At 45.5% G+C, this 54,339-nt stretch carries 62 protein-coding genes (1 of these 62 only partly in view); 34 read left to right on the top strand and 28 right to left on the bottom strand.

Annotated elements, in window-relative coordinates:
- Positions 1–404, bottom strand: partial view of an isoleucine--tRNA ligase gene (gene ileS, locus ACYQZ0_RS03875; protein WP_459775286.1) — the beginning only. 2,452 nt of this gene lie to the left of the window's left edge; the window shows 404 of its 2,856 coding nt (coding positions 1–404); the start codon lies at positions 402–404; its stop codon lies beyond the left edge, outside the window.
- A 21-nt stretch (positions 405–425) separates the two neighbouring features.
- On the opposite strand from ileS, the gene yihA reads away from it, so the two are divergent.
- Positions 426–977: a ribosome biogenesis GTP-binding protein YihA/YsxC gene (gene yihA, locus ACYQZ0_RS03870; protein WP_459775285.1), complete on the top strand. Its 552-nt coding sequence runs from the start codon at positions 426–428 to the stop codon at positions 975–977.
- Here yihA and rsmA read toward each other — a convergent pair.
- A complete protein-coding gene (gene rsmA, locus ACYQZ0_RS03865) occupies positions 960–1,694 on the bottom strand; it encodes a 16S rRNA (adenine(1518)-N(6)/adenine(1519)-N(6))-dimethyltransferase RsmA (protein WP_459775284.1) in 735 nt (244 codons plus the stop codon). The genes yihA and rsmA overlap by 18 nt on opposite strands.
- Before the next feature lie 18 nt (positions 1,695–1,712).
- Between rsmA and purU the strand changes: the two genes are divergently transcribed.
- Entirely contained in the window at positions 1,713–2,567 is an 855-nt protein-coding gene (gene purU / locus ACYQZ0_RS03860; RefSeq protein ID WP_459775283.1) for a formyltetrahydrofolate deformylase, read from the top strand.
- A gap of 1 nt (position 2,568) precedes the next feature.
- On the opposite strand, the gene ACYQZ0_RS03855 is transcribed toward purU, so the two are convergent.
- Positions 2,569–3,282, bottom strand: a complete 714-nt coding sequence (locus ACYQZ0_RS03855; RefSeq protein ID WP_459775282.1) for a TIGR00703 family protein — start codon at positions 3,280–3,282, stop codon at positions 2,569–2,571.
- 13 nt (positions 3,283–3,295) lie between these two features.
- Positions 3,296–3,841, bottom strand: coding sequence for a lytic transglycosylase domain-containing protein (locus ACYQZ0_RS03850; RefSeq protein WP_459775281.1), 546 nt, complete (start codon positions 3,839–3,841; stop codon positions 3,296–3,298).
- A gap of 28 nt (positions 3,842–3,869) precedes the next feature.
- Between ACYQZ0_RS03850 and ACYQZ0_RS03845 the strand changes: the two genes are divergently transcribed.
- Genes ACYQZ0_RS03845 through ACYQZ0_RS03805 form a run of 9 tightly spaced genes read left to right on the top strand, consistent with a single transcriptional unit; the run spans position 3,870 to position 12,111 of the window.
- The gene (locus ACYQZ0_RS03845) at positions 3,870–4,949 is read left to right on the top strand and encodes a glycosyltransferase (protein ID WP_459775280.1); all 1,080 of its coding nucleotides are present in this window, start codon (positions 3,870–3,872) and stop codon (positions 4,947–4,949) included.
- Positions 4,950–4,979: 30 nt separating this feature from the next.
- Positions 4,980–6,350 carry an oxygen-independent coproporphyrinogen III oxidase gene (hemN, locus tag ACYQZ0_RS03840; RefSeq protein ID WP_459775279.1) on the top strand — a complete coding sequence of 457 codons (1,371 nt, stop codon included), beginning with the start codon at positions 4,980–4,982 and terminating at the stop codon, positions 6,348–6,350.
- Positions 6,350–7,270, top strand: a complete 921-nt coding sequence (locus tag ACYQZ0_RS03835; protein WP_459775278.1) for an ABC transporter ATP-binding protein — start codon at positions 6,350–6,352, stop codon at positions 7,268–7,270. Before hemN ends, ACYQZ0_RS03835 begins: the two co-directional genes overlap by 1 nt.
- On the top strand, positions 7,239–8,507 hold the full coding sequence (locus ACYQZ0_RS03830) for a hemolysin family protein (protein ID WP_459775277.1): 1,269 nt from the start codon (positions 7,239–7,241) through the stop codon (positions 8,505–8,507). The genes ACYQZ0_RS03835 and ACYQZ0_RS03830 overlap by 32 nt, the downstream gene beginning before the upstream one ends.
- Positions 8,504–9,424: a thiamine-phosphate kinase gene (gene thiL / locus ACYQZ0_RS03825; protein WP_459775276.1), complete on the top strand. Its 921-nt coding sequence runs from the start codon at positions 8,504–8,506 to the stop codon at positions 9,422–9,424. Before ACYQZ0_RS03830 ends, thiL begins: the two co-directional genes overlap by 4 nt.
- Entirely contained in the window at positions 9,372–9,902 is a 531-nt protein-coding gene (locus ACYQZ0_RS03820) for a type II secretion system protein (RefSeq protein WP_459775275.1), read from the top strand. The genes thiL and ACYQZ0_RS03820 overlap by 53 nt, the downstream gene beginning before the upstream one ends.
- A gap of 1 nt (position 9,903) precedes the next feature.
- On the top strand, positions 9,904–10,608 hold the full coding sequence (gene purC / locus ACYQZ0_RS03815; RefSeq protein WP_459775274.1) for a phosphoribosylaminoimidazolesuccinocarboxamide synthase: 705 nt from the start codon (positions 9,904–9,906) through the stop codon (positions 10,606–10,608).
- A gap of 42 nt (positions 10,609–10,650) precedes the next feature.
- Positions 10,651–10,920, top strand: coding sequence for an HU family DNA-binding protein (locus tag ACYQZ0_RS03810; protein WP_459775273.1), 270 nt, complete (start codon positions 10,651–10,653; stop codon positions 10,918–10,920).
- A gap of 30 nt (positions 10,921–10,950) precedes the next feature.
- Positions 10,951–12,111 (top strand): glycosyltransferase family 4 protein, encoded by a 1,161-nt coding sequence (locus ACYQZ0_RS03805; protein WP_459775272.1) that lies wholly within the window; start codon positions 10,951–10,953, stop codon positions 12,109–12,111.
- Here ACYQZ0_RS03805 and ACYQZ0_RS03800 read toward each other — a convergent pair.
- On the bottom strand, positions 12,044–12,514 hold the full coding sequence (locus ACYQZ0_RS03800) for a YqaA family protein (protein WP_459775271.1): 471 nt from the start codon (positions 12,512–12,514) through the stop codon (positions 12,044–12,046). The two genes, ACYQZ0_RS03805 and ACYQZ0_RS03800, sit on opposite strands and share 68 nt — an antisense overlap.
- Before the next feature lie 38 nt (positions 12,515–12,552).
- Between ACYQZ0_RS03800 and gltA the strand changes: the two genes are divergently transcribed.
- Together gltA and ACYQZ0_RS03790 are read left to right on the top strand one after the other, a co-directional pair.
- Positions 12,553–13,983 (top strand): NADPH-dependent glutamate synthase, encoded by a 1,431-nt coding sequence (gene gltA, locus ACYQZ0_RS03795; protein ID WP_459775270.1) that lies wholly within the window; start codon positions 12,553–12,555, stop codon positions 13,981–13,983.
- Positions 13,980–14,339 carry a hypothetical protein gene (locus ACYQZ0_RS03790; RefSeq protein ID WP_459775269.1) on the top strand — a complete coding sequence of 120 codons (360 nt, stop codon included), beginning with the start codon at positions 13,980–13,982 and terminating at the stop codon, positions 14,337–14,339. Before gltA ends, ACYQZ0_RS03790 begins: the two co-directional genes overlap by 4 nt.
- Here ACYQZ0_RS03790 and ACYQZ0_RS03785 read toward each other — a convergent pair.
- Both ACYQZ0_RS03785 and bioW read right to left on the bottom strand, forming a co-directional pair.
- The gene (locus ACYQZ0_RS03785; protein WP_459775268.1) at positions 14,336–14,569 is read right to left on the bottom strand and encodes a hypothetical protein; all 234 of its coding nucleotides are present in this window, start codon (positions 14,567–14,569) and stop codon (positions 14,336–14,338) included. The two genes, ACYQZ0_RS03790 and ACYQZ0_RS03785, sit on opposite strands and share 4 nt — an antisense overlap.
- Positions 14,570–14,633: 64 nt before the next feature.
- Complete coding sequence (gene bioW, locus ACYQZ0_RS03780) at positions 14,634–15,368, bottom strand: 6-carboxyhexanoate--CoA ligase (protein ID WP_459775267.1); 735 nt, start codon at positions 15,366–15,368, stop codon at positions 14,634–14,636.
- Between the two features lie 10 nt (positions 15,369–15,378).
- Here bioW and ACYQZ0_RS03775 point away from each other — a divergent pair, with 10 nt between their 5' ends.
- On the top strand, positions 15,379–15,900 hold the full coding sequence (locus tag ACYQZ0_RS03775; protein ID WP_459775266.1) for a gamma carbonic anhydrase family protein: 522 nt from the start codon (positions 15,379–15,381) through the stop codon (positions 15,898–15,900).
- 2 nt (positions 15,901–15,902) lie between these two features.
- Here ACYQZ0_RS03775 and trmH read toward each other — a convergent pair whose 3' ends face one another.
- The 3 genes from trmH to ACYQZ0_RS03760 form a co-directional block, all read right to left on the bottom strand.
- Positions 15,903–16,538: a tRNA (guanosine(18)-2'-O)-methyltransferase TrmH gene (trmH, locus tag ACYQZ0_RS03770; RefSeq protein WP_459775265.1), complete on the bottom strand. Its 636-nt coding sequence runs from the start codon at positions 16,536–16,538 to the stop codon at positions 15,903–15,905.
- A 71-nt stretch (positions 16,539–16,609) separates the two neighbouring features.
- Positions 16,610–16,861: a hypothetical protein gene (locus tag ACYQZ0_RS03765; protein WP_459775264.1), complete on the bottom strand. Its 252-nt coding sequence runs from the start codon at positions 16,859–16,861 to the stop codon at positions 16,610–16,612.
- A 106-nt stretch (positions 16,862–16,967) separates the two neighbouring features.
- Positions 16,968–17,834, bottom strand: a complete 867-nt coding sequence (locus ACYQZ0_RS03760; protein WP_459775263.1) for an NAD(P)-dependent oxidoreductase — start codon at positions 17,832–17,834, stop codon at positions 16,968–16,970.
- 19 nt (positions 17,835–17,853) lie between these two features.
- On the opposite strand from ACYQZ0_RS03760, the gene ACYQZ0_RS03755 reads away from it, so the two are divergent.
- The 5 genes from ACYQZ0_RS03755 (at position 17,854) to ACYQZ0_RS03735 (ending at position 24,406) form a co-directional block, all read left to right on the top strand.
- Positions 17,854–19,470 carry a SagB/ThcOx family dehydrogenase gene (locus tag ACYQZ0_RS03755; protein WP_459775262.1) on the top strand — a complete coding sequence of 539 codons (1,617 nt, stop codon included), beginning with the start codon at positions 17,854–17,856 and terminating at the stop codon, positions 19,468–19,470.
- A 75-nt stretch (positions 19,471–19,545) separates the two neighbouring features.
- Entirely contained in the window at positions 19,546–21,531 is a 1,986-nt protein-coding gene (locus ACYQZ0_RS03750; RefSeq protein ID WP_459775261.1) for a hypothetical protein, read from the top strand.
- 302 nt (positions 21,532–21,833) lie between these two features.
- The gene (locus tag ACYQZ0_RS03745) at positions 21,834–23,390 is read left to right on the top strand and encodes a S8 family serine peptidase (protein ID WP_459775260.1); all 1,557 of its coding nucleotides are present in this window, start codon (positions 21,834–21,836) and stop codon (positions 23,388–23,390) included.
- A gap of 29 nt (positions 23,391–23,419) precedes the next feature.
- Positions 23,420–23,686 carry a hypothetical protein gene (locus ACYQZ0_RS03740; protein WP_459775259.1) on the top strand — a complete coding sequence of 89 codons (267 nt, stop codon included), beginning with the start codon at positions 23,420–23,422 and terminating at the stop codon, positions 23,684–23,686.
- A 15-nt stretch (positions 23,687–23,701) separates the two neighbouring features.
- The gene (locus tag ACYQZ0_RS03735; RefSeq protein WP_459775258.1) at positions 23,702–24,406 is read left to right on the top strand and encodes a hypothetical protein; all 705 of its coding nucleotides are present in this window, start codon (positions 23,702–23,704) and stop codon (positions 24,404–24,406) included.
- Here the strand turns inward: ACYQZ0_RS03735 and ACYQZ0_RS03730 are convergent.
- Genes ACYQZ0_RS03730 through ACYQZ0_RS03685 form a run of 10 tightly spaced genes read right to left on the bottom strand, consistent with a single transcriptional unit; the run spans position 24,375 to position 37,687 of the window.
- Positions 24,375–25,442, bottom strand: coding sequence for an MFS transporter (locus ACYQZ0_RS03730; protein ID WP_459775847.1), 1,068 nt, complete (start codon positions 25,440–25,442; stop codon positions 24,375–24,377). The genes ACYQZ0_RS03735 and ACYQZ0_RS03730 overlap by 32 nt on opposite strands.
- A gap of 53 nt (positions 25,443–25,495) precedes the next feature.
- The gene (gene gltB / locus ACYQZ0_RS03725) at positions 25,496–29,986 is read right to left on the bottom strand and encodes a glutamate synthase large subunit (protein WP_459775257.1); all 4,491 of its coding nucleotides are present in this window, start codon (positions 29,984–29,986) and stop codon (positions 25,496–25,498) included.
- 51 nt (positions 29,987–30,037) lie between these two features.
- Positions 30,038–31,684 carry an ABC transporter ATP-binding protein gene (locus tag ACYQZ0_RS03720; protein ID WP_459775256.1) on the bottom strand — a complete coding sequence of 549 codons (1,647 nt, stop codon included), beginning with the start codon at positions 31,682–31,684 and terminating at the stop codon, positions 30,038–30,040.
- Positions 31,681–33,066: a hypothetical protein gene (locus ACYQZ0_RS03715; RefSeq protein ID WP_459775255.1), complete on the bottom strand. Its 1,386-nt coding sequence runs from the start codon at positions 33,064–33,066 to the stop codon at positions 31,681–31,683. Before ACYQZ0_RS03715 ends, ACYQZ0_RS03720 begins: the two co-directional genes overlap by 4 nt.
- Positions 33,053–33,634 (bottom strand): GTP-binding protein, encoded by a 582-nt coding sequence (locus tag ACYQZ0_RS03710; protein ID WP_459775254.1) that lies wholly within the window; start codon positions 33,632–33,634, stop codon positions 33,053–33,055. The genes ACYQZ0_RS03715 and ACYQZ0_RS03710 overlap by 14 nt, the downstream gene beginning before the upstream one ends.
- On the bottom strand, positions 33,603–34,709 hold the full coding sequence (locus ACYQZ0_RS03705) for a hypothetical protein (RefSeq protein ID WP_459775253.1): 1,107 nt from the start codon (positions 34,707–34,709) through the stop codon (positions 33,603–33,605). Before ACYQZ0_RS03705 ends, ACYQZ0_RS03710 begins: the two co-directional genes overlap by 32 nt.
- A gap of 20 nt (positions 34,710–34,729) precedes the next feature.
- Complete coding sequence (cysM, locus tag ACYQZ0_RS03700; protein ID WP_459775252.1) at positions 34,730–35,695, bottom strand: cysteine synthase B; 966 nt, start codon at positions 35,693–35,695, stop codon at positions 34,730–34,732.
- 24 nt (positions 35,696–35,719) lie between these two features.
- The gene (hpt, locus tag ACYQZ0_RS03695; RefSeq protein WP_459775251.1) at positions 35,720–36,253 is read right to left on the bottom strand and encodes a hypoxanthine phosphoribosyltransferase; all 534 of its coding nucleotides are present in this window, start codon (positions 36,251–36,253) and stop codon (positions 35,720–35,722) included.
- Position 36,254: 1 nt separating this feature from the next.
- Positions 36,255–37,475, bottom strand: a complete 1,221-nt coding sequence (locus tag ACYQZ0_RS03690) for a 2,3-bisphosphoglycerate-independent phosphoglycerate mutase (protein WP_459775250.1) — start codon at positions 37,473–37,475, stop codon at positions 36,255–36,257.
- A 5-nt stretch (positions 37,476–37,480) separates the two neighbouring features.
- On the bottom strand, positions 37,481–37,687 hold the full coding sequence (locus ACYQZ0_RS03685) for a hypothetical protein (protein WP_459775249.1): 207 nt from the start codon (positions 37,685–37,687) through the stop codon (positions 37,481–37,483).
- Between the two features lie 21 nt (positions 37,688–37,708).
- On the opposite strand from ACYQZ0_RS03685, the gene ACYQZ0_RS03680 reads away from it, so the two are divergent.
- The 15 genes from ACYQZ0_RS03680 (at position 37,709) to dxr (ending at position 49,398) form a co-directional block, all read left to right on the top strand.
- On the top strand, positions 37,709–38,614 hold the full coding sequence (locus tag ACYQZ0_RS03680) for a hypothetical protein (RefSeq protein ID WP_459775248.1): 906 nt from the start codon (positions 37,709–37,711) through the stop codon (positions 38,612–38,614).
- The gene (locus ACYQZ0_RS03675) at positions 38,611–38,865 is read left to right on the top strand and encodes an EscU/YscU/HrcU family type III secretion system export apparatus switch protein (RefSeq protein ID WP_459775247.1); all 255 of its coding nucleotides are present in this window, start codon (positions 38,611–38,613) and stop codon (positions 38,863–38,865) included. The genes ACYQZ0_RS03680 and ACYQZ0_RS03675 overlap by 4 nt, the downstream gene beginning before the upstream one ends.
- 100 nt (positions 38,866–38,965) lie before the next feature.
- Positions 38,966–39,205, top strand: a complete 240-nt coding sequence (gene tusA / locus ACYQZ0_RS03670; protein WP_459775246.1) for a sulfurtransferase TusA — start codon at positions 38,966–38,968, stop codon at positions 39,203–39,205.
- Between the two features lie 15 nt (positions 39,206–39,220).
- On the top strand, positions 39,221–39,769 hold the full coding sequence (locus tag ACYQZ0_RS03665; protein ID WP_459775245.1) for a DsrE/DsrF/DrsH-like family protein: 549 nt from the start codon (positions 39,221–39,223) through the stop codon (positions 39,767–39,769).
- An 18-nt stretch (positions 39,770–39,787) separates the two neighbouring features.
- Positions 39,788–40,213, top strand: coding sequence for a DsrE family protein (locus ACYQZ0_RS03660; RefSeq protein ID WP_010880209.1), 426 nt, complete (start codon positions 39,788–39,790; stop codon positions 40,211–40,213).
- A gap of 124 nt (positions 40,214–40,337) precedes the next feature.
- A complete protein-coding gene (locus tag ACYQZ0_RS03655; protein WP_459775244.1) occupies positions 40,338–41,090 on the top strand; it encodes a 4Fe-4S dicluster domain-containing protein in 753 nt (250 codons plus the stop codon).
- A gap of 59 nt (positions 41,091–41,149) precedes the next feature.
- Positions 41,150–42,490 carry a heterodisulfide reductase-related iron-sulfur binding cluster gene (locus tag ACYQZ0_RS03650; RefSeq protein WP_459775243.1) on the top strand — a complete coding sequence of 447 codons (1,341 nt, stop codon included), beginning with the start codon at positions 41,150–41,152 and terminating at the stop codon, positions 42,488–42,490.
- Between the two features lie 59 nt (positions 42,491–42,549).
- A complete protein-coding gene (locus ACYQZ0_RS03645) occupies positions 42,550–43,608 on the top strand; it encodes an FAD-dependent oxidoreductase (RefSeq protein ID WP_459775242.1) in 1,059 nt (352 codons plus the stop codon).
- Positions 43,605–44,420, top strand: coding sequence for a hypothetical protein (locus tag ACYQZ0_RS03640; RefSeq protein WP_459775241.1), 816 nt, complete (start codon positions 43,605–43,607; stop codon positions 44,418–44,420). Before ACYQZ0_RS03645 ends, ACYQZ0_RS03640 begins: the two co-directional genes overlap by 4 nt.
- Positions 44,421–44,432: 12 nt before the next feature.
- Positions 44,433–45,194 carry a 4Fe-4S dicluster domain-containing protein gene (locus tag ACYQZ0_RS03635; RefSeq protein ID WP_459775240.1) on the top strand — a complete coding sequence of 254 codons (762 nt, stop codon included), beginning with the start codon at positions 44,433–44,435 and terminating at the stop codon, positions 45,192–45,194.
- A gap of 24 nt (positions 45,195–45,218) precedes the next feature.
- Complete coding sequence (locus ACYQZ0_RS03630; protein ID WP_459775239.1) at positions 45,219–46,214, top strand: CoB--CoM heterodisulfide reductase iron-sulfur subunit B family protein; 996 nt, start codon at positions 45,219–45,221, stop codon at positions 46,212–46,214.
- 70 nt (positions 46,215–46,284) lie between these two features.
- Entirely contained in the window at positions 46,285–46,692 is a 408-nt protein-coding gene (locus ACYQZ0_RS03625) for a DsrE family protein (RefSeq protein WP_459775238.1), read from the top strand.
- 29 nt (positions 46,693–46,721) lie between these two features.
- Positions 46,722–47,171, top strand: a complete 450-nt coding sequence (locus tag ACYQZ0_RS03620; RefSeq protein ID WP_459775237.1) for a glycine cleavage system protein H — start codon at positions 46,722–46,724, stop codon at positions 47,169–47,171.
- A gap of 37 nt (positions 47,172–47,208) precedes the next feature.
- Entirely contained in the window at positions 47,209–48,234 is a 1,026-nt protein-coding gene (gene lipS1, locus ACYQZ0_RS03615; RefSeq protein WP_459775236.1) for a LipS1 family lipoyl synthase, read from the top strand.
- A gap of 21 nt (positions 48,235–48,255) precedes the next feature.
- Entirely contained in the window at positions 48,256–49,398 is a 1,143-nt protein-coding gene (dxr, locus tag ACYQZ0_RS03610; RefSeq protein WP_459775235.1) for a 1-deoxy-D-xylulose-5-phosphate reductoisomerase, read from the top strand.
- Here dxr and ACYQZ0_RS03605 read toward each other — a convergent pair.
- Genes ACYQZ0_RS03605 through ACYQZ0_RS03570 form a run of 8 tightly spaced genes read right to left on the bottom strand, consistent with a single transcriptional unit; the run spans position 49,358 to position 54,314 of the window.
- Positions 49,358–50,221 (bottom strand): lysylphosphatidylglycerol synthase domain-containing protein, encoded by an 864-nt coding sequence (locus tag ACYQZ0_RS03605; RefSeq protein WP_459775234.1) that lies wholly within the window; start codon positions 50,219–50,221, stop codon positions 49,358–49,360. The two genes, dxr and ACYQZ0_RS03605, sit on opposite strands and share 41 nt — an antisense overlap.
- Positions 50,218–50,829 (bottom strand): NAD(P)/FAD-dependent oxidoreductase, encoded by a 612-nt coding sequence (locus ACYQZ0_RS03600; RefSeq protein ID WP_459775233.1) that lies wholly within the window; start codon positions 50,827–50,829, stop codon positions 50,218–50,220. Before ACYQZ0_RS03600 ends, ACYQZ0_RS03605 begins: the two co-directional genes overlap by 4 nt.
- 21 nt (positions 50,830–50,850) lie before the next feature.
- Positions 50,851–51,591 (bottom strand): ABC transporter permease, encoded by a 741-nt coding sequence (locus ACYQZ0_RS03595; protein ID WP_459775232.1) that lies wholly within the window; start codon positions 51,589–51,591, stop codon positions 50,851–50,853.
- Positions 51,592–51,603: 12 nt separating this feature from the next.
- A complete protein-coding gene (gene hisC, locus ACYQZ0_RS03590) occupies positions 51,604–52,656 on the bottom strand; it encodes a histidinol-phosphate transaminase (protein ID WP_459775231.1) in 1,053 nt (350 codons plus the stop codon).
- On the bottom strand, positions 52,653–52,913 hold the full coding sequence (locus ACYQZ0_RS03585; RefSeq protein ID WP_459775230.1) for a hypothetical protein: 261 nt from the start codon (positions 52,911–52,913) through the stop codon (positions 52,653–52,655). The genes hisC and ACYQZ0_RS03585 overlap by 4 nt, the downstream gene beginning before the upstream one ends.
- Before the next feature lie 12 nt (positions 52,914–52,925).
- Positions 52,926–53,429 carry a hypothetical protein gene (locus ACYQZ0_RS03580; protein ID WP_459775229.1) on the bottom strand — a complete coding sequence of 168 codons (504 nt, stop codon included), beginning with the start codon at positions 53,427–53,429 and terminating at the stop codon, positions 52,926–52,928.
- Entirely contained in the window at positions 53,395–53,766 is a 372-nt protein-coding gene (locus ACYQZ0_RS03575; protein WP_459775228.1) for a toprim domain-containing protein, read from the bottom strand. The genes ACYQZ0_RS03580 and ACYQZ0_RS03575 overlap by 35 nt, the downstream gene beginning before the upstream one ends.
- Positions 53,763–54,314, bottom strand: coding sequence for a phosphate-starvation-inducible PsiE family protein (locus ACYQZ0_RS03570; RefSeq protein WP_459775227.1), 552 nt, complete (start codon positions 54,312–54,314; stop codon positions 53,763–53,765). The genes ACYQZ0_RS03575 and ACYQZ0_RS03570 overlap by 4 nt, the downstream gene beginning before the upstream one ends.
- Between the last annotated feature and the right edge of the window lie 25 nt (positions 54,315–54,339).

Here is a 54,339-nt window from a genome sequence, read left to right as displayed (position 1 = left end):
GCGTATTCCCTGCAGAGCTTTCTGAACTCAGTCTTGGGTAGGCTTTCCTTCCTTATCTTTTTCTTTGAGAGTTCCTTCTCAACCGCTCTTTCTATGGGAAGACCGTGGCAGTCCCATCCGGGTATGTAGTTTATGTTCTTTCCGATAAGGAGGTTGTATTTATTAATAACGTCCTTGAGAATCTTGTTCAAGGCGTGTCCCACGTGTATGTGTCCGTTCGCGTAAGGGGGTCCGTCGTGGAGAACGAAAACCTCCCTTCCCTTCCTTTCTTCTATTATCTTCTTGTAAAGTCCTTTCCATCTTTCAAGGATTTGGGGTTCCCTCTGGGGGAGGTTCGCCTTCATGGGGAATTCGGTTCTCGGGAGGTTAAGGGTTTCCTTGTAGTCAAGCTTCTTCTCTGTCATATGAATTATTTTAAGTAATTTATGAGGGTTAAGTTTCTCGGCTCTTTTTACGAGGAGTTTCCCCCTCCCGATTATCCCGAGGTCGTTTTCGTGGGAAGGTCAAACGTGGGAAAGTCCTCACTCCTGAATATGGTCGTGGGGGCGAAGGTCGCAAGGGTCAGCAAGGAGCCCGGAAGAACGAGGGCCGTAAACTACTTCCTCCTTGAGGACGAGGTTTATCTCGTTGACGTTCCGGGATACGGATACGCAAAGGTGAAGAGGGAGGAGATGGAAAGGTGGAAAAAAATGATGGAAAAATACTTCCTTGAGAGGAAAGACAACATAAAGATGGCTTTTCTTTTGATTGACAGCGTCGCAGGTGTCCAGCCCCTTGACGAACAGATGATTGAGTGGTTTGAGTATTACGGCATTCCCTATACGGTTGTTCTCACGAAAACCGATAAGGCTACGCAGAAGGAGATATCACGAACCTTAAAGCAGGTAAAGCGTTACGTGGGGGAGGAGGCGGTGGTTCTCAGTTCCGCAAAGGAAAACAGGGGGAAAAAGGAGCTCCTCTCAAGAATTCTTAAGTGAGTAAAGTTTAAAGAAGTCCTCAAGCGTCAGACTCTCAACTCTCGCATCGGGGTTTATTCCAGCCCTCTCAAGAAGTTCCTTATCAATCTTTTTCCTGAGGGCCTTCCTCCTGTTTGCAAAAAGCGTCGTGAGGAAATTCTTGTAATCCCTTAAATCCTTTACATTAATCTTTTCCCTTCTCACGAGCTTTATAACCGAGGAGTTTACCTTAGGGGGAGGGACGAAGAATCTTGGGGGAACGGTCATCACGTATTCAACATCGTAAAAGCTCCTAACAAAGACCGAAAGCCAGCCTGTCTCCCTCCTTCCCTCAAGCTTTTCGGCAACCTCCTTCTGAACCATGTAAACCGCAATGGGAACGCAATCCTTGTTAAAAACGGTGTTTTCTATTATGAGACTCGCAACGTTGTAAGGCAGGTTCCCAACGAGTTTAAGCTCCTTCCCGAGCTCGCAGAAGGGAAACTCTGAGGCATCAGCGTGAATAACCTCAAGCCTTTCATCTTCAATCTCCTTCAGGTGCTCAACCATATCCCTGTCAAGCTCTATCACGTAAAGCTTCTTTAAGGGATAGCTCAGGAGAACACGGGTAAGATTTCCCGTTCCCCCCCCTATCTCAACAACCATATCCCCCTCTTTAATCTCAAGGGAGCGGGCTATCTTGTTTAAAACTCCTCTTGATACCAAGATGTGCTGACCGAAGGACTTTTTTAATCTCATTAAGATTAAAATACTGCTATGGCTAACGCTGTTCTTCTAATATCATGTCCCGACAGGAAGGGACTCGTTAAGGAAATATCTTCCTTCATAGCGGAAAACAACGGGAATATAGTTAACTTTGACCAGCACATAGACGAGCAAACGGGAACCTTCCTCGCAAGGGTTGAGTGGGAGCTGAAAGATTTTTCCATTCCGAGGGAGAAGATAAAAGAAGTCTTTAGGGAAAGTGTAGCAAATAGGTTCGGAATGAACTTTAAACTCAGCTTTACCGATTACGTTAAGAAGGTTGCCCTGTTTGTATCAAAACAGGAACATTGCTTTTACGACCTTATGCAGAGGTTTCGCTCGGGAGAGCTGAAAGGGGACGTAAGGCTCGTCATAAGCAATCACGAGAAGGCGAGGAAAACCGCTGAGTTCTTCGGTGTTCCCTTCTATCACGTTCCGAAGAATAGGGAGAACAAGAGGGAGGCTGAGAGAAAAGAGCTTGAGCTTCTGGAGAAAAACGGGGTTGAACTCGTAATCCTCGCAAGGTATATGCAGATACTATCCCCTGAATTCGTCAGGAGATACGAAAACAGGATTATAAATATACACCACTCCTTTCTCCCCGCTTTTCCGGGGGCAAGGCCCTACGAGAGGGCTTTCAAGAAGGGCGTAAAGATAATAGGGGCAACAGCCCATTACGTCACGGAGGAGCTTGACGAGGGACCTATAATAGAACAGGACGTTGTGAGAGTAAGCCACAAGGACAGCCTTCAGGATTTCATAAGGAAGGGAAAGGACATAGAAAAAATTGTTCTCGCCAGAGCGGTCAAGTGGCATCTTGAGGACAAGGTTCTCGTTTACAACGGGAAAACGGTTGTTTTTGAATGAATTACTTGAACGCTTTGAGGGCATTATTCAGCTTTTCCGATATCCATAAATCAAATAGGTCAACGGTCGGAAGGGTTAAGAATATCCTGTATTTGCCCTCTTTGTTTTTATCTTTTCCGTAGTAGGCGAAAGAAAGTCTTCCGAAACCGGTAGTTTCAAATATATCCTTCACTCTTTTTATAAAGTCCTTCGCTCCTGGTGGAAGCTTTTTATACTCTACGGGTATTGTGGGATTACCCCTATGGAAGAAAAACTCGGTGGTTATACCTATGCTTTCAACGTTGTGATAAAGCTTATCAAGTCCCTTTTTACGCAGGAAAGCTATAAGAAGTTCTCCCGCGGGAACGTTAAGTATTAAAGTGCCCTCTCCCCACTTCTTCTTTTTCGGTCTTACTTCCGCAAGCATATGAGCTGTTCCTTCTTTCTCTTCAATTTTCGCATATATAGATAGATTTTCGGGGAGTTCCTCTACGATTTCCTCAACGGTGTATTCCTCACCTTCGTATGTATAGGTTTCTCCCTTTTTTCTGAGACCTTCTTCCTGAAGAACATATGTAAGTTTACCCTTATGAAGGACAAGGAGTAAATCAAAGCCCCAATCCCTCAAAGATTTAACTTCAAACTCCTTTTCCTTTTCCGCCTCTCCCAATTTCTCAAATACCAAAGTTCTCTGAGCATGCTTTAACTTAAACTCAAGTTCCTTAAATTTTTCCATAATTTTTCTTATTTTATCCTAAGTTTTTGTACTTCTTTGCCTTTTCCAGGACACGTTTGACGTATCCCCAGTTATCAGCCCTTATTCCGTTGTAAGCCTTTATGGCAAGCTCCCAGCTCCCGAAACGCTCGTAATTCTCCTTAAGGATTCTCACGCCGAGTTCCACGTTAAGCTCAACATCGTAAAGCTCTTCGGGTGAGCTTATTCCGTATTCCTCCATGAGTCTTTTGTTATGTTTGTAGTTTATCTGCATAAGTCCTATATCCTCGCTCCCGTCCCTGTTTTTGTTGTAAGCTTTCGGATTGAAACCGCTTTCCTGCTCAATTATCGCTAAAACTATGTTTAGGGGAACTCCGTATTTTTCAGCCTTCTTCCTCGCAACCTCTTTTATGTATACTTTATCAACCTCCTTCTTTACGGGAGAGGCGTAAAAGTTAACGGGAGAAAAACTTATCTTCTTTTCCTCTTTAGGAATATAGGAGTAAAAATCCCCATTTATGTGTTTTTCCCTCGTTGTCTTTAACTTTATGGGAGGTGAAAAGAAGTTTTCTATCCTCATACTGATAAAGATAAGATATTACCGACGGATGAAGGTAGCCCTTTTTACCGACAGCTTCAGAAAGGATATGGGAGGTGGGACCAGGCTTGTTATAGACCTCGCAAAGGGTCTCAAGGAGAAAGGCCTTGACCTTCTTGTCGTAACGGGAAAAAACGTTGACGAAACAGCAGAGGAGTTTAACGTTTACAGACTCCCGAGCGTTAATTATCCCCTATACAGAAACGCGGAGGTCATACTTCCAAATAAGGAGCTCTTCCAGGTGGTAAAGGATTTCAATCCGGACGTTATCCATTATCACGACCCCTTCGCGGCGGGAATTATCGCACTTCTTTTGGGAAAACAGCTCGGAAAGAAGATTGTGGGAACGATTCACATTCACCCTGTTCATATCTCCTACTACTCGGTGAGGCTTGACAACGGCCTAATGGCCAAGATGCTCGTCGGTATATTCTCCCGTTTTACGGATACGCTTATATTCGTCTCCGAATACCAAAGAAGAATCTTCGGTCAGTTCCTCTCCGAGAGCGTAAGAACGGAGGTTATATATCCGGGCATTCCCGATTACTTCTTTAAGAAGAGGGCAAAGAAGGGGAAAAACAGAATCATCACCGTATCGAGGCTCGCACCAGAAAAGAACCTTGAGTTTGCCCTGAGGGTTATGAAGGAGGTTCAGAAGAAAAAAGATGTTGAGTATATAATCGCCGGAGACGGAGATATGAGGGAAAAGCTTGAGGAAGAGGCAAAGAATCTGGGGGTTTCCGTGAAGTTCCTCGGAAGGTTGGAAAGGGAAAAACTGCCCGAAGTTTATGAAAGTGCGGACCTTTTCTTCCATCCCTCAAAGACAGAAACCTTCGGACTCGTCTTTGCGGAAGCCATGGCGGTAGGTCTTCCCGTTGTATGCCTGAATTACGGCTCCGCTCCCGAGGTGGTTAACGGAGGGGGGATTATATGCGAGGAAGATGTGAGGAGTGTATCCGAGGCCATTCTTTCCCTCCTTGGGGACGACAGTCTCTGGCTTGAGAAGTCGGAAAAGGCAAGGCAGGTTGCCAAAAAAAGGTATAACTCCGAGAGATTTATAGAATCCCATATAAGGATTTACCTTTCCTGAGAGTCGGGAAAACCTATATTAATTCTCATAATGAAAGCGGAGTTTAACAAGGAGCTTATAAAGAAGTATGACAGACCAGGACCCCGTTACACGAGCTACCCTCCCGCCACCGAATTTAACGAGAGGTTCGGAGCGGAAGAATACATAAAGAGACTCATAAAGAGCAATGAGAGGAAGACACCCCTCTCCCTTTACTTCCACATACCCTTCTGCGAACAGAGATGTCTTTACTGCGGATGCAACGTGATAATATCCCACAGGAAGGGCATAGAAGAGCCTTACCTTGAGAGGGTTTACAAAGAAATGGATTTAGTTTCCCAGTATATAGACAAGGATAGGAAGGTTATACAGCTCCACTGGGGAGGAGGAACACCCAATTACCTCAGCCCCGAACAGATAAAGAAGTTCTTCGGAGAGATAGAAAAGAGGTTTCCCATAGACGAGAACGCGGAGATATCAATAGAGCTTGACCCAAGATACCTCACCGACGAGCAGATAAAGGCCATTAAGGAGGTGGGCTTTAACAGGGTAAGCATGGGAATACAGGACCTAAACCCAAAGGTTCAGCAGGCGGTAAACAGAGTTCAGCCCTACGAGCTCATAAAGGAGAAGATGGAAAAGCTGAGGGAGGCGGGATTTGAGAGCATAAACGTTGACCTCATATACGGACTTCCCTACCAGACAAAGGAGAGCTTTGAGGAAACGGTTGAGAAAGTTATAGAGCTTAATCCCGACAGGATAGCGACCTACAGCTTCGCCTACATACCCCAGATTAAACCCCACCAGCAACTCCTTCCGAAGGAGGCACTCCCATCAGCGGAGGAGAAGCTGAGAATTCTTGAGATGGTTATAGAGCGTTTCCAGTCCGCGGGATACGTTTACATAGGTATGGATCACTTCGCAAAGCCCCACGACGAGCTTGCGGTTGCCCAGAGGAAGGGAGAGCTCTGGAGAAACTTCCAGGGATACACCACGAAGAAGGGTGTTGAGCTTCTCGGATTCGGGGCAACGTCCATAGGAATGCTTTACGACTCCTACTTCCAGAACTGGAAAACCCTGAGGGATTACAACAAAACCGTTGATGAGGGAAGGATTCCCGTCTTCAGGGGATACGTCCTCAACGAGGACGACTTCATAAGAAGGGAAGTGATAATGGATATAATGTGTAATCTCGGAGTTGAGTTCGGGAAGATAGAGAAAATGTTCTCCATAAACTTTAAAGAATACTTTGAGAGGGAACTTGAGGAGTTGAGGGAGATGGAAGAGGACGGACTTATAAAGATTGAGGAGGACAGGATAAGGATTCTACCCGTGGGAAGGCTCCTGATTAGAAATGTTGCGATGGTCTTTGACGCACACCTCAGAAAGAAGAAGGAGGTAAGCTTCTCAAAAACGATTTAATGGGAACGCTTCTGGAGATAGAATCTCTTACGAAGACCTACAGGGTAAAGAAGGGCTTCTTCTCAAGGAAGGAGGTAAGGGCGTTAAGAGATGTGAGCCTAAAGATATACGAGGGCGAGATTCTGTGCCTTGTGGGAGAAAGCGGCTCTGGGAAAAGCACCCTCGGAAAGATTATCCTAAGGCTTGAGAAACCAACTGAGGGAAAGGTCCTCTTCAGGGGAAAGGATATATTCCAAATGGGAAAGGAATACACGAGAAAGGTCTCAGTCGTTTTTCAGGACCCGAGAACCTCGTTAAACCCGCGAATGAAGGTGAAAGAGATTATAGAAGAGCCCCTCATAGTTCACAGGGAGAAGGAAAGAAAGAGAAAGGTTCTTGAAGCGTTAAAGAGCGTGAGCCTCACAGAGGAAGTTCTTGAAAAGAGGCCCCTCCAGCTCTCGGGAGGACAGGCACAGAGGGTTGCGATAGCAAGGGCAATAGTTCTTAATCCCGAACTCATAGTTGCGGACGAGCCCACCGCATCCCTTGACCTCTCGGTTCAGGAGGAGGTTCTCAAGCTCTTTAAGGAGCTGAACGAAAAAGGTATATCCTTTCTCTTCATAACTCACGATATAAGGGTTGTTGAAAAGATAGCGGACCGTGTTGCGGTTTTATACGGAGGCGTCCTTATGGAGCTCGGAAGAAAGGAAGAGGTTCTGAAAAATCCATTAAACCCCTACACCCGCTTTCTCCTTGACAGCGTTCCCGCAAGACATCCCAAAGAGAGGAAGGAGGACATGCGCGTGAGCGAGGAGGAATACACCATACCCGAGGAGGGATGCCCCTTTTATCCGAGGTGTCCCGAGGCACTTGAGGAGTGCAGAAAGACCCTGAGGAGGTCGGAGATAGATGGAAGAGTCGTTGCCTGCAATCTATACTGACGTTCTCGTATTTCTCTTCTTACTATTCGCTTCGGGATTCTTCGCCTCTTCCGAGGTAGTTTTCTTCAGCGTTAGCAAGCCCCTTTTAATGAAGTTATCAAACTCCCGATTTTACAAGGTTCTCATGTATCTACTCTCAAAACCCAAGGAGGTTCTCATATCAATCCTCATAGGAAACGAGATAGTGAATATCTTCATATCCTCCTACGGGACTAAGATATTCGTTGAGGTCTTCGGGGATAAGGGTGCCTTTTTATCGGTAATCCTTTCCTCAACACTCATATTCCTCTTCGGGGAGACAATTCCCAAGAACGTGGTTCTTCCCATAGCGGACAGGCTCGCCATACTTTACGCACCTATTTTTTACGTCTTTCACCTTCTCATAACACCCCTCAGGTTCATACTTATTCTTCCCGTTCAGGGGCTTCTCAAGAAGATGGGGATAGAGGTTAAGGAGGAAACCTACAAGCTAACGGAGGAGAAACTCCTCGGGCTCATAGAGGAGGGGCTCGAATCTGGAGAGTTTGACCTTCAGGAAAAGGTAATGGTTGAGAGAGTCCTTGAGCTTGACAAGGTCCTCGTGAAGGAGATAATGACACCGAGACCTTACATCTTTGCACTTCCCGAGGACAAAAAGGTCGGGGAGGTTATACAGCTCATAAAGAAAAAAGCCCACAGCAAGATACCCGTATATAAGGAGGTTCTTGATAACCTCACGGGAGTTATCCACGTCAAGGACCTCCTTCCCGTTCAGTTGAACAAGGATAAGGAACTTAAGGAGTTTGCAAAGGAGCCCTTCGTAATCCCCGAGGTTATGACGCTCGCGAGGTTTCTGAACGAGCTCAGGAAGGCTAAGGTGAAACTTGCGGTAGTTGTTGACGAGCACGGAGTTGTGTCGGGAGTGATTACCCTTTACGACGTTCTCAAATGGATTGTGGGGGACATACCCGAGGAGTACGAGGAGGAGAAGACCCTTGAGAAGATATCCTCGGATACCTACAAGGTGGGCGGTTCGGTTAACATAGACGAGCTCGCCCAGAAGCTCGGGATAGAGCTCCCCGAGGAGTATGAGTATGACACCGTGAGCGGTTTTATAATGGCTAACTTGGGAAGAGTTCCTAAGAAGGGGGACGAGTTCGTGTTTGACGGATACAAGTTCATAGTGAACGAGGTTGAAAAGAACAAGGTGAAAGAGGTAATAGTGGTAAAGCTCCAGGAGGAGAAGGTGGAGAAATGAGGATAAAAGAGGTCGGAGAGTTCGGGCTGATAGAAAGGCTTAAAAACGTACTCTCCGCAGAGATAATAGGGGACGATACCGCACCCGTCAAGCACGGGAAAAGCACACTGCTTCTTACGACGGATACCATGACAGAAGGAGTTCACTTCCTGAGGGAATACCTTCCCGAGGCGATAGGTTGGAAGGCGGTAAGCGTGAACGTAAGCGATGTTGTAGCAAACGGAGGATACCCCAAGTGGATACTCGTCTCCCTTAACGTTCCGGAGGAGCTTGAGCTCACATACGTTGAGAGGATTTACGCGGGAATGAAGAGAGCCTGCACCTTTTACAACTGCGAGATACTCGGGGGAAACATTTCAAAGCTTGAAAAGGTAAGTATATCCCTTTTCCTCGTGGGGGAAGCTGAAAGGTTTGTGGGAAGGAAAGGGGCAAGGCCCGGGGATAGCCTCTTTGTTTCGGGAACCCTCGGGGACTCAAGGGCGGGACTTGAGCTCATTCTTATGAACAAGAAGGAATACGAACCCTTTGAGCTCGCACTAATTGAGAGACACCTGAGACCTACCGCACGAATAGACTACGTGAAGCACATACAGAAGTACGCAAACGCGAGCATGGACATAAGCGACGGACTCCTTTCAGATGCCTGGCATCTCTCCGAAAGGAGCAAGGTAAGACTCAACATAAACACGGAAAAGCTTCCCCTATCCAGGGAGCTTAAGCTCTTCTGTGAGAAATACAAGAAGAATCCCCTTGAATACGCTCTAATCGGAGGGGAAGACTACCAGCTTCTCTTTACACACCCAAAATCCTCCTGGAATCCCTTCCTTGACATGACCGAAATCGGAAGCGTTGAGGAGGGAGAAGGTGTTTACGTTGACGGGAAGCTCACAAAACCGAAGGGATGGAAACACTTCTGAGGCCTTCACCCTCGTGGAGGTTCTTATCGTCCTCACAATTTTATCCCTCATATTTACCCTTCTCAGCCTTTCCTTCTCAAGGGCCGTGAACTCCTCACTAAGCGGTATAAAGAACTCGGAAAACCTGAAAAAGGAGATAATCCTCTTCTGGGAGCTCAGAAAAGCCCTGACGGGAGCGAGGAAGATACTCCTTAGGGAAAGGGAGTTATACCTTGAGACGAGCGGAGGGGAGTTTTTCAAAGGAATCGTAAAGAAAGCCTACATATTCAAAGAAGGAACATTATACACTTACGAGTTTCCTTACCCTTCCGGGAGTTTAGACCTTTACGAGGAGGAAAAGCTCATAAAGAAAGGAAAGTTTAATAGCCTCAGGTTTTACGCCCTTGATAAAAACGGGAAGCACGATAAGTATGAGGGCCTTCCCGACTTTATACTGATTGAACTGAACGGGAAGGAGTTTACCTTTAAAATTAAGTGAGATGAAGTTAAGAAAACTTTACGAGGGAAAGGCGAAGATAGTTTATGAGACTGAAGAACCCGACAAGGTAATCCTTGAGTTCAAGGATACCGCAACAGCCTTTGACGGCGTGAAAAAGGAAGAGATAAAGGGGAAAGGTTCGCTAAATGCGGAGATTACCTCACTCATCTTTGAGATTCTCGAGAGGAAGGGGATTAAAACCCACTTCATTAAAAAGCTTTCCGAAAGGGAGATACTCGTGTGGAAGGCGGAACGCTTTCCCGTTGAGGTAGTTGTAAGAAACTTTTCCGCAGGGAGCTTTTCAAAGAGATACGGAATAAAGGAGGGAACACCCCTTAAGGAGCCCCTCGTTGAGTTCTTCATGAAGAGCGACGAGCTTCACGACCCCATGGTTTGCAAAAACCACATAAAGGTTCTCGGGCTTGCACCCGTTGAACTTCTTCCGGAAATGGAGAAAACCGCTTTAAAAGTTAACGAAATTTTAAAGGATTTATTCTCAAAAAAGGGAATTCTTCTTGTTGATTTCAAGCTTGAGTTCGGAAGGCTTCCCGACGGTTCCCTCGCTATAGTTGATGAGATAACACCCGACAGCATGAGGCTCTGGGATAAATCAACGGGGGAAAAGCTGGATAAAGACAGGTTTAGATTTGACCTCGGAGACCTTCTTGAAGGTTATAAAAAAGTTCTTTCCAAATTGGTAGGTTGAGTATAAAATTAAACTAACAAAAACTCAAAGGGAGGTGTGAAGATGACAAAAGCAGAACTAATAGCCAAGATAGCGGAGAAGGCCGGGATTACGAAAAAGGAAGCTGACGCCGCTCTCAAGGCTTTCGTAGAAGCGATACACGAACTCTTTGAAAGGGAGGAGATGCTAAGAATTCCCGGACTCGGAACCTTTAAAGTCTCAGTAAGAAAGGCAAGAAAGGGAAGGAACCCCAGAACGGGAGAAGTTATAGAGATACCCGCAAGGAAGGTTCTCACTTTCAAGCCCGCAAAGGAGCTCGTAAAACAGGCTTAATTTCCCCTTTCCCCTTTAAAATCTTTCTTAATGTTTAAAGTCCTTAACGTAATTGACGGTATCGGATGGTGCGGAACAAAAGAACAGACATATCTGATAACGAAGTATTTAGCCCTTAAAGGTGTTGAGAGCCACATAGCCCTCTCCTTTCAGTATAAGTACATGAAAGAAAAACTAAAGGGAACGCCCGTAAAAATTCACTTCTTTGAGGATTACAAGGGGGGGAGCTCCCGGTTCAATCCGGCAAACGTTTACAGGCTCAGGCGAATAATAAAGGAGAATAATTACGACTTCGTCATAGCCCACTCCTCCCACGCGATGGATTACGTTCTTCTCTCAACCCTCGGAATGAGGAAAAGACCAAAGATAATAGCTCTGAGGCGTTCGGGATTTCTGCCAAGTTTTTTCTCAAGAGCTTTTAAATACCGCTTTGCGGACAGGATAGTTGTCGTTTCGGAGCACGTTGCAAAGCTCTTAAGAGAAAAAGGAATCTTTAGGGATAAACTGAGGGTGATACAGAGCGGAATAGAGCTGAGCAGGTTTTTCCCGAGACCCGAGCTGAGGGAGGAAGTAAGAAGGGAGCTTGGAGTAAAAGAAAAGGAATACCTTTTTATGAACGTTGCAAACTGGCAACCCTGGAGAAAGGGACAGGAGGTGATACTCAAAGCCCTAAGGGAACTACCCTTTAAAAACTTTAAGATGGTTTTTGTGGGGCTTGATACGGACTCGGAGGAGGCGAGGGAGCTTTTCAAGAAATACGGGCTTGAAAAGAATTGTATAGGGCTCGGTTTCAGGAAGGATGTGGATAGACTCCTCCAAGGGGCGGACCTCTTTATAATGGCTTCCTTCTCGGAAGGTATAGCGGGAGCACTCCTCCAGGCTATGGCAACGGGGAGGGTTGTGGTCTCAACGGATGCGGGAGGCATACCCGAATACCTGAGGGACGGGGTAAACGGCTTTATGGTAAAGGTTGGGGACCACAAGGGGCTCGCTCGCAAGATAACGGAAGCTTTAAATCTTCCCGAGGAAAGAAGAAGGGAGATGGAGAAGGAAGCGGTAAAAACAGCAAAAAAATACTCCATAGAACGGACCGTTGAGAGATATATAGAGCTCTTTCGGGAGCTTAAAGGAAGTTCCCGACAGCCTCACCGAAAAGGGCAAAGAGAAGAAACCTCGGGAATCTCCCTATAACGCTCGCGATTACGAACCTCCACAGTTCAAACTCAAGTATGCCCGAAAGCCAGCAAAAGACCTTATAGGGAACGGGAGTTAGTCCCGCAATTATAACCGCAAAGGTTCCGTATCTGTTGTAGAAGGCCTCAGCCTTTAGAAATCTTTCCTCCCCCAAAAGCCTCTTTGCAACGGGCTCGCCGAGGAACTTACCGAGAAAATAGGCAACAACTCCTCCCGATACGCTTCCGAACGTTGCAACAATAGCGGAAAGGAGAGGGTTAAGTCCCATCGCGGTTGCACCGCTTATGAAGGGATCGGGAGGAACGGGCTGGATTATGCTCTCGGTGAATGCAATTAGGAATATGCCGAGGTAGCCGTAAGACTCAACAAATCCCTCAAGGGTAATCTTTAATGATTCCATAACTTGATTATCTTAAACAAACAGCTATTATCTTACCTATGGCAAAGAAGATAAGGTATCTTGACCGCAATAAAGAGCCCACTCTTCCCCCAGAGGAGAGGGTAAAGACCTTCAGGGAATATGAGCTCGGGTATTCCGTAAATCTTGCCCTTGACGAGGCCCAGAGATGTTTATTCTGCAAGGATGCTGACCAGAGATGTATAAAGGGATGTCCCGTTCACGTTGACATACCGGGATTCATAAAGAAGATAACGGAAGGAGACCTCGTCGGAGCTTACAAGGTTATCATTGAGTCCGATATATTCCCCTCCATATGCGGGAGGGTTTGCCCCCAGGAAAGGCAGTGTGAGGGAAGCTGTATCCTTTACTACGACACGGTGAGAAACAGAAAGAACAAGGGGCTTCCCGTTGCGATAGGTGCCCTTGAGAAGTTTGTGGGGGACTTCATAAGGATTTCGGGCATAGAGATTGAGATAGAGAAGGAACCTCCCACGGGTATGAAGGTTGCGGTAATAGGTGCAGGCCCTGCGGGGCTAAGCTGTGCTTACGAGCTTGCAAAGAAGGGACACGAGGTTCACGTTTACGAAGCCCTTCCCAAGCCCGGAGGTGTGATGTATTACGGCATTCCGAACGCGAGGCTTGATAAGGAGATAATTGAGTGGGAGATAAGAAGGCTTGAGAAGCTCGGTATAAAGTTCTTTTACGGCTACCTCGTTGGTAAGACGATAACCCTTGATGAGCTGAGGGAGAAATACGATGCGGTATTTATAGCGGTTGGAGCGGGAAGAGGTAAGCTCGGACTTCCTGGAGACCACCTAAAGGGCGTTTACTCCGCAATAGATTTCCTTATGAGGGTGAACCTATACAAGGCGAACGAGTTTCCGAAGAAGGGCGTTCCCGTTGAGCTTGGAAAGAAGACGGTGATAATTGGCGGTGGATTTACCGCGGTTGATTGTGCGATAACCGCAAGGAGGCTCGGCGTTGAGACCCACGTAGTTTACAGGAGAACGAGGGAAACCTCCTCCGCAAGGCAGGAGGAGTGGGACCACCTTATGGAAGACGGAGTAATAATCCACTGGCTCACCCAGCCCATTGAGATAATAGGAAACGAGAAGGGAGAAGTCGTCGGTATAAAGTGCATTAAGATGGAACTTGGAGAGCCCGACGAGAGCGGAAGGCCGAGACCTGTTCCCGTTCCTAACTCGGAGCACGTGATAGAGTGCGACTCGGTCATATTCGCTATAGGTCAGAGGGCAAACCCCGTTGCCTACGAGGGAAGCGGACTCAAGACTACAAAGTGGGGAACGATAGAGGTTAACGAGAGATACGAGACGAACCTTGAGGGCGTATTTGCGGGAGGAGACGTTATAAACGGAGGGGACAGGGTTGTCGTTGCTTTAGCTCATGGAAAGGAAGCTGCAAAATATATACACGAGTATTTAATGAGTAAGAAGGAGGCGGGAAGATGAGCATAAGGCACCAGATGAGGCAGAAGGTAGAAGAGCTCTTCAAACTCTTTATGGAGAGGGAAAATCCCCAAGGTGAAACAGTTGTTTATACCATCTTTGTTCCCAAAGAGGGAGATGTTGACGAGGAGTCGGTTGATATATTTGAGCAGGAGGTAAATCCCCAAGATGTGGAAAGTCTTGAGAAGTTCTTCTCAAGGGTTACGAAGGTTGCCCTTGAGAACGATGTGAAGGAGCTGAGACTTTACGGATACGCTTACGATAAAAACGGAGAGGTTGTTATAGTGTCCCCCGAAGGGGACGAAGAGGTTGAAGAGGTTGTAAAAGAGTTAATAGAGAGAATGAGGGAAGAGGTTTAAACGTATATAGGTTCAGTGAACTCGGAAATGCCCGTCGTCAGGCGGGTGTATATCGCCTTTCCTCTCAGGGACTTTAAAGGCACTCTTTCCTCACCGCTTTCCTTTACTATGACAAGCTCTTCGCCCTCAACCCTTATTTCCTTGGGAGGGTTTCCGCTTGACTTCTCAAGTATATTCTTATCTCTTAAAATATCCTGTGTGAAGACTTGTGCTTCTGCTGCCACGGCCATTTTTTCACCTCCTTTTTAATTTTTTCTGATTAATAATTTTTTCCCCTTACCTTGTATGTGTATGTTAGAAATCATCTCTCCAATCTATGAGAACCGCCTTTTTCTCAAGACATTCAAGGACTTTCTCTAAGCTCTCTTTCCTCACGAAGTAAACCCTTCCCCCGAGGGGGTCCCCTTCCCTCTTCAGGGGTTTTATCCTCACATAGCCTATTTTCTTCCCCGAGACGTATCCCGTTGTGTAGTGGGGGTCGTCGCTCCAGCAGAGCTCAGCAACAACTCCGCAGTGAAGGTTCTTCATCGTGAGTGCAAGGGCATCAACGGTCCTTAGAGTGTATCCCTTCCTAAGGAGAAGCTCAGTTATCCTCTTTCTCTCCTTCCAGTCAAAGTTTACGGTTCTTATACCTCTGCTTCTGTCTGGCTCAAGCCTCTCCCCCGTTTCTAAATCCATCAAAACAGCTCCCCTCATGTTTCCGCCCGAAGGGTTCGCACCCTTTGAGAGAATCTCAACAGCCTTCCTCGCCAACTTCTCCTCTATACCCTCTTCGGTGAGCTTCTTAACCGCAAACTTCCTTGCCTCCTCAACGCTTCCAAACTCGTAGGAGCTTATTCTCAGGCTGAAGGGAATTTCCTCAAAACTCTTTATCTTTTCAACCTTCAGGTTCATGAAATCGTAATCCTTAGGTCTTTTGAGGAGCTCCCTCAGGGTTTCCTCAATCTCTTCTTTTTTTACTATTCTTTCCGCTCCAGATACGTGCTTTCCCTCCTTTTCCGCACGCATGCGTATGCTGAAGAGCTCCATAATAAAAAATATGGCAATAGTAAGGGGGTATAAGGGCAAATACCCGAGGATACACGAAAGCGTATACCTCTCGGACAACGTCGTTGTGATAGGAGACGTTGAGATAGGTGAGGACTCAAGCGTGTGGTGGGGAACGGTGATAAGGGGGGACGTTAACTATATAAGGATAGGAAAGAGAACTAATATACAGGATAACTGCGTCGTTCACGTGACCCACGACACCCACCCTACGATAATAGGGGATAACGTAACGGTGGGTCACGGGGTTATCCTTCACGGATGCGTTCTTCACAACAATATTCTCGTCGGAATGGGAGCGACCATTATGGACGGGGTTGAGATAGAGGACTACGTTCTCGTAGGTGCGGGTGCCCTCGTCACACCCAATAAGAAAATTCCCTCGGGCGTCCTCGTTGCGGGCGTTCCCGCCAAAATCGTAAGGGAGCTGAAAGAAGAAGAGATAAAGCTCATAGAGGAATCAGCGGAAAACTACGTGAGGTATAAGAACGAGTATCTAAAAACGGGTCTTTAAAACTAAACCTTTGCGTTCCCTCCCACCCTCTTCCTTTCCTTTATTATATCCTCGTAAGCCCACTTTCTTAATATTCTCTTTATCTCTTCTTCGGATAGGGAAGGCCTGTTATACATGCCCTTTTCCCACCTCTGCCTCTGGGCCTCGTAAAGGATAATTCCCGTTGCGACGGAAACGTTGAGGCTCTGAGCCATTCCGAACATGGGTATAACCACCTTCTTGTCCGCGAGCTCCGCAAGTTCGGGAGAAACACCCTGAAGCTCATTTCCCACTATTATCACCGTGGGTTTTGTGTAATCCACACTTCTGAAGTCCACCGAGTCCTTTGAAATCCACGTAGCTACAATCTGGAAACCCCTTTCCTTGAACTCCTTTACCTTACCGACTGGGTCATCAACCTTCTCTATGAAAACCCACTTATGAGAGCCCTGAGTTATTCCCTCGTTTATCTTTGCCTTCTTCCCTTCCGCATGGTGGTAGTAAAGGTATAAAACCCCAACCGCATCGCATGTTCTTATGATTGCGGAGAAGTTATGCTCATTCTTAACGTTATCCGCAAATACTATGAGGTCCTTCTGTCTTTTCTCAAGAACCTCCCTCAGCCTCTTTAAGCGTTTCTCAACCACAAGGTATTCCATCAATTGAAAAATCTAATTATAAACTCCATTATGTGAACTTATTAACTTGTTAATACGTCTTAATTTTTTTCTTAACTCTCCTTCTTGTTTTCTACTCCCAGAACCTTATAGAGAAGTTGACGGATTTCTTTAAGTTCCTGCTTTATTTCTTTTTGTTCCTCTTTTAGCTCGTTAAATCTCCTATCCATTTCTTTCTCAAGGTTTTCAAACCTTCTGTCTATATCTTGCCTCAGGTCATCAATCCGTTTGTTAACGAGAAGCATAAAAATAGACATAAATCCCGCTATCCCGAAAATAATCGTGAGAACCTGCCCCCAGTCCATAGTTAATGAATATAGAAAAATCGGGACAAGATTAAATACTTTCATGCTTAGCGTAAAGTGTCAATAGACTTTCCTACTGCTGGAACGGTTCTAAAGAAAAAGAAACTTAATCTTCCTTCAGGACTTTATAAACTGCGGAAAAGTCAAGGTTTCCGAGCCCTTTCTTTCTCGCAAGGCCGTATGTTTCTTTAACTGCCGCTGTTGTGAAGGAAAAAACGCCAAGCTCCTTTATGAGGTCCTGAGCGTAGTGTAGGTCCTTGTATATTAGGTTAACGGAGAAGTGGGTTGAGAAGTCCTCCTCAAGGAGTTTTTTCTTCTTAACGTCAAGTATGTAGGACTTTCCAGCTCCGTCGTTTAGTATGTTTATTATCGTTTCCTTATCAAATCCCGAAAGCTCGCCGAGGGCGACCGCTTCCGCGAGTATGTCCATAATTCCCCCGAGGACTATGTTGTTTATAAGCTTTGCCTTGCTTCCCTTTCCCGCCTCTCCGACATAGTAAATGGCCTTACAGAACTTTTCAAAAAGGGGCTTATTTTCTTCAAACTTTTCCCTATCCCCTCCCACGACTATCGTGAGCTCTCCCTTAAGTGCGGGTATCACACTTCCGAGAACGGGGGCGTCAAGGTAGTAAGCCCCGAGCTTTTTCAGCTCCTCGTAAGCGGTTTTTGCGTAAGCAAAGTGGTTCGTCGTCATGTCTATAACCGTTTTCCCCTTTATGTCTCCCTTAATGAGTCCTTTTTCCCCGAAAATAACCTCTTCGGAAGCATGGGAATCAAAAACTATAACGAAGACCCTGTCAACCTTGTTTATAAGCTCCATGGGTGAGCTTGCAACTTCTGCACCCGTCTCTTTTGCAAAATCCTTTGCCTTTTCAATCGTTCTGTTCCATACGATTAGCTCAACGCCCTGTTCTATGAGCCTTTTTGCTATAGCCCTTCCCAGATGCCCGAGACCTATAAATCCGACCTTCATACCTTTATTTTATTAATTCATGGAAGCTTTGAATAAGACAATCTACTACCACGAGGAGACGAAGCACCACCCCCACAGGCTTGCACGCTCGCTGGGATACCTTGACTGGGCAAACCAGCCGAATCCCTTCCGGTTCTGGGAAGGATGCGAGAGGATAGACCTCCCCCTTCTGAAGGACCCTTCCCACCCCTACGAGGCACTCTACGACTACAGAAAGGTTAACACCGAGAAGTTTACCCTTGAGAGTATAAGCAAGTTCCTTGAGCTTGCCCTCGGGCTTTCCGCCTGGAAGGCTATTCCAGGCTCAAGGTGGTCCGTAAGAATGAACCCCTCAAGCGGGAACCTTCACCCCACGGAAGGCTATTTAATAATTCCCCACCTTGGAAATCTTGAGGGAGTTTTCCATTACAACCCCTTTCTCCACGCCCTTGAAAAGAGGGCAAGCCTTCCCCCGGAGCTTTCAAGAAGGATAAAGGATTTCTTCGGGAGCGAGGGCTTTATCTTTATCCTCACGAGCATTCCCTGGAGGGAGGCCTGGAAATACGGGGAGAGGGCTTACAGGTACTGCCTCCTTGATACGGGACACGCGATAGGAACACTCAGGTTCTCCGCAAACCTCAAGGGCTGGAAGGTTAAGTATCTCAGCGGTCTTTCGGATAAGGAATTAAACCTCCTTCTCGGATTTGACAGGGTGAGCTGGATAGAAGGGGAAGAGGAGTTTCCGGAGTGTGCCTTTTTCGTTTTCCCCAAAGAGATTGAGGACGTTCCCAGAACACTTCCCGAGGAGGTAATAAGGGAGTTTGAGAAGGTAAGATTTTACGGGAGGCCAAACGTTCTTAGCAAGGAAAGGGTTATATGGGAGATTATTTACGAGGCTATAGAGGATACCGAAAAGCCGAGAACTGAGGAGTTTAAGGTCATCTACGGAAATCTTCCCCTTCTCAACATCGTTCCCTCCTACATGTCCGCGGAGGAAGTAATAAGGAAGAGAAGAAGCGGTATGGCCTACGACGGGAAAACCTACATAAATGCGGAGCTTTTCGTTCACGCACTTGATAAAACGATTCCGAGGGATGGATTTTCCCCCTTTGACGTTGAGATAACGCCAACCTTCGTTAACCTCTTTATCTTTGTCCACAGAGTTAAAGGTCTGAGAAGGGGGCTTTACTGCTTCGTTAGAAACGAGAGAATGCTTGAGGAGCTAAAGAGGAACACCTCACCCGAGTTTATCTGGGAAAAGGTTTACGAGGACTTTCCCCTTTATCTCCTGTATGAGGGCGATTTCAGAGAGATTGCGGGATACGTAGCGTGCCAGCAGGACATAGCGAGCGACAGTGCCTTTTCCCTTGGAATGATTTCCCTCTTTGAACCCGTTATTAATAAAAATCCGTGGCTCTACAGACATATTCACTGGGAAGCGGGACTGGTAGGACACGTTTTATACCTTGAGGCGACAGCTCATAACCTGAACGGAACGGGAATAGGATGTTTCTTTGACGACGTTATGCACGAACTCCTCGGCATAAAAACGAGGAAGTTCCAGGACTTATACCACTTCACCTTCGGGAAAGCGGTTGAGGACCCAAGAATTCAGACGATAGAGCCCTACTTCCACCTGAGGAAAAAGGGACTTTAAATTTTTTAAACTTGATTTTTCACGAGCGATGGTATAATATAGAAGAGGAAAAAATTAAAAGGAGGTGGTGTAGTTATGGACTTCAAGAAACTCGCATTGGCATCCGCAATATTTGCATTCGGTGCAATTGTAGGATGTGGAGGAGATAACGGAGGTGGAACTCCCCAAGCTGAACAACCTTCTCCAGCTCCTGAAGAACCTCAGCCTCAGCCTCAACTGCTTGAAAGCATACTCGTACGTTTAACTGATAGTAATCAGGCAGCTGTTCTAAATGTTTCTGGACCAGGCTACTATAAAATTTTAACCTATGAAGATGGTTCTTATGAAGCAATACCTGTTCAGCTTGTTCTTTTACCTGGTGAGACTCCGCCTCAAAATTTGGAAACATTCCACATATTTGGAAATAACAATCTACTTTTAAAAGCACATGCTGAAGACAGTTATTATTACTACTTTTATGATGGAAATTCTATTGTACAGTTAAGTGATCCACAAGATTCTGACCAGCCTCTTATAGGTGTTTCGGGTACTGCTCTTTTCAAGGGTGAGAAGTTCGTAGTGGTAAGTGATGGAACCGACTATTATATGATCACGGACCAAGGGTCGGTTTATTTATTGGACAGTGAACCAGAGGTTATAACGGAGAACTATGTTTGGGATGGAACCGCAATAACAGATATTCAAGGTAATCAGACTACATTAGTAGACTTTATATATACAGGGGAAGGGAAAGGTATTGGTATAAAAGCAAATGATAACGGAGATAATGTCCTCGTTCTCGTTCAACCTGATGGTAGCATCAAAGAAACATCTTATGTATTTGGTGGTTCCTTGGTAGGTCCTGCAAGTGGAATTAATAGATATATGAGAGTTGATAAGGAAAACTGGGCTTACGTGGCTTTCGTTGACGATGACGAGTTAAAGTATTATAAGTTTGACCTAACATCCCAAGAACCCCTTGCATATATCCCTGTTCATAATTTAATTGTTGTTGAGGATGATGGTAATGAAATAAATTATTCAGGTTTTGACTCTAACTGTGCAACGAACGGTGCCACTTGTGATTATGCATTGGATGATAACGGAAATCTCTTCTTACTTTATTATTATCAAGTTAATACATCTGACAAAACCGACGTTGTATATGTAAGTTCAGATGGACAAACGATAGATGCTTATACGTTGGATGATATATATACGTCTTTCTCATTCGTAGGTCAAGATTGGGCTACGATTGCGGGAACTAAATATATAGCATATTTCCAGGATGGAAACCTTACAGTTACTGAAAGAACAGACCTTGCAGATAATGTCCCTACGTTCAATCCAGGAACTACAATAATATACGACCAGTATGTTGATGGAGACGTGTTATATAGAAAAGGGAACGAGGTCTTGTACATTTCTCCTGCTGCCGACGAAGCTTGGTATTTCTCCGTTACGCTACCTGGTCCATATGTTCATCATAACAAGAAAACTTACAACACTAACATAAAGGTAATTGGATTCTTTGGAAACGAGTTTATTGTTGATCCAGATGAAGATGTGACTGAAAACAATCTTGATGTTTATAAGCTAAACATACAACTTCCCTATATGACGACCGCTACTCTTACGGATATTGATGTATACGCCTTAGATACTATTCTCAGACCTGTTCAAGGAGATGTATATGACAGCAATACAAGCTCTGCTGGTTATGATGCGATTTATTCAAAAGTTTTAGTTAATGCAGAAGGTAATGATAGTGATAGTGATAACTATGCCGATTCGAATGTTAATGTTTACAGGGTAGATATTGATGCGGATTCAAAAGTAGGACCTCTGAATCCTGATGTATTCACTACGAGTGATGTTCATTCCTCGGTGAACTTCAGGCTCGGGAATGTTGTAGCATACGCATATTACGTTCAAACAGAGGATGGGCTGAGGTGTGACCCCAATAATGGCACATATTCGCGTCTTAGGGTAGCGCTTAACGGACAATTATTAACAGAGGTTAACTTCCTTGAAGAATACAACCTCTGTATAGCGGATATAATAGGTGTGTCCAACAAGTAATGCCTTTTTTCTTCTTCCTTCTCTTTCTTCTTATAATTCTTCCTTATGGATTATTATTTTCCTTAGAGGATAAGTTTTCCCCAGCCCTAAAGCTTGCTTTATTAAATGAACAGAAGTTAACCTATTTATCAAGTAAACAACTAAGACTGATGGTTATTACGCGAAATTTAAAGCATATATCCGGAAATACGGAAAGAATAATAAAGCTTTCTTCTGAAGAATATTTATTGATAGGCGAATACACACTTCAAGACATAAAAACATTTAAAACCCTGGAGAATGTTATATATATCGCACTTCCTATGAAATATTCCCCCCTCCTCGACAAGGTAGCCCTCTACACCCGCCTAACGGATTTAATGCAGGATACGAACCTCTCCGAGTATAAGGGGAGGGGAGTAATTATAGGCATAGCAGACAGCGGGATAGATTACACACATCCCGCTTTCAGGGGGAGAATTCTTGAGATACACGACCTCACGACGGGAGAAGTATGCTACAAGGAGGAAATAGAAAAGGGAAATTGTAATCAAAGGGATACTGATGGACACGGAACTCACGTAGCTGGCATAGCCGCGGGAGACCACGAGGTTTACAGGGGAATAGCTCCGGAGGCGGAGTTGATAGTGGTGAAGATAGGGAACGAAGAATTCAGGGAAGATAAAATAATAGAAGCCCTTGATATTCTTGCGAAAAGAATAAAGGCATACGGAAAACCCGGCGTGATAAACCTGAGCCTCGGAACACCTTTAGGTCCCCACGACGGAACGGACCCTATTTCCCGCTTCATAGAAAGCATAGTAAACACTTATAAAATTCCAGTTGTGGTAGCTGCGGGGAATTGGGGAAACGAACCAATACACGATAAGCTGAACCTGTTTCAGGAAAACACTTCCTCTTTTGACGTGATAGGTTCCTGGGCGTATGTGGATATATGGATTATGGGAACGGACAGCGTTGAGCTTACGATAAACTCTCCCTGTCAGGCGGTAAGCATAAGGGAAGGTGATACGAAACTGATTGATTTAGGAAACTGTGGAACGCTTGCGGTAAGTTTCTCGGGAAGAAATCCCCTGAACGGCGATAAGAACGTTTTTATAAAGATTGATAACGTTAACGAAAACTTCAGGAACGGCTGGAGTGTAAGTTTCACGCCAATAGACGTAAAAGACGGGGAAGTTCACCTGTGGGGGGAAAATGTCGCTTTTGCTTCTCCCGACTACTCATACACCATATCTTCCCTGGCCTCTTCAAGTTCCGTCATATCCGTAGGTTCATTCACGAGCAAGGTTAACGTGAATATAAATCCCTACAGTATTTTAGGCAGTATATCTAATTTTAGCTCAATCGGTCCCTCAAGAAGATGTTCATACGGATGCAAGGAAAATTTAAAGCCCGATATAGTTGCTCCCGGCGAACTCGTTTGCTCCGCTTATCCTCTTAATATAAAGCCCTTGATAGACCTGTGTTTTTATGAGGGATTTAACTGGATGCAAGGAACGAGCATGTCTGCACCTGCTGTTACAGGAGCTGTTGCCCTTTTACTCCAAGTAGAACACACCCTCACCCCTTCAGAAGTAAAAGAAATCCTCATAAATAACGCTTACAAGGATAGCTTTACAACACAGAAACCGAATAACGTTTACGGCCACGGAAAGCTTGATATTTACAAGAGCGTTTCCAGTCTTCTGGAAGAAAGGGAAGGATTTTCAGACAGAAATACCACTGAAAGGGAAACGCTTAACGTAAGCTCAGGAGGCGGAGGATGCACGTCACAAGGACAGGTATCAATTATTTACTTAATAACTTTCGCTCTATTTTTAAAAGTTATAAGGTTTTTATACAGATTTTTATTTTAATAATCGTGTCTTGTTACCATAAGGGCGATATGAAATTTTGTGAAAACAAGTTAAGTAGTTCAGTAAAGCTAAAATTAAAGGAAGTTAAATCCTTAAAAGAAAGAATAAAAGTGTTAATATACGCCAAAGAAAATGGTAAAGAAAAGTTCAAGTTTAAAGCTGAGAAAAAAATAAAGCTAAAGGATTCATATATGATAATTGCGAATCTATCCCCTGAGGAAATACTTGCCTTGTCCTGTGAAGAGGATGTTATTTACATTACTACCCCTCAAAGGTTACACCCATTAGAAAAATAGCTTATAATGTATTCCATGTTTAGGGCATTTCTCAGAAAAGCGCTACTTCTATCCCTTCCACTATACGTTATCTCGTGTGGAGGTGGTTCCTCCCCTGAAACCTTCGGGGATATGGATTCAGTTGTAGTTACGCTTAACTCTATAATTCCGTTCAATTTACAAAGCGATATCCTGATAAGGAAAGATGCAAACCGGGACGGAATCTGTGATTATATAGCCTTTCAGAACGATTACATAGTAGCAGAGTTTAAAAGTTCACCTAAGTTTATATCTGAAAATATAACTTATTCCCCCGTTTACGTTTATAAATACGTTATTGAGTTTTACAACGCATCCCCCCAAAATAAGTGTGAAAAAAATCCAACGTGTAGAAACATATTCAGTAAGCCCTACGAATTTACCGCTTCATTTTCCATACAACCTCCTATAGTTCAAGTTCAGGAAGACCAAATAGAAATTATAGAAAGCATTCAGAAAGCCACTGTCTTGGTAATTCCTTCAGATTGGAAGGAAGTATTAATGAATTACTGTTACGATATAAGTTCAAATTGTATATACAATGTTAAGGTGAAATTTCACGCTATAGAGATTTACAGTGGGAAGGAGAATGAGCTGACCGGAACATTTACCGTTCAATTTGGTGATTTCCCCCAAGGAAACTCCATGGATGCATACGAAAACATAATTTCTACTCCTGATGATAGCTGTATTCTTTTTTAAGAAGTAAAAATAGCGTCCCTCCTATTATGGGCAGAAAAACCATGAGAAGGGAAGAAAGTCTGTAATCCTCGGTAAGGAAGAGAAAGAAGCTCCAGAGCCACACTCCCGTACTTGAGGCAACCCTCTCCGAAAGGGAAAGAAAGGAGAGCCTCAAGGATACGTTTTCCCTCGGAAAGTTTTCAATGAGGAAGACCCTTCCAGTGGTCCAGAGGTGAGAAAGGGAAAGCCCTCCCCAAACTCCCACAAAAAGGAGAAAATCCCTATTTACAAAGTAGAGAAGAAAAAGGAATAAAATCCAGTTTAGGAAACCGAGGGGGAAAATCCTGTTTACGCCGAATTTGTCCGTCATAAATCCCCAGAAGAGACCTCCAAGAACTCCGCCGAGAGCGGAAAATCCTATAATCCTGTAAATCTCCATATTCTCAAGGCCGTAAACCGCCTTAAGATACACGCTCATCATTGCTATAAGTGTGTTCGCAACCTCCGAAAGGGAGAAGTAAGAGAGTAGAAAAACTAAGAACCTTTTATCCCTTAGGAGCTCGGAGAATTTTATAAATCCCCTTTCTCTCGGATTTTCAAGGAAAAAAGCTGAAGGGAGGAAAAAAAGAAAAAATAAAAAGGCGGTATATAGATAAACGGAAGGTTCCTTTAAAAAATTTACGAGAAGGGTAAGGGCAAAGGCGGAGCCGAGATAACCGAAGGCAACACCTAAACCTGAGGTTATACCCTTCTCCTCAAAGTTAAGCAAAAGGGAGTTGTAAAAAACCATGCTTTGCTGATGGGAAAAGAGCATGAGAAGGAAATAAACAAGGGACAGGTAAGGATTTCCGTAGGAGAAGAATATAAGGGAACAGAAAAGAGCTGTGAGAAAACCGAAAAGCATAAAAAAATGCTTTCTTAAAGCCTTCTTGTCCGCATACCTGCCTATGTAAAGGGAAAAGAGGAAAGTGAGAAAAAAGGAAAGTCCGTAAAGAAATCCGTATAACTTCGTGTCAACGTATTTCGTTATGTAGAGGGGAAAGAATGTAGAGACGATGAGGGCACCGAGGATTGTCTCCCCGGTGTCAAAAAGGGCAAAGGAAAGAACCTTTACCTTCTTCCCAATATCTCAACCTCGCAAGCGTCCGAGTCTCCGTAGGGGTCCCTCTTGCACTGCTCAAGGGGTATAACCTTCCAGAACTTCTTCAGGTATTCGTCCCAGTTATCAAGTATTATCTTTGCCTTGGGGCTCTTTGTGTAGTTGTAGTGTTTCTCTATAAGTCTTTTCAGCTCCTCTGTCTCATCCTCTCCTACGAGCCTTCTCGCGTAAACGTAAGCGTAGTTCAGCTTTTCCTCAAGGTTGTTGTTCTCGTCAAGGATGTATGCGTGTCCTCCCGTCATTCCCGCCCCGAGGTTAAATCCTACATCTCCGAGAACCACGACAATACCGCCGGTCATGTATTCGCAGCAGTGGAGTCCCGCACCTTCCACAACGGCAACAGCTCCGCTGTTCCTTACTGCGAACCTCTCTCCCGCAACGCCCGCCGCGTAGAGCTCTCCGCCCGTCGCTCCATAGAGGCAGGTATTACCCATTATTACGTTTTTATCTGTCTCCTTCACGCCTTCGGGAATTATAACTATCCTTCCCCCGAACATTCCCTTACCGACGTAGTCGTTGGCATCGCCTATGAGCGTGAGGCTCACACCCCTGTGGTTAAAGGCGCCAAAGCTCTGTCCCGCCGTTCCCCTGAAGGTGAGCTTTATCGTATCTTCGGGAAGTCCCTTGTCTCCGTAAAAGAGGGAGATGAAGTAATTAATCTTCGTTGGTATCGTTCTATCAACGTTTCTTATCGTATATTCCTTCTCAACGGGTATTCCCTCCTCTATGTAGGGAAGGAGGTCTTCAAGAATCTTGTCGTTGAAGTTGGGAGCGGGGTTGTCGTTCCTCTCAACGAGACACCTTCTCGGCTCATTTTCGGGATACTTTTCAAGGAGTGCCTCAACCTTTATCCTCTTTGAGCCGGGAAACTCGTCATACCTCACCACCTCAAGGAGGTCCGTTCTTCCTATAATCTCGTCAAGGCTTTTGAAACCCATTTCCGCGAGTATTTCCCTCACTTCCTGGGCAACCGCCCTGAAGTAAGCCATAACGTTCTCAACCTTACCCTTGAACTTCTTCCTGTAGTTTGGGTCCTGGGTTGCTACGCCCGTCGGGCACCTGTTCGTGTGGCATATTCTCGCCATAACGCATCCTTCCGCTATCATCGCTGCGGTTCCGAAACCGAACTCCTCCGCACCCATAAGTGCCGCTATTATCACGTCCCTTCCGGTCCTGAATCCTCCGTCAACCCTTACCCTTATCTTGTCCCTGAGGTGGTTCTCCATTAAAACCCTCTGGGTTTCGGTGAGACCTATCTCCCAGTAATTGCCCGCATTCTTTATGGAAATGTAGGGGGATGCTCCCGTTCCTCCTTCCGCTCCGCTTATCTGAACAACGTCCGCGTAAGCCTTGGCAACTCCCGCCGCTATCGTTCCGACTCCTCTTTCAGCAACGAGCTTCACGCACACCCTTGCAAAGGGGTTTGCCTGTTTGAGGTCGTGAATGAGCTGGGCAAGGTCCTCTATGGAGTATATGTCGTGGTGGGGAGGAGGGGATATAAGGGTGACGCCGGGCTGGGAGTGCCTGAGTTTCGCTATGTATTCGTTAACCTTGTGTCCGGGGAGCTGTCCCCCTTCTCCGGGCTTTGCTCCCTGGGCTATCTTTATCTCAAGGTCCTTTGCGGAAGCAAGATAGGTGGGAGTTACGCCGAACCTTCCGCTCGCGACCTGCTTTATTGCTGAATTCTTTATGGTCCAGTATCTCTCAGTGTCCTCTCCGCCTTCCCCGGAGTTTGACTTCATGCCGAGCCTGTTGCAGGCTTCAGCTATGGTCTCGTGGGCTTCTGGTGAAAGGGCACCGAGGGACATACCGCCTGTGACAAAGCGTTTAAGTATGCTCTCTATCGGCTCAACCTCCTCTATGGGTATGGGCTTTGAGGACTTCTTATAGGTTAGAAGATGTCTTATGAAGGTCGGGTGCTGGGAGTTTGCGAGCCTTGAGAACTCCTTATAATCCTCGTAGTTCTTTGTCTGGAGGAACTTGTGAAGGGCCCTTACAACCTGGGGAGACCAGGCGTGATACTCTCCACCTTTTTTTACTTTCATATGACCGCCTACATCAAGCTTCGGTTCTTCAACCTCGTAAGCGGCGTTGTGTCTTGCCAGAGTAGAGGCTTCTATCTCCTCAAGGCCGTCCGCCTCAAGGGTTACGGGTGTTCCCGTGAAGAACTCCTCAACGAAGTCCTTGTTGAGGCATACGGTATCAAATATCTGGGCACCCTGGTAGGAGTTGAGGGTGGATATGCCCATCTTTGACATTATCTTTAAGAGCCCCTTCTCAAGGGCTTCCTTGTATTTGAATACGGCCTCCTCGTAGGGAAGCTCTATCTCCCCCTTCTCGCAGAGCTCGTAGATAACCTCGTAAGCGAGATAGGGGTAAACCGCACTCGCCCCGTAGCCTATAAGACAGGCTATCTGGTGGCTGTCCCTGGCCTCTCCCGTCTCAACTATAAAGGAAACCTTGTGGGCAAGCCCCTGTTTTGCGAGGTGTTTTACGCACGCGGAAACCGCGAGGAGTGCGGGAATCGCAACCCTGTACTTGCTTATGTATCTGTCCGATAGGATGATTATGTCCGCTCCTTCCCTTACCGCCTCCTCAACCCTCCTCTGGAGGGTCTCTATACCGAGTCTCATATCGTTTATGGGTATCTCCTCGTAAAGGGCATCCATTATGAGCTCTGATATCCTCCTTTCCCCAGCCATATCCTGGAGCTCAACTATGTTGTAGCTCCTCTCCTTGGGATACGCTATCGGAATTCTTACGACTTTAAACCTGTCCTGGTTCTCTATAGCCTTAAGCTGGTAATCAAGGAGTATGGGAGAGTCTATCTGGAGCCTCTTTGCGTGTTCTTCGGTTTCCTTGAGGAAGTTCCTCTTATAACCGAGGTTCATTCTCAGGGACATAACTGCCTTTTCCCTTATGGGGTCTATGGGCGGGTTCGTGACCTGTGCGAACCTCTGCTTGAAGTATCTGTAAAGGAGCTGGGGCTTTTCGGAAAGAGGGGGAAGGGGTGTGTCGTCCCCCATTGCCCACGTCATCTCGTTTCCGTTCTCCGCCATATACTTTATCTGGTTCTTAATCTCCTCCTCGCTCCATCCAAAGGCAACGAGCTTCCTTACCCTGTCGGGGTCCTCCTTGGGCTTTTCAATCTTGTATTTGTCCTCTATTTCCGAAAGTCTGAGGAGGTGTTTATCAAGCCATTCCTTATAGGGCTTTGAATTTGCAAGCTCCTCAAGTATCTCCTTCGTCTTCTTTATCCTTCCTTCCCCGAGCTCAATTATTATCGTATCCCCGGGTCCCAGCCTTCCCTTTTCAAGGATTTCCCTGTCTCCAAGCTCCACCATTCCCACTTCCGAGCCGAGAACGACAAATCCGTCCTTCGTGATTACATACCTCGCGGGTCTGAGTCCGTTCCTGTCAAGGTGTGCACCGATAACCTTTCCGTTGGTGAAGGCTATAGCTGCGGGCCCGTCCCAGGGCTTCATAAGAAGGGATTCATACTCAAGGAAAGCCTTTACCTCCTCCGATAAACCGGGAACGGTCTCCCACGCGGGGGGAATGAGCATATACATAGCGTGTTCGGGCTTATAACCGACGAGGCAGAGGAGCTCAAAAACCCTGTCAAGGGATGCGGAATCGCTCTCCTCGTGGGAAACGAGAGGTTTTATGAGTTCCTCCCTGCCCTTGAGGAGCTCGTGCTCAAGCTCGTGCTGGAGGGTGAGCATCCAGTTCCTGTTTCCTTGAATGGTGTTTATCTCCCCGTTGTGAGCGAGATACCTGAGGGGTTGGGCGAGCCTCCAGTTAGGGAGCGTGTTCGTTGAGTACCTCTGGTGGAAGAGAACGAAGGAGGTCTCGTAATCCTCCTCCTTCAGGTCTGGGTAAAAGTTATCAAGCTGAGGAGCTACGAGCATTCCTTTGTAAACTACCGTTCTTGAAGAGAGAGAGGGAACGTAAACCTTCTCGTCATACTTTTTCTCTATCTGTCTCCTTGCGAAGAAGAGCTTGAGCTCCCTCTCTTCCTCGGGTATGCCCTTGAGGTCAAGAAAGAGCTGTTTTATCTTCGGCATAACCTTGAGGGCTACCTCACCTACCGCATCCTCGTTTACGGGAACGTCCCTCCATCCCACTATCTTTATACCTTCCTTTATGAAAACCTCCTCTATCTTATCCTCTACGGGCTCGTATAAGAAGAAAACACCAACCGCGAGGTTATTCTCGTCCGAAAGCTTATAACCGAGCCTTTCTATTTCTTTTAGGAAGAACTTTCTCGGAATCTCGGTAAGTATTCCCGCTCCGTCTCCCGTCTTTCCGTCCCCTCCGATAGCACCCCTGTGGGTTAGGTTCTTTACCGCCTCAACACCCTTTCTGAGTATCTCGTGGCTTTTTCTTCCGTATATATCGCATACAAAACCGACACCACAGCTGTCAAACTCCTGCCACATTCTTTCACCCCTTGAGAGAGTTTTTAAGTATTAATAATTTAATAGAATTTTTCAGGGAACATGAGATACTTCTTTTAAAACGCCGTTTTCAAACTCAACAACTCTGTCACACTTACTCAGGCTGTAGGGCTTGTGGGCAACTATAAAGAAGGTTCTATCGTAAAAATGTTTAAAGAGGTTATCCATAACCTCCCTTTCGGTCCTCTCGTCAAGGGCGGATGTTGCCTCATCAAGGATAATTATCTCGGGATTTTTGAGTATCACCCTCGCTATCGCAAGCCTCTGCCTCTCCCCTCCTGAAAGATTTCTCCCTCCCTCTTCAATCTCCTTATCAAGACCCTTCGGGTCCCCAAGAACAAAATCACACCTTGCAAGCTCAAGGGCTCTTATCATTTCCCTTTCATCCGCCTCGGGGTTCGCTATAAGGAGGTTTTCTCTAACGCTCCCCTTGAATATAACAATCTCCTGACTGAGGAAACCTATCCTTTTCCTGAGGGAGGCAATATCAAAAGAAGAAAGTTCTAAGCCATCAATAAGAACGCTTCCTTCATACTCAACAAGCCTCGGAATTATCCTAACGAAGGTGCTCTTACCGCTCCCCGTGTGTCCCTTAATGCCAAGCTTTTCCCCTTTCCTAACCTCAAGGTTTACATCCTTCAGTATGTATTTATCTCCCGCCTTCACACTCACGTTTACAAAGGATATCTTCTCCTTGAGGCCTTCAAATACTTCCTTCCCTCCCTTATCCTCGGGAAGGTTCAGGAGTTCCCTTATTCTCTCAAAGACGGGAGCTGAACCCCTCAGGTTCATTATGGCCTTCTGAAGGTCCATTATGGGCTTCTGAATCATAAAGAGGGCTGTTAGGAAAGAAACGAAATCCCCCGTCGTTATGCTTCCCTGGACTATCCTGTATCCCCCCGCAAGGAGTATAAGGCCGACAGCAAAGTATCCGAAGAGGTAGTTTATTGCTGTGTTTCCTATCACATACAGGTCTATCTTTACCGAGGATTTAAAAAGCCTTTCGGAAAAAACCTTAAACCTTTCGGTGAAGAACTTTTCCGCAAGGAAAACCTTTATATTTTCTATCCCCCTGAAGGTTTCGGTGAGGGTTTCGGTAAGAAGGGAGACATTTTTTCTTTGATTGCGGAGGTGCTTCTTCTTCTTCTCCGAGAAGTATTTGGTGAGGAGGGCCATAGTCGGAAAGAGAAGGAGAACGAAAAGGGTTAAGGTGAAATCCCTGTATATAAGAACTCCGAGGAGTGCGACTATAACGAAGGGCTCCCTGAGCACCTTCGGAACGTATTCGCTGAAAACCTGCTTAAAGCTCTCTATATCGCTCACTATACGGGATATAAGGTCTCCCGAGTGGGTGTATAGAAAATAGTTTAAAGGAACTTTTAGGAGCTTCCCGTAAACATTATTCCTGAGGGTGTTAACGAGCTTCTCCGAGGCGTAAGAAAGGGAGAAGGAGGATATAAAAAAACCGAGCTCCATAACAACAGCACCGAGGAGAAGGAGGGAGGTGTAAAGAAGGAGTTCGGACTGGTTTTTTAAAATGAATACGTTATCAACGACCTTCTTTATAAGGAGGGCTATATAGGCAGCTCCTGCGGACTGAATAGCTGAACCTACCAAGGAAACGAGAATAAGGGGCAAATAGGGCTTTGCTACGGATAAAAGCCAGCTCAAATTGTTCATGCCTGTTCCTGAACTTCCTCTGAAAACACGTCGCTTGAAAGGTTAAGGATTTTCAGTATATCCTTGTAGGGCTTTATCTCCTCCTCTATTTCCCTTTCAAAGGTCTCCTTTCCCACCTTTCCTATTATAATTTCCGAGACCTCAAGGAGTATGTTAAAGAGCCTCCTTTCTTCCCTCTTTGTGAGCGTTCTCACAGCATCAACCTTTCCGTTCTTCAGGTAAATTGCGGGAAACTGGGCAACCCTCTGGGTGAGAATTTCTTTCGCTTCAGGGATTTCGTATTTCAGGATGAGGTTTCTTATCTTGTTGAGAAGAAAGAGGTAAAAGAGGTAATTCACATTCCATATGTATATATCCTTATAGAAGAAGACGTAATCGGTCTTCGGAAAGACAACCCTGTAGTTCTCCTCCCACTTCTTTTCCTTCTTAACGGAAAAGAGTTTTCCCTCCTTGAATATGTATATGTAATTGCTCCTTCCGCTCACGATTTTAGCTATTCCGTTTTCCTTGAGACTGAGAAGGGTCAAGAATAGCTTACCGAGGGATACGTATTTCCCTTCGGAGGATATTATAGGTTTCCCTATGAATGCCTGGGCAAATATATCAACGAACTCATCGTTTATCTTAACAACACTCGCCTTAAAGTCCCCGTAAAACTCCATGAGGTAATCAAAGATATCAACGGAAACGGGGTATATGCCGAAAATCTCTCCCTTTTTAAAGAAGGTGTAAATCTCCCTTTCCTTTCCCTCAATCTGAACAAAACCCGTAAAGTCCGAAGCCCTTAGGCTTCCGAGAATCTTTAAAAGGTTTATCTGTTTGTAATCAACGGATTCAAGTATGTAATCAAGCCCTATCTCCTCAACGCTTTCAATTTTCTTTATCTCGCTTACCTCTACCTTTCCCTCCTCAAGATTTTTCTTAAGCCTTCTCAGGTTATCAATAACGTCCCCTCCCTTTGACACTACCTTAAAGAGGCTCTTCCCGTTGTATTCCTCAAGCTCGGACCTGAATACCACGTTCGTTGTTATGATTAGGGGAAGCATCTCGTCCAGCTCTCTTCTAAGAATCGTTGACTTAATAATGAGGCTCTCTATATCCTCATTCACCTCAACGAAATCCTTTATGGCGGTTTTCTCCTCAAAGGAAAAGTAGCCCTCCGTATCCGATAAAAGCTCAGAGATTATGAAAACGAGGCCGTTTAAGGGTTTTTCTGGTTTTTCTTCGTAGTTTGAGAAGTATCCCAGAACCCTGCTCTTGCTTAACTTCAGGGATAGGAAAAGTCCCTTGCTCAAAACGTTCAGATACCCCTCCTTTGTCTGGGGTATGCCCGAAAATACCTCAAGGAGGTCCTGAGGGGACTTCAAATCACCGCTTATCATTTATAAGGCTCCCGAAACGCTTGAGGATTTCCCCGATAATGGCGTTTAACGTCTTCTCAACCCCTTCACCTCTTATCGCAACCGCCTCAACGGAAGGCCTCCCGAGCCTGTTTATCTCCCTTTCAAGAATATCAACGGAAAGGGCGCTCTCAAGGTCCCTCTTGTTGTACTGGATTACGAGGGGTGTATCCCCAAGGCTCTTGCCGTATAGGGATAAATCCTCAGAGAGGATATCTATGAACTCAAGGTTTTCCTTTAGTTTTTCCTCGGAGGAATCCACAACGAACACGACTCCGTCCGCACCCCTCATAACCATCTTCCTTATGTCGGAGTATATATGCTGTCCCGGAACCGTATAGAGGATAAAAGAGGCGGTAAAGTCTCCAATCTTCCTCGTTTCCTTAAACATATCAAATACGAGAGTTCTCTCCTCCTTTGTGTTGAAGGAGAGTATGTCTTCCCCCCTTCTCTTCGCTATCTGAACGAGGTTAGTCGTCTTGCCCGCAAGGGCTGGGCCGTGATAAACGACCTTAAACTTAACCTGCCTTTTCAAGTGGTCTATTATCACCTCTTTCCCCCCTCTTTATTCTGTATGTATTCACGCCCAAGCAGTTCCTGCAGACGCTGTTATACTTCGTGTATTCCTTTCCGCACTCCTCACACTCCCATATCCTAACGAGCTCAAGGAGTTCCCCGTCCTTTTCCATCACCTTCTTCAGCTCCTCAAGTTTAATATTAAGCTCCCCAATCTTCTCCTTCATGTTGAGCTTAAGGTAAACGTAATACATAACCTCGTCGGGTATAGCGTTTCTGTAGTTCTCTATGAGGTTTAGAAGTTCGGGTGTGAGAAGGTTCTTCTCCTCCATAATCTTTATGACTTCCGGTAGTATTCCGAGGGTGTAAGCGGCCTCAAATACCTCACCGCCTCCCACCATGCTGGAAAGAAGTGCACCGGAGGTTTTTGATACCGGGAGACTCCAGAGCTCCTTTAAAATTAGTTCATCCTTATCCTGCATATACTTTTCCGCAAGTATAGATGCAAGAGCCCTTTCCTCCTTTGCCTTCCTTTCCTTCTCAACCTCCTTCAGTATCTCCCTCTGGAGGTTTTCCGCCTTCTCGTATTCCCCGTAAAGCATATATACGCTTCTGAGTAGCTTTCTCGCTTTTTGGTTCCTTTGGTTCTTTCCGAGGGCGTTTTCAAGGAGAATCTTAGCTTCTTCAAGGTCCTTCCTGAAGGTTATCTCCGCAAGAGCGGTCTCGGCTATTCCCTTGTTGTAAAGGTCAAGCTGAACGTCAAGGCTTTCCCCGAACTCCTTCTTGGTCCTTATGTAAAAGGGGAGGAATTCCTCAACGGTTAAGAGTTTTCTGAGAATATCAAAGGCCTTTCCGAGGTAATCCCTCCAGAAGAGGTTGAGAAGTCTGTAAATTCTCTCCTCTCTGCTTACGAGAACCCTTTCCCTCAGCTGGTAGTAAATTACGGGGAGGGTAAAACCGAGTCCCGCACTTATGAACACGAGAAGGAACATGGGAAGCTTAACGCTTACGTTGTAAAACCTTACCTCCCCGGGCTGGAGGTTGTAGTAAGTAAACGCTACCGCAAAGGCCACAAAAATCAGTCCTCCTAAAGCCTTTATCACACCCATAAAACTTTATTGTATCTCTTTTAATCTTTCTCATCGGAGAATAAAGCTGTGCTCAAATACTTCTCCCCTCCGTCCGGGAAGACGGTAACTATTACGGCGGATTCCCCTTTCTTCGCAAGCTCCCGGGCAAGGATTATGCAGGCCCAGAGTGCGGCACCGGAAGATTGGCCGACGAAAACCGCCTCCTTCCTCGCGAGCTCTTTAGCCCAGAAGTAGGCATCTTCCGTCTCAACGAATATTGTTCTGTCAAGAAAGGTCTCGTCAAATATACCCGGCTTTATGGAGCTCTCTATGTGCTTTAATCCTTCAATGCCGTGGAAGGGGTAAGCGGGCTGAACACCTATTACTTGAATGTCCGGGTTGTATATCTTTAGCCTCCTTCCCGTTCCCATTATGGTCCCGCCCGTTCCTATTCCGGCAACAAAGTGGGTAACCCTTCCCTTCGTCTGGTTCCATATCTCTATACCCGTTGAGTAGAAATGGGCTTTCCAGTTTGCGGGGTTGTTATACTGGTCAAGGTAGACGTATTTATCGGGATACTTCTCAACAAGCTCCCTCACAAAGAGAATGGCCCCGTCGGTTCCCTCGAGGGGGTCCGTGAGGTAGAGCTTTGCCCCGAAGGCCTTTATTATCTTCTTCCTCTCCTCGCTGACGTTTGCGGGCATGGCAAGCTCAACGGGAATGCCGAGTGCCGCTCCAACCATCGCGAGGGCTATGCCCGTGTTTCCCGAGGTTGCGTCTATTACCGTTTTTCCCTCCTTTATCACTCCCCTCTTTAAGGCGTCCAGAAACATACTGAGGGCGGGCCTGTCCTTTACCGAACCACCCGGGTTAAAGCTCTCAAGCTTTGCCCATATCTCTATGTTTTCGGGAATGTCCTCGGGGAGAACTTTCCTTATTCTGATAAGGGGAGTGTTTCCCACGAGCTTTAGTATTGTGTCCCTGGCCTTTCTGTAAGGCTCGTCGTGTTCACCTAATACCCACATTTAAAGAAGATTTTAACGGAGTGTTTACTCAACAATGTAAACCTCGGGTAGATTCCTTCCGTATTCCCCCCAGTCCAGCCCGTAGCCCACGAGGAACTTATCAGGAACCTCAAACCCGACAAAATCCGCGTCAAAATCCACCTTCCTCCTTTCCTTCTTGTCAAGGAATACGCACGTAAGGAGCTTTTTGGGATTCTTGAGCTTTAAAAACTCGTAAATCTCCTTCATCGTGAGACCCGTGTCCAGTATATCGTCAACGAGTAAAACCTCCTTTCCCTCTATGTCCATATCTATATCCTTAAGAATCTTTATAACCCCGCTACTTTCCATAGATTGGCCGTAACTTGATACCTGCATAAAATCAACGAAGACAAACCTGTCAAAGGAGCGAACGAGGTCCGAGAGGAATATAAAGGCCCCCTTCAGGAGACCCACGACTATAATCGGCTCTTCCCACTCAAAAGAAGCCTCTATCTCCTTTGCAAGCTCCCTGACCCTTCTTTTTATATCCTCTTCCTTTATCAGAAGCTTTAGTTTTCTTCCCCTTATCGTTTTCATATCAGGCTCCGTATTTCTTGAGCCTCAAGGCGTTCGCAAGAAGAAGCTGGGTAATCTTCACCGCGGGAAGTATGCCGAGCTCCCCTTTAAGGCACTCCCTTTCGGTAAACCTCTCCGATGTTCCCCCCAAAACGTAGGGGGAGTGTATGAGAAGGGGAACGGGATGCCAGGAATGTCCCTTAAGAACCGATGGGGTTGAGTGGTCTCCCGTTATGGCAAGAACGTCGGGCTTCAGCTCAAGAAACTCGGGAAGGTGCTTATCAAACTCCTCAATAACACTTATCTTTCCCTCGTAATTTCCGTCTTCCCCGTAGCTGTCCGTCTTCTTTATGTGAACGAAGAAGTAATCATACTCGTTCCATACCTTTTTTAAAGCCTCTATCTCGTCCTTTATCGTGTTTCCCTCAAACTCTATAAGGTCCATGCCTACGAGGCTCGCAAGCCCCTTATACATAGGGTATACCGCTATGCAACAAGCTTTTAGCCCGAACCTCTCCTCCATCGTGGGTATGTGAGGCTTCTGGGCAAAACCCCTCAGGAGTATGTAATTGGCTTTTGGCTCGTCCTTTATAACTTCCGTCGCCTTTTGTATGAACTTTCTAACAATTTGGGCAACCCTTTCCGCATTCGGATTTTCACCCCTCGGTTCTAAGGGCTCCTTTCCGACCTGCTGGGGGTCCGTATCGTTTATGGCGTCGCTTCCGGGCGGTAGTTTTTCGGGAAATCTGAAGACAACCGCAAACCTGTGTTCCATACCCGGCCTTATGATAACCTTAACTCCGTCAATCTCCTTTATGGCTTCCTGTATCTTTGCGGTTATCCTTCTGTTTTCCTCTGTCGGTATCCTCCCGGCCCTTCTGTCAACGACAATAACCTTATTCCCTTCCCTCTTAACGGTTGCGTAGTTTCCCCTTACTGCTATATCCGTGTCCTGAACCTCTATTCCGAGACCGAGGGCCTCAAGTATCCCCCTTCCTATCTTATACTTCTGGGGGTCGTATCCGAATATACCGAGATGCCCGGGCCCGCTTCCGGGTGTTATTCCGTAATCTACGGGTATGTGAAGACCCGTTGCGGACCTTTTTACGAGCTCGTCAAGGTTTGGAGTTTTCGCAAGCTCAAGCTCCGTTTTTCCCTCTTTTACGGGGAGACCTCCGAGTCCGTCGAGAACTATGAGGAGTATCTTTGAGCTGTTTCTATTTATTAACTCCTTTAACTCCATAAGGTTTATTGTATTAAAAATAAAAGCTCGTTCACCTTATCCCTAACTCTCGGATTCATCTTCAGTATGTAAAGGAGCTCAATAAGCTTTTCTTTCGGAGTGTTGCCTATTGAAAGGAAAACCTGTTCCAGAACCTCGTTGAGATAATAAAGGGGAAGATACCTCACCTCCTCTTCCGAGAGCTCCCTGAGTAATCTCTCGTAATTTTCCATCTTATAGATAAATTTTAAAGGGTGGAACTGAGAAGGGTAGAGGGCATTCTCTTAGAACAGGCAATCCTTAGCGGAAAGCCCCAAGAGACAACAAAAACCTCAAGAAGGATTGAGATAAAACTCCTCGGAAGAGTTCCCGAAGTCCTTAAAAACCTCCTACTATCTTCAAGGACGCTAAAGGCAAAGGTTTTGAGGAACGATAGGGGAAAGATTTTACTCCTCCTTGAAAACGGATACGAGATAGAGGCTGAAAATAACCTGAGAATCCCTGTAAAGGAGGGGGAAACCCTTACACTAATTCTTGAGAAATTAAATCCGTTGACTTTAAGGGTTTTGCGTTCCTCTTTTAAGAAAGACGTTTCTCTGAAGCTAATCGGAGGCCTTCTTTATAAACTTAATGGTTATCACCCGGAAGAAATTTTAAAGTTTAGTTCTTTTAAAAACTCGGGATTGTTTTACGAAAGCAAGCTCGTGAAAGCACTCATAAGCGGTGAGTTTGAAGAAGTAAAAAAGGACCTGAAGTTTAAAGCACTAAAAGAAGAGAGGAAAGACTTAATAAAGTTCATAGAGCTGCTACAGAGATACATAGTTGAGAATAAGTATGAAAAACTCTTAATACCCGTAAAGTGGAAGGAAAGAAGAGCCTTTTTACTTTTTAGAGTATCCGAAGGTTATAAAATATCAATACATCTTCCTCTTGAGAATGGATTTCTGAACGTATTCCTTTCCGCCCCAAAATCCCTATCTTTTTTCTCTATGAAAATTGAATCAAATAATGAAGAAATAATAAAAGAAATTAGAAATTCCCTAAAGGAAATAAATGAAATCCTCGGAAAACCTATAAAAAGCCTTGAATTTAAGCTTACAGAAGAAAATAACTTTATAAAAGAACTTTCAGACGGAATTAACATAGAGGTAAAGGTATGAAGAAGAAAAAAGCTGTTGCCCTTAAATATAAACCGGAAGAGGATAAAGCTCCCGTCGTTGTTGCAAAGGGAAGGGGAGAAGTTGCGGAGAAGATTATAGAAATTGCAAGGGAAAAGGGAATACCCATCGTTGAAGATAAGAACCTCGTTGAGGCCCTAATAAATATAGAGCTTTACGAGGAGATACCCCCCGAGCTTTACGAGGCGGTTGCAAAACTCCTCGCTTACCTGATAAAAAAGGCGGAGGCTTAATTATAAAGTGTTTTAATGCAATTATTAAAAATTTCTTAAGATGAAAAACTGAGGATAAGCATAATCTTATATTAAGAATATTTTAAAGGAGGTTGGAGTTATGGCTACAATTACGCCCGACAAGGTTCTGGACACTTCAGGACTTAACTGTCCCCTTCCGGTTCTTAAGACGAAGAAAGCCCTTGAAGAGCTTCAACCCGGTCAGATTCTTGAAGTTATATCAACCGACCCCGGTTCTAAGGCGGATATCCCCGCATTCTGCCAGAGAACTGGACACGAGCTCGTTGAAATGGTAGAAGAAGGAGGAAAATACATATACTACATCAGGAAGAAGGGATAATAGGGGAGGATAAAGATGCCCACGGAAAGACTTGCAATAATAGCAACAAAGGGAACCCTTGATATGGCATATCCTCCCCTCATTCTCGCCTCCGTTGCTGCTTCTCTCGGCGTTGAAACTGCGATATTCTTTACCTTTTACGGTCTCAACATAATCCACAGGGAAAAGGTGAAACAGCTTAAGGTAGCCCCTCTCGGAAATCCCGCGATGCCCATGGTTTTCCCCGACTCCGTAAAGCAGACACCCGTCGTCGGACAGCTTGCGGGCCTTATGGAAAGCATATTCCCTGGACCTCCCCAGATAATGGGGATAATACCCGGAATGACGGACTTTATGACCTCAATGATGAAGAAGAGAATTAAGGAAAAGGGCGTGGCGAGCATAGAGGAGCTCCTTGAGCTTTGTAAAGAAGCTGAAGTTAAACTGATACCCTGTCAGATGACGATGGACCTCTTCGGCTACAAGAGGGAGGACCTAATAGACGGGCTTGAGCCTCCCGCGGGAGCGACGGAGTTCTTTAACTACGTTCTCGCGGCGGATAAACCTATGATAATCTTCGTTTAATAAAACCGGAGGTGAGGTATGGCGGGTCAAGAGTTTGAAAAACTCCTTTTCTACATCGTTACTGTTCCCTTCTTCGTAAGGGCTGAGCCCACAACGGGTGAGCTAATCAATCCCCAAGCGGGGGCACCCTTCTTCCTCGCAACTGCGGCAACAACCATGGACTACGAGGTTGAGATGGTAATAACATCTGAGGCGGGATACCTCCTTATGAGGGACAACGCAAAGAAGGTAAAGGTGAGACCCGGCGTTGAGCAAACCGTTTACGACTTCATCAAGATGGCAAAGGATGCAGGGGTAAAGATTTACCTCTGTACCCCCTCCCTTGACCTCACGGACATATACAAGGAAGAAGACGTGAACAAGGAGATATGCGACGGAATCCTCGGCGGTGCAGCATTCCTTGATAAGCTTATGAGCGGTGAGTATGCTGTCATCACGCTCTGAGCTTTTCTTTCTTTTTCTTCATCCTATAAGGATATTTTTATATTTCCATAAAAAAATTTTTTTGTTTTTCTATGAAGTGTTGTTTAATTTAAAAATGAGGAAAAAACCATAGGAGGGTTTTAGGATGGCTGAACAAACTCAAGTTCGTAAATATGGATATAACATTCCCATCTCTGAAAAGACGCTCCAAGTCCCCTGGGAGGAAAAGGTTAGGATAATAGAAGAGGTAAAGTCTGACTTCAGGTTCAAGGAATACCTCTTCGGATGCCTAAACTGCGGAGTATGCACAGCATCCTGCCCATCAAATAGATTCTTTGACTACTCCCCCAGAGAAATCGTCCAGAGATTTCTTGAGAATGACATAGATGTTCTCTACGACATGATGCACGAATACATATGGGCGTGCTCCCAGTGCTTCACATGCTGGATAAGGTGTCCCTTCGTTAACAACCCCGGTGGACTCGTCATCATAATGAGAGAAGTGGCGGTAAGAAACGCCTTTGAGGCAACTAAGGACCTCCTCAAACCTTACGGAAGAGTTCTCCTCAAGGTTATGACGACGGGTAACCAGCTTTCCGCGGACATGCTCCAGCCGGACTTCTTCCCCGACTGGGGACCCAAGATGCTTGACAACATGGAAAACCTCAGGGCAAAGAGAATGGCTATTCCCTTTGACGTCGGTAAGTCTGTTAAGACCGCTTGGGAAGTATCACTCCAAACCGCAATAGAGATGTACCAAATCTGGAGGGATACGGGAATATTTGAGATGCTTGAAAGACTTGACCCCAACCTCTACAACGTAATAATGGACATCGTTGAGGAAAACGAAGAGAGATGGGAAGAGCTTATGGAAGAGATGGAGGAGGCTGAGGCTTAAGCTAATGAAGGGGGTTGGTGCCCCGCTCTTGAAAAAAACTTTTAAAGGAGGTGTTAGTTATGGCTCACAAATCTAAGAGCCCCTATCTTATGTATCCTGAAAAGGAACCTTTTCCCATATTAAATAAGCACTCTCATTACGACCACCTTTTTGAGGAGATGTACGAGCTTGAAGAGAAGGGAGAGATTCTCGTCTTCAGGATAACCGAGGAATACAGACCCAAATACGTTTACACGAGAACGGGAAGAATAAAGGTTATACCCACCAACAAGCTCTGGCACCACAAGTCCTGCGGACAGTGCGGTAACATACCCGGATACCCCGCATCCATATTCTGGTTCATGAACAAGTTCGGACTTGATTACCTCAACGAACCTCATCAAACCTCCTGCACAGCTTGGAACTACCACGGTTCCGGAACCTCAAACCCCGTAGCACTCGCAGCGGTATGGCTCAGAAATATGCACCAGGCTTGGAAGACGGGTTACTATCCCCTTATACACTGCGGAACATCCTTCGGTTCTTACAAGGAAACGAGGGAACAGCTCATATTCAATAAAGAGCTCAGAGAAGCGGTAAAGCCCATACTCAAGAAGCTCGGAAGACTTACCGAAGACGGAAGAATCGTAATACCCCAAGAAATAGTTCACTACTCCGAATGGGTTCACGCAATGAGGGATGAGATAGCTGAACTCTATGAGAAGGAAGGAAAGCCCAAAGGAATAGATGTATCCAACGTAAGGGTTGCTATACACAACGCTTGCCACACCTGGAAGATGATAGCGGACGACTACCCCTACGACCCCGAGGTTTACAACGGACAAAGACCCGCAGCATCCACCGCCGTTATAAAGAAGCTCGGTGCTCAAGTTGTTGACTACTCAACCTGGTACGACTGTTGCGGATTCGGATTCAGGCACATCCTCACGGAAAGAGAGTTCACAAGGTCCTTCGCTATACAGAGAAAGCTCAAGGTTATAGCTGAAGAGATAAAGGCGGACGTTATCATAACCCACGACACGGGATGCACAACGACCTTTGAAAAGAACCAGTGGATTGGAAAGGCTCACGGAATGTATTACCCCGTAGCTGTTATGTCCGACGTAATGTTCTCCGCACTCGCATGTGGAGCACACCCCTTCAAGGTAGTTCAGCTCTACTGGAACTGCTCCAACTACGAGCCTCTCCTTGAAAAGATGGGAATAACCAACTGGAGAGAGCTCAAGAAGGAGTGGGAGGACACGGTCAAGTACATCTCCGAACTTGAAAAGCAAGGTAAGTATGACGAGCTCCTTGAGTTCTTCAAGGAGTACGACCTCTACGAACCCTACAGCAAGACCTCCGACGGATTCAAGCTCAGGAAATCCGCAACCGCGGACCTACCCCTCTTCAAGTCATAACGGATTTCCCGGGGGCTTTTCGCCCCCTATCCATAAATACCTTTTAAAGGAGGGTGATAATGGCAAAGTCTGTGCTCGTAATTGGTGGTGGTCCCGCAGGGTTGGCAGCTGCAAGAACGCTCGGAAAGCTGGGAGTTCACACAATCCTCGTTGAGAAAGAAAGTAAGCTCGGTGGAAGACCCATCCTTGAGGAGTATCACACATTAATTCCCAGGAAGATGAAACCCCAGCAGGTTCTGGGACCTTTCATTGAAGAAGTTCAAAACAATCCCAACGTTGAAGTGAAACTCAACACCGAAATTGAAGCCTGCGAAGGTGAAGCACCCAACTTTAAGGTAACACTCTCAAACGGTGAAACGGTAGAAGTAGGTGCAATCGTTGTTGCAACGGGATTCAGACACTTTGACGCCAAGAGAAAGGGTGAGCTCGGATACGGTATTTACCCCGACGTAATTACGAACCTTGAACTTGAACAGATGTTCTCAAGGGAAGGAAGACTTTACAGACCCTCAAACGGAGAACTCCCCAAGAGGGTGGCATTCGTATTCTGCGTAGGTTCCAGAGACAGACAGCTCGGTGTTACAAACGTCCACTGCTGCAGATACGGATGTGCACTTTCCGGACTCCAGGGTTCCGAAATAAGGGAGAAGTACCCTGAGGTTGAGGTCTTCTGTTACTACATGGACGTAAGAACTTACGGGACTTGGGAATACCCCTTCTACTGGGCACCTCAGGAAAAATACGGCGTCAGATACGTAAGGGGTAGGATAGCGGAAATAACCTACTCTCCCAAGGATGGAAGACTCAGGGTTAAGCACGAGGACACAATAGTTCAAAGGCCTGCGGAAATACCCATGGACCTCGTAGTTCTCGTTCTCGGAATGGAGCCTTCTGAGGGAACTCTCAAGGTTGCAAAGATACTCGGACTGGCACAGGACCCCGACAGCAGATTCCTCATTCCCGCGGAAGACAGCGGTTCAAACATAATCTCCAACAGACCTGGCATATTCATAGCGGGAGCTTGTAAGGGACCCATAGACATTGAGTCCTCCCTCGCGGAAGGTGAGGCCGCAGGTGCAGAAGCTGCAACATTCTTAGGAGCTAAGGTGAGCGCATGAGTGAGCAAAAATCTCAAGGCGGCTTTAAGGCCGCCTCTCTTGATGAAGCACTTATAAGGGATTACCTGATAAAGATACTAAGCGAAGGAGAGGAGTTTTTACAGGAGTTTTATCAGGATGTAAAGGCAAAGAGCGAACTCTTCCAGAAAAAACTATCAAAGGAAAACATAAAGAAGCTTACGCAGGAGGACCTTGAGGAAATCCTTGAACACATATTCCCGGCAAGGAGAAAAAAGAAACGCATCATAGAGGAAACGGGTGTTGAGAACCTGAAGGAAGCCATACGGAAGCTCCTTTACGGGGAAGAAGGGGGTTTTCTGGGCTTCGGTAAGAAGGAAGACACGAGAACCTGGGAAGAGAAGGTTGAGGAGTTCGCAAGAAGCATAAGGGGTGTTGACAGAAGGGCCGCGAGGGACATAGCCGCGGAGCTTCTCCACTTCACATTCCCCGACAAGTATATACTCTGGACCTCGTGGGTATGGGACCCCGAGACGGAAACGGGAGCGATAGTCTTCCTGAAGGAGGAATCTCCAACGGGCGGAAAGGGAAGGAAGATGTACGGGGAAACCTATGAGCAGTTTGAACAGGTTTACAAGCAGATAGCGGAAAAACTCCACGAGTTCGGCGTTAAGGTGAAGGATTACCTATTCGTTGATATATTCCTCGCGATGATTTACGCAACCTACGTTGATTACATGACCCTATCTACTATGCACAGCGCCAAGGGATTTTTCCCTCCCGCCGGTGTTATGGCGAGGAGGCTTTTGGGAGTTCATGCTCCCATACATTACAAGGATGTTGAATCATCTTAGGAGGTGTGAGAGATGGCTATTCACGAGCGGTCTCTTGTTGAGCCAGAGAGAATTTTAAGAAAGGACAGGTTAGTTATAGACGGTGTTGACGTATCTGGGGACTGGAACCTTATAATCCTCCCCAGAGTTATAGAGGACTACGACCTTTCCCTTCTTGACGAAATACTCCAACAACCCGAAGGAAAGACCATACTCCAGTGCTACCAGTGCTCCTACTGCACCGCATCATGTCCCGTTCACAACTACTGGGACGAGAGATACAACCCCAGACACTTCATATACCTCGCAAGACTCGGAATGGTTGATGAGCTCCAGAAGAGAGCTGACGTAATGTGGAGATGCGTTTCCTGCCACAAGTGCACCCACAGATGCCCCAAGGGAGTTCTCGTTGAGGAAGTTCTAAAGGCTATACTTAAGGTTCTCGCAAAGAGGGGACTCATAGAGGAATACCCCTCCAAGAAGTTTGACAAGTTCTTCCTTGAACAGGTTGTAGAATACGGAAGGATTGAGGACGGAGAGCTCCTCTTCGGATGGATAGAAAAGCAAGGTTATAAGGTGTTCAAGGACCCCATACTCAAGAAGCCCGTTCCCCTATTTGGTGAGATACCCGAATGGCTCAAGACCCTCGCTATAAAACCAATAAAGAACCTCAATATAGATTTCCTACTCCTGAACGCTAAGCACATGCTCATACACCCCAGAACGAAGAACTGGAGCAGGATGAAGCAGGTTCTCAAGAAGGTTCTCCAAGAGGAGGGTGTTGAGCTTCACTAATTGTATTTAAGGAGGTGAAGGAAGATGGCAGTTCCGGCACAATTTAGAAAGCCGCCTTTAGGTGGTATCGGAAAAAAGGTTGCTTATTACCCTGGATGTTCTTTGGAAGGTGCCGCAAGGGCTTACGACGTGTCCACGAGGATAGTCGCTAAGGAGCTTGGACTTGAGCTTGACTACCTTGAGGATTACAACTGTTGCGGTGCTATGGAAACTAAGAATGTCAGCTTCTGGGGAACAATGCTCCTCAACGCGAGAAACATGTCCCTCGCAAGACAGCAAGGGCACAGCGTAATCGTAGCACCCTGTAACGGATGTTCCTTCTCCCTCCAGAGGGCGGAATACTTCCTTGAAACCGACAATAAAACCCTTGAGAGAATAAATCAGCTTCTCCAGGAAGCGGGAGAAAAGCCCCTTGATACAATACCTCACACTTACCACATACTTGAGTGGTTCTACCATGAAGCGGGTCCCGAAAAGGTAAAGGAAAAGACGAAGAAGCCCCTAAGGGGTCTTAAGGTTGCGAACTACTACGGATGCCTATACACGAGACCCCACTTCTACGCAAGAACTTACTCCCACCTTGCGCCCGAAGATGAGGAACAAGTAAGACCGAGGAAGAGGGAAACCGCGGACGACGACGAACACCCCTACTACATGGAAGCACTCCTTGAAGCTGCAGGAGCTACGAGCGTTGAGTTTGAACCCATGCACACCCAGTGCTGTGGTGGACCTCACTCCCTTTCCGACGAGGAGGTTTCCGAAAAGTTTGTTATGATGATTCTCCAGACAGCAAAGAGAAACGGAGCGGACATAATAGCAACCGAATGCCCCCTGTGTCACGCATCCCTTGAGATGTACAGACACAGGCTTATGCTCAAAGGTGTTCCCGACGTTGACGTCCCCGCTGCATACTTCACACAGCTTCTCGGACTTGCGTTCGGATACAGCGTAAACGACGTCAAGCTAAAGGATAACCTCTCTGACCCCATTCCCGTTCTTAAGAAGCTCGGACTCGCTTAATTCCTTGGCCCGCCTCTGGCGGGCTCTTAATAAAAAAAACTAATAGAGACATAAATTAGGGGTAAGGATAATGTTGGAGAAAGAGTTGAAAATAGTAATACTGATGACGAGCGGACCCAAGACTCCTTGGAGGTGTGCTACACCTTTTTATATAGCTACCCTTATGGCCGCTCAAGAGGCGGACGTTGAGATTTTCTTTAACATGGATGGAACAAATCTCATAAAAAAGGGAGTTGCGGAAAAGATATGTCCCTCCCTTGAGGGAAACTGTTTCTCCGCAAACGGACAAAAACCGAAAACCGTTTACGATTTTATGAAAGATGCGAAGCTTGCGGGTGTAAAATTTTATTCTTGTAAACAGGCGGTAGATTCAATGGGGTTGACGGAGGAGGATTTAATACCGGAGCTTGACGGAATAGTTCCCGCGAGTGAGTTTGCACTGAGGGCTATGCTCGCGGATAAGCTTATAACCTTTTAGGTTTTAATAAACTTTAAGGGAGGTGTGATATGGCGGAAGTTAACGGATGTCCTCTCCCCGAGGATAGACTCTATTACATCAACCCCAACAAGAACGCGTTCATATGGGTCAAGGAAGAGGGAGACGGCGCGTTTAGCATAGGGCTTACCTCCGTTGCAGCCGCTATGGCTGGAAGGCTTGTTGCTTACACGCCCAAGAAGGTGGGCAAAGCCGTAAAGAAGGACAAGAGCGTTGCCACCATTGAAAGCGGAAAGTGGGTGGGACCCGTTCCTTCACCCTTTGACGCGGAAATCGTTGAGGTGAACGACGCACTCAAGGCAAACCCTGCACTCGTCAACGACGACCCCTATGGACAAGGGTGGATAGCAAAAATCAAGCCCGCGGACCCCGAAGCCGCAAAGGCGGAGCTTGTTGACGCAAACAAGGCTGCAGAACTTCTCCAGCCTATAGTTCAAGAGAAGGGGGTTAAGTGCGGTTAATCTTCCCCCTTCTTTAAAACCTTTTTGGGAGTTTGGTATGAATCTTCAGGGAGCGGTTGAAGAGCTTGATATAGAGCTTAATCCTTCTCTCGTTGAGAAGCTTTACGAGGGATACGAAATCAGAAAGAAGAAATTCGGGGACAGGATATTCTTTTATGCACCCGGCTTTAAGCACTACGAGGTAGATGACTTTTCCGTAAACTCCCCCCCGAAGTTCGTTGATATATCCGTTACGGGAAGGCAGTGCGAGCTTATGTGCGACCACTGTGCCTCAAAGATTCTGTGGCATATGATACCGGCAACCACACCCGAAGAGCTCATAAGGGTTGGTCATGAACTCAAGGAGAAGGGAATTGAGGGAGTTCTCATCTCGGGAGGTTCCGATAAGAACGGATATGTCCCCCTCTGGGATTTCTTTGATGCGATGAAGTATCTCAAGGAAGAACTCGGTTTCCTTCTTACCTGCCACGTTGGGCTCGTTGACGAGGAATACGTTCAGGGCTTAAAAGAGGCAAAGGTTGACGCTGTTCTCCTTGACATAATAGGGGATAACGAGACTATAGCTCAAGTCTATAAGCTTCCTCACAGAACCACCGAAGACTATGACCGCTCCCTGAAGCTTCTCAAGGAAGCCGGACTAAGAATAGTTCCCCACGTAATAATAGGGCTTCACTACGGGAAGATAAAGGGAGAGTATTACGCGATTGATATGATAGCGAAGTATGAGCCTGATGCCCTCGTTCTGGTTGTGGTTATGCCCTACTACGGAAAGGCAAAGTTCCAGCTACTTCCTCCCCCCAAAACAGAGGAAACAGCCGAAGTAATACTTTACGCGAGGAAGCAGGTTCAAAACTCTCCAGTAGTTATAGGATGTGCCAGGCCGGCAGGTTCGGAAAGGGTTAAGCTTGACGCTTACGCGGTTCTTGCGGGTGTAAACGGGATAGCTTTCCCCGCGGAAGGGATAGTAACTTACTCAAAGGCCCTCGGTCTAAAACCCGTTGTGTCTCCAAATTGCTGTTCAACGGTTTACTCAATGGTGTTCCAAACCATGGAAACCTCCTAAAAATCTCTTATCATTATCGTGATGAAACTCGGCATCCTCGGCTCAACAGGTTCGGTAGGCACCCAAACTTTGGAAGTTTATGAAAAGTTTAAAGATGAGATAGAACTCATCGGTATTCTCGCAAACAGGGCTTCCGAAAAGCTCTTCTCCCAGGCGATAAAGTATAAACCCAAGTTCGTAGTTTCTTACGAAGAACCCACAAAGGAGTGGCTTGAGTCATTACCCAAAGAGTGTAAATACCTGAAGGGTGATGAGGGACTGAAGGCCATTATTGAAGAATCGGAGAGATTAATGAATGCCGTTTCGGGGATTTACGGTATAAAGCCTGCTTACGAAGTTCTCAAATCGGGAAAGGTTTTACTCGCATCAAATAAGGAATCAATAATATGCCTCGGCGAACTCATAAGGGAGCACAGGGATAAAGTGATTCCCGTTGATAGTGAGCATAACGCGTTATTCCAGCTCCTGAACGCCATTGAGAGAAAAGAGTTAAAATACGTATACCTCACCGCCTCCGGGGGTCCTTTTAAGGATAAAAGCCTTGAAGAGCTCAAAAACGTAAGCGTTGAGGAAGCACTCAAACACCCAAGGTGGAATATGGGGGCAAAGATAACGGTTGACTCCGCAACACTGATGAACAAGGGCTTTGAGATGCTTGAAGCCTCATACCTCTTTGACCTACCCCTTGAGCTCATAAAGGTCGTGATACACCCCCAGAGCGTAGTTCACGGAATCGTTGAGCTCATAGACAACAGCTTTCTCATGCACACTTCCCAGACAGATATGAAGATTCCTATACTTTACGCCCTTTTTTATCCGGAGAGAAAGGATTATCCCTTTAAGAAGGTTTCCCTTCTTGAACTCTCACCTATAACCTTTGAGAAGGTTGATACGAACAAGTTTAAAGCCCTTGACCTCGCAAAGTGGGCGGGGTTTATGGGGGGAGTTTACATACCTGTCCTCGTCGGAGCGGATGAAGAAGCGGTAAAGCTCTTCCTTGAGGAAAAGATATCCTTCCTTGATATCGCGGACCTCATAGAGGAGGCCTTGAGCGAAGTGAACATAAAGGACCCTGAAAACGTTGAAGAAATACTTGAAGCGGTTGAGTGGGGAAGACAGAAGGTCAGGGAAATTTACGAGAAAAAACTTGCAGGTAAAAGATAGAGAGAACGCCCCAGAAGGCGGAAGAAAGGAGTAAAAAGTTGTGGGCTATAAAGCCAGCCTTCAGAGCTTCCTTCATCTCAATTCCGTAAAGTTTTACAGGAAGACCGAAGGCAAACTCATAACTCCCGTATCCCATAAAGCCGTGAACGGGGAGAACCGAGGAAAGCTCACCTCCCAGAAAACCGAATGTGTAAGCCAAAAAGCCGAAGCTCCATATATTCTTAACAACAAGGTAGGTAGCGGTAGCCTTGAGAACAAAGGAGACCAAAGAGAGAAAGAAAAGCTTTATTGAAAGGGAAGGGCTAAACTCTTTCTGTAAAAATTCCCTTAAATTGCTAAATCTTTCAGGAACAAGGTAAACGATGAAGGGCAGAAGGTAATAAACGAAAGAGAATAAAAGGAAGAAAATAATGGTTAAGTAAAATCCCCAATTTATATACGAGAAGATGAGGAAAACCGTGGAGATAAGACCCATAAGGTCGTAAGCCCTACCTATTACAAAGCTCCAGAGGGAGAACATAAGCTCTATACCTAACTTCTTTGTGTAGTAAAACCAGCTGAGCTCACCGCTCCTCGCGGGAAGGAAGTTATTCCAGAAGAGATTTGCCGAGTTCAGAAAAAAGGAAACCTTAAAGGGTATGCGGAGGAGAAGGGACCACCTCAAACTCCTCGTAATCTGGCTCAGGGTGTATAACAAAAAACCGAGAAAAAAGTCCCCGGGGCTTACACTCTTTAAGCTATTGAATATTTCCCTTAAGGGAACGAAGTAAAAGAAAAAACCGAGAAAGGCAAAGGTTATTAAAAGGGAAATAAGCTTCTTCAATCTTTCTTGGGAACGTCGTGAATGACTATGGGTTTGCCTGCCCACTCGGAAAGTATGTTTATCGCAACCTGAACGCCGCTTCCCGCCGCAGCGGTGAACATTGAGCTTACGCCAGCAAGGAGTCCCGCAACGTAGAGGCCTTCCCTCACCTTATAATCCCCATCGTGTTTAATCATAACCCTTCCGGGCTTTGGAGATTTAGGATTGTCAACAACCTCAACGCCCTCACACTCTATCTCAAATTTGTGGAAACCGGAAGCGAGAACAACGTATTCCGCCTCGTAAACATTACCACTTTGAGTATGAACCTTAAAGCTTCCCTTTTCTCCCTCAACTTTTACAACGGTATCTTCAACAAAATCAACGTTTTCACTTAAAGCCTTAGCCTGTTCCCTTAGCTTCTCAAGGAGCTCAGTCCCGAGCGTTTCCACGGGAACACCGGGAGCATTTTTCAATAATGCCCTGTTCAAATCGGACTTTCCGTTATCTATAACGAGAAACTTCCTTCCTTCCGCCCATTCCCAACCTCTTCCCTGAGAAGAGGCAAGGGTTATCGCACAGGCAAGTCCCGAAGCTCCTCCTCCTACTATTACCACGTCATATCTCATAACAAAAATTATAAGCAATTACTAACCTCTTGAGAAACTTTTTCTAAAAATTTCCTTAGTTCCGAGGAAGGCGAGAACGGAAGTCCCCACTATACCCGAAAACAAAAGGGTATAAAGAATTACGACTTGAAATAGAATAGCCTTTAAAGGGCTTGCACCTGCGACCAGCATACCTACAGCAACACCCGGTATGTGAACAAGCCCGGCGGACTTTAACCAGTTTATCTTTGGAATTAATGCCATCTTTATGCTGTCCCTTATAACGTCCATAAGAGCTTGTCTTAGCGTAGCTCCAAGGGCAACCTTTGCTTCTATCTCTTCCCTCCTATTTCTTATTTCCGCCTTTATCCTGTCGTAAAATAGGGAAAGGCTGTTTAATGTATTCCCTATGATGAGTCCACCGAAGGGAATAATCTCGTGAGAAATGTTTTTTAAGACTCCGTTTATCAAAAGGAAGGATATAGGAAGTATATAACTCAAGGTAATTGATATATATACAATGGGAAAGAGTTTAAAACTCTTGCTTCTTTCTGTGAATATAGCGGAGGCTATAAAGGTCATAACTGAAAACACCAGAAGGAACTCAAGAAGATTGTCAAACCTTAGAATATACCTGAGTATGTAAGCCAGAAGAAGGAGCTGTATAAGGGTTCTTAAAGACGCTACAAATATTTCCTTCTCTATTCCGAGTTTTTCTGTATAGGAAATCACTATCGTAAAAAGAACGAGAAGGTAAGCGTTCAGGTAGAATAGGTTCTCCATAAGAAGTATGGATTATACTTCCTTCAGACTCTCATAAAGAGCTTCAAGGAACTTATCATTTTCCTCAGGTTTACCTACGCTCACCCTAAGACACCTGCTCAGCCCCGGCATGTAGGAAACATCTCTCACGAGAACATCCTTCTCCAATAACCTTTTATAGACTTCCCTTGCAGGCAAAGGGGTTCTGAAAAGCAAGAAGTTAGCCCTGCTCGGGAATACCTCTACCACATCTATTTCCTTCATGGAGCTATACATTCTTTCCCTTTCCCTTATTACTTCTTTAATCTTTTCCTCAAGGAAATCCCTTCCTTCCTTAAGGATAACTTTTGCTATCACCTGGGAAGGGTAGGTAATGTTAAAGGGAAGTCTAACCTTGTCTATTTCTCTTACGATTTCCTCTTTTCCCACGAGTATGCCTATCCTCAGACTTGCCATACCTATCTTTGAGAGGGTTCTTAAGATTACCGTATCATCTCGCTCAAGAGCTTCTCCTATAAAGCTCTCCCCGCTGTAGTTGTAATAGGCTTCGTCTATAACACAGAAAACTCCTTTCTCCCTTATCTTTTCTATCTTCTTCCTTGAGAAGAGATTACCCGTGGGGTTATTGGGATATGCAAAATACCCGAGAACCGGTTTTTCCTCATCAATCCTCTTTAAAGACTCCTCAAGGTTTATGTCAAAATTCTCCTCTAAAGGAACACTTATTACAGGTCTTCCAAGAACTTTTGCACTTATCTCATACATCGGAAATGTGGGGACGGGTATATATACCGGAAGGTAAACCTCACCTATTGCTATTGAAAGGTAGTAAATAAGCTCATCCGACCCGTTTCCGAGAACCATATTTTGGGGACTTACTCCGAGGAATTGGGATAAGACCTCTTTCAGCTCCTCCGCTGTAGGGTCTGGGTACTTATTTAAAGGTATTTTCTTTACCTCTTCACTTATCTTTTGTTTTATCTCTTCGGGAAAGTCGTAAGGAAACTCGTTAGAAGAGAGCCGAACGGAGGCCGGCGTGACCTCCGTTTTATAAGGACTGAGATTTTTTATCCTTTCCGAAATCATTCGGTCTGGGCTTGTTCTTCCATTTGCTCTTCAACCGCTTCTTCCTTCTCTTCCGTTTCCCTCTCAGGTTTAGCTATGTACATCTGGAGTTCTTCAACGGTAGATTCAGCGAACTTATCTTCTATAATCCCCCGTATCAATTTATTTAATTTCTTCTCATCTCCCTGGGCTATGCCAAGGAGAATGTAGTAAGTGCTCTTGGGAACGGAAAGACTAATCTTCTTGTACTTAGGTCCTGCCTTTTTTCTTCTTGCCATCTTACACCTCCTCTACTTGTTTTCCCTAAACTTGTTATTAAAATCAATAGCGTGCGTTAGAAGCTCCTTATAAATCTTAAAAGGTGTTAAAACAACGTTAAGTCTTTCGTTCTCTACAGGAACAAGACAGAAAGCTTCGTTAAGGATATCTATGAGAAGCTCCAGCTGAGTGTTTATGGTGTCTAAGAGCGCTAATCTTTCAAGTTCCCTTTCTATCTCTTCCGGGATAGCCGACAGAAAGGTTATATCAAAGTTAAAAACTTCATACTCATCGTAAATGTGGTCAAGCACCTCGTCCGTTTTCAAAAGGAATAGCTCCTCTATCTTTAAAAGGAAGTCTTCAACCGTTTTCTTTTCTTCTCCTTCTAAAACGGAATCGGCTATTACCTTTGTTTCTTCAATATCCGCTTTAATTTCTTCCCTTATTCCCGTAAGCAGGTCTATTGTGAACCTTAGTATTCTGTCATACACAAGCAGTTTTTTAAGAGTTTGGAGTTTTTGCGTTTTTCCCTTCATCGAGCTCCTCAATATAAATTATATTCAATTTTTTCAAAAAATTCCTAAAATTTTCATCAACTTCAAAACCTTGTTCTCGGAGGAGCTCTTTTAATTTTTGATGAATTTTCTCACCCTTAGGGTCAAGGTCTATAAGGAGTATTACTTTATTCCATTTTCCTTCAAGCATATCGGGAATATCCGCAAATCTTTTTCCCGAAAGAGTAAGAACATTCCTTATTGAAAACTTCCTAAGGGCTTTCTCGTCATTTTTCCCTTCAACGATTATTACCGCTTCCCTTGAGGCATCTTTAAGGGCTTTTAACCACTCGGTAAAATCCTTAAACGCTTCATTCATCGCTTCAGTTCGTCTTTCCTCTGGGATATGAGACCGCTTCTTTCCTTCTTTTCCCGTTCGGTTATAGCTCTGTGCTCAAACCTGAGGTAATCAAGATAGCTCTTCTCAAGAAGCATATAAGTTATCCCAAGGGAAAAGAGGAGTATTCCGAAGCCTACCAAATCCGTAAATGTAAATCTGTGCTCAAAAACGATGAGAATTATTTCCCGAACGACGAAAACAATACCCGCCTCAATTATCTGCCTTTTTCTTATCCTTCTGTACTCAAGAACGTCTATAAATACCTTAAAAAGCTCTATTAGAACGAAAAAGTTAAGAATATTCCTTACAAGAAGTTTGAAAGCTTTATCGTATTCCTGGGTTGTGGGAATGTGAAAAAAATATTCAACAAAGAGTCTCAAATCGTAAAAAATTATCCCTACGGCGATTAAAAGGGTTAACATTAAGATGGGAATCATAAAGATGGCTATGAAGTTTACAAACTTGTTGTAGAAGTCAACCGCTTTGCAGATGAATTCGGGACTTGAGAAGTAATCAAAGAACTTCATAAGATTTTATTTTAAGGGATTTAAG

Source organism: Aquifex pyrophilus, assembly GCF_054656935.1.
The sequence above is the reverse complement of the archived record's forward strand: the minus strand, read 5'-3'. Positions and strand labels throughout refer to the sequence as shown.

Excerpts from the sequence above, each read along its gene's own strand:
- ACYQZ0_RS03750 (WP_459775261.1), top strand. The coding sequence starts at position 19,546 with ATGGACTTCAAGAAACTCGCATTGGCATCCGCAATATTTGCATTCGGT.
- ACYQZ0_RS03740 (WP_459775259.1), top strand. The coding sequence starts at position 23,420 with ATGAAATTTTGTGAAAACAAGTTAAGTAGTTCAGTAAAGCTAAAATTA.
- ACYQZ0_RS03585 (WP_459775230.1), bottom strand. The coding sequence starts at position 52,913 with ATGGCAAGAAGAAAAAAGGCAGGACCTAAGTACAAGAAGATTAGTCTT.
- ACYQZ0_RS03630 (WP_459775239.1), top strand. The coding sequence starts at position 45,219 with ATGGCAGTTCCGGCACAATTTAGAAAGCCGCCTTTAGGTGGTATCGGA.
- yihA (WP_459775285.1), top strand. The coding sequence starts at position 426 with ATGAGGGTTAAGTTTCTCGGCTCTTTTTACGAGGAGTTTCCCCCTCCC.
- lipS1 (WP_459775236.1), top strand. The coding sequence starts at position 47,209 with ATGAATCTTCAGGGAGCGGTTGAAGAGCTTGATATAGAGCTTAATCCT.
- rsmA (WP_459775284.1), bottom strand. The coding sequence starts at position 1,694 with ATGAGATTAAAAAAGTCCTTCGGTCAGCACATCTTGGTATCAAGAGGA.
- ACYQZ0_RS03800 (WP_459775271.1), bottom strand. The coding sequence starts at position 12,514 with ATGGAATCATTAAAGATTACCCTTGAGGGATTTGTTGAGTCTTACGGC.
- ACYQZ0_RS03715 (WP_459775255.1), bottom strand. The coding sequence starts at position 33,066 with ATGATAAGCGGTGATTTGAAGTCCCCTCAGGACCTCCTTGAGGTATTT.
- cysM (WP_459775252.1), bottom strand. The coding sequence starts at position 35,695 with ATGTGGGTATTAGGTGAACACGACGAGCCTTACAGAAAGGCCAGGGAC.
- ACYQZ0_RS03790 (WP_459775269.1), top strand. The coding sequence starts at position 13,980 with ATGAGCATAAGGCACCAGATGAGGCAGAAGGTAGAAGAGCTCTTCAAA.
- tusA (WP_459775246.1), top strand. The coding sequence starts at position 38,966 with ATGGCTACAATTACGCCCGACAAGGTTCTGGACACTTCAGGACTTAAC.
- ACYQZ0_RS03575 (WP_459775228.1), bottom strand. The coding sequence starts at position 53,766 with ATGAATGAAGCGTTTAAGGATTTTACCGAGTGGTTAAAAGCCCTTAAA.
- hisC (WP_459775231.1), bottom strand. The coding sequence starts at position 52,656 with ATGATTTCGGAAAGGATAAAAAATCTCAGTCCTTATAAAACGGAGGTC.
- ACYQZ0_RS03675 (WP_459775247.1), top strand. The coding sequence starts at position 38,611 with ATGAAGAAGAAAAAAGCTGTTGCCCTTAAATATAAACCGGAAGAGGAT.
- ACYQZ0_RS03580 (WP_459775229.1), bottom strand. The coding sequence starts at position 53,429 with ATGAAGGGAAAAACGCAAAAACTCCAAACTCTTAAAAAACTGCTTGTG.
- ACYQZ0_RS03720 (WP_459775256.1), bottom strand. The coding sequence starts at position 31,684 with ATGAACAATTTGAGCTGGCTTTTATCCGTAGCAAAGCCCTATTTGCCC.
- ACYQZ0_RS03650 (WP_459775243.1), top strand. The coding sequence starts at position 41,150 with ATGGCTCACAAATCTAAGAGCCCCTATCTTATGTATCCTGAAAAGGAA.
- hpt (WP_459775251.1), bottom strand. The coding sequence starts at position 36,253 with ATGAAAACGATAAGGGGAAGAAAACTAAAGCTTCTGATAAAGGAAGAG.
- ACYQZ0_RS03775 (WP_459775266.1), top strand. The coding sequence starts at position 15,379 with ATGGCAATAGTAAGGGGGTATAAGGGCAAATACCCGAGGATACACGAA.
- ACYQZ0_RS03855 (WP_459775282.1), bottom strand. The coding sequence starts at position 3,282 with ATGGAAAAATTTAAGGAACTTGAGTTTAAGTTAAAGCATGCTCAGAGA.
- ACYQZ0_RS03845 (WP_459775280.1), top strand. The coding sequence starts at position 3,870 with ATGAAGGTAGCCCTTTTTACCGACAGCTTCAGAAAGGATATGGGAGGT.
- ACYQZ0_RS03835 (WP_459775278.1), top strand. The coding sequence starts at position 6,350 with ATGGGAACGCTTCTGGAGATAGAATCTCTTACGAAGACCTACAGGGTA.
- ACYQZ0_RS03850 (WP_459775281.1), bottom strand. The coding sequence starts at position 3,841 with ATGAGGATAGAAAACTTCTTTTCACCTCCCATAAAGTTAAAGACAACG.
- ACYQZ0_RS03690 (WP_459775250.1), bottom strand. The coding sequence starts at position 37,475 with ATGGAGTTAAAGGAGTTAATAAATAGAAACAGCTCAAAGATACTCCTC.
- ACYQZ0_RS03640 (WP_459775241.1), top strand. The coding sequence starts at position 43,605 with ATGAGTGAGCAAAAATCTCAAGGCGGCTTTAAGGCCGCCTCTCTTGAT.
- thiL (WP_459775276.1), top strand. The coding sequence starts at position 8,504 with ATGAGGATAAAAGAGGTCGGAGAGTTCGGGCTGATAGAAAGGCTTAAA.
- bioW (WP_459775267.1), bottom strand. The coding sequence starts at position 15,368 with ATGGAGCTCTTCAGCATACGCATGCGTGCGGAAAAGGAGGGAAAGCAC.
- ACYQZ0_RS03655 (WP_459775244.1), top strand. The coding sequence starts at position 40,338 with ATGGCTGAACAAACTCAAGTTCGTAAATATGGATATAACATTCCCATC.
- ACYQZ0_RS03830 (WP_459775277.1), top strand. The coding sequence starts at position 7,239 with ATGGAAGAGTCGTTGCCTGCAATCTATACTGACGTTCTCGTATTTCTC.
- purC (WP_459775274.1), top strand. The coding sequence starts at position 9,904 with ATGAAGTTAAGAAAACTTTACGAGGGAAAGGCGAAGATAGTTTATGAG.
- ACYQZ0_RS03570 (WP_459775227.1), bottom strand. The coding sequence starts at position 54,314 with ATGAAGTTCTTTGATTACTTCTCAAGTCCCGAATTCATCTGCAAAGCG.
- ACYQZ0_RS03635 (WP_459775240.1), top strand. The coding sequence starts at position 44,433 with ATGGCTATTCACGAGCGGTCTCTTGTTGAGCCAGAGAGAATTTTAAGA.
- ACYQZ0_RS03620 (WP_459775237.1), top strand. The coding sequence starts at position 46,722 with ATGGCGGAAGTTAACGGATGTCCTCTCCCCGAGGATAGACTCTATTAC.
- ACYQZ0_RS03745 (WP_459775260.1), top strand. The coding sequence starts at position 21,834 with ATGAAATATTCCCCCCTCCTCGACAAGGTAGCCCTCTACACCCGCCTA.
- ACYQZ0_RS03600 (WP_459775233.1), bottom strand. The coding sequence starts at position 50,829 with ATGAGATATGACGTGGTAATAGTAGGAGGAGGAGCTTCGGGACTTGCC.
- ACYQZ0_RS03645 (WP_459775242.1), top strand. The coding sequence starts at position 42,550 with ATGGCAAAGTCTGTGCTCGTAATTGGTGGTGGTCCCGCAGGGTTGGCA.
- ACYQZ0_RS03705 (WP_459775253.1), bottom strand. The coding sequence starts at position 34,709 with ATGGGTGTGATAAAGGCTTTAGGAGGACTGATTTTTGTGGCCTTTGCG.
- ACYQZ0_RS03810 (WP_459775273.1), top strand. The coding sequence starts at position 10,651 with ATGACAAAAGCAGAACTAATAGCCAAGATAGCGGAGAAGGCCGGGATT.
- gltB (WP_459775257.1), bottom strand. The coding sequence starts at position 29,986 with ATGTGGCAGGAGTTTGACAGCTGTGGTGTCGGTTTTGTATGCGATATA.
- ACYQZ0_RS03755 (WP_459775262.1), top strand. The coding sequence starts at position 17,854 with ATGGAAGCTTTGAATAAGACAATCTACTACCACGAGGAGACGAAGCAC.
- ACYQZ0_RS03805 (WP_459775272.1), top strand. The coding sequence starts at position 10,951 with ATGTTTAAAGTCCTTAACGTAATTGACGGTATCGGATGGTGCGGAACA.
- ACYQZ0_RS03785 (WP_459775268.1), bottom strand. The coding sequence starts at position 14,569 with ATGGCCGTGGCAGCAGAAGCACAAGTCTTCACACAGGATATTTTAAGA.
- ACYQZ0_RS03665 (WP_459775245.1), top strand. The coding sequence starts at position 39,221 with ATGCCCACGGAAAGACTTGCAATAATAGCAACAAAGGGAACCCTTGAT.
- ACYQZ0_RS03765 (WP_459775264.1), bottom strand. The coding sequence starts at position 16,861 with ATGGACTGGGGGCAGGTTCTCACGATTATTTTCGGGATAGCGGGATTT.
- ACYQZ0_RS03760 (WP_459775263.1), bottom strand. The coding sequence starts at position 17,834 with ATGAAGGTCGGATTTATAGGTCTCGGGCATCTGGGAAGGGCTATAGCA.
- dxr (WP_459775235.1), top strand. The coding sequence starts at position 48,256 with ATGAAACTCGGCATCCTCGGCTCAACAGGTTCGGTAGGCACCCAAACT.
- ACYQZ0_RS03685 (WP_459775249.1), bottom strand. The coding sequence starts at position 37,687 with ATGGAAAATTACGAGAGATTACTCAGGGAGCTCTCGGAAGAGGAGGTG.
- trmH (WP_459775265.1), bottom strand. The coding sequence starts at position 16,538 with ATGGAATACCTTGTGGTTGAGAAACGCTTAAAGAGGCTGAGGGAGGTT.
- purU (WP_459775283.1), top strand. The coding sequence starts at position 1,713 with ATGGCTAACGCTGTTCTTCTAATATCATGTCCCGACAGGAAGGGACTC.
- ACYQZ0_RS03660 (WP_010880209.1), top strand. The coding sequence starts at position 39,788 with ATGGCGGGTCAAGAGTTTGAAAAACTCCTTTTCTACATCGTTACTGTT.
- ACYQZ0_RS03625 (WP_459775238.1), top strand. The coding sequence starts at position 46,285 with ATGTTGGAGAAAGAGTTGAAAATAGTAATACTGATGACGAGCGGACCC.
- ACYQZ0_RS03735 (WP_459775258.1), top strand. The coding sequence starts at position 23,702 with ATGTTTAGGGCATTTCTCAGAAAAGCGCTACTTCTATCCCTTCCACTA.
- gltA (WP_459775270.1), top strand. The coding sequence starts at position 12,553 with ATGGCAAAGAAGATAAGGTATCTTGACCGCAATAAAGAGCCCACTCTT.
- ACYQZ0_RS03595 (WP_459775232.1), bottom strand. The coding sequence starts at position 51,591 with ATGGAGAACCTATTCTACCTGAACGCTTACCTTCTCGTTCTTTTTACG.
- hemN (WP_459775279.1), top strand. The coding sequence starts at position 4,980 with ATGAAAGCGGAGTTTAACAAGGAGCTTATAAAGAAGTATGACAGACCA.